Here is a 56,600-nt window from a genome sequence, read left to right on the forward strand (position 1 = left end):
TCTGCGATAACAAGCAATCAGGCGTGTGCCTGTGTGTCAGGGTATCGGCCGATGCAGGCTGATCTGCAAGGCAAGCTGATCAATCGTCGCGGGTCAGCACTTCCAGCAGTTCTATTTCGAACGTCAGGTCGGCACCGGGCTTGATGTGCGCGCCCATGCTTCTGTCGCCGTAGGCCAGGTGGGCAGGGACGAACAATTGACGCTTGCCGCCGACTTTCATACCCATCAGGCCCTGGTCCCAGCCCTTGATGACGCGACCGGTGCCGATCACACACTGAAACGCCTTGCCACGCTCGTGGGAGGAATCGAACACAGTCCCGTCTTCAAGAGTTCCGGTGTAATGCGTGGTGATCAGCGCACCCTTTACCGCTGCCTTGCCCTCGCCGATATGCAGATCGGTAATCTGTAATTCTTTGCTCATTGCGATGCTTCCGGTTGCTGCGCGCTCTGTCATTGGCGCAAGCGGGCTTTCTCGCAGAAAAGCCGCTTCATGACAAGCCGCCTCATGACAAACCGGTGAAACGAAAACGGGGGAAGCTTTCGCTTCCCCCGTTGGGTCGAATCCAGTGCCTCTCAGAGATTCTGCGAGCTGACCACCATGGCCTGCGCGATGTTCTCTTTCTGCTCCTGAGTGAAGCCGTCCCAGATATTGGTCTTGGCGTAGTAACCCAGGCCAGCCAGGCAATAAAGGCTGAGGGTCAGAACGATGACGATCGAAACGAAGGTCCAGCGGCCTTCGTCATCGTTTTCGCGTGTGAAGCTGCGCGAATAGTTGTCCTCTGCGCTGCGGAAGAACAGCGCGGACGACAGACGCTTGAGCCACTGGAACAAATGAACAACAACGATGCGCAGCATGGGTAAATCACCTCAAAGGTCAAGAAAACGGGTTGCCCTGATGCCGTCGAGGACATCGGATGCAAAAGCTGAAAACGAAAAAAGCCCGTCTATGACGGGCTTTCTTTTTATGATTCTGTTCAGGCGAGCAGTGAAGGGCGATGTGAAACGGATCGCGAGAAGCACTGCGCATGCCTGACGTTATGGAAACATTTTAAAACAAATGGATTGGCGCATCTACCCGCGCCATTCTGTTGTCAGACAACTGGTAGTGCCTGGAGGTGTGACAAAACGTCGCCCCGTGCTCATTTGCTGCTCAGCAAGCAGCATGCTCCGTGGTCAAGTCTTGTAATACTTTCTCAACGTACGAAACATCTATGGGTATTGTACGATCAGCGCCCGTATTGATTTTCAGGACTGTATGAATACCCTCCAGGAGCCTCCGAGTTGTCCTCGTTCCATCGCGTATGGCTGGCCGGTGATTTCACTGTTACCGAGCAGACCGCTTCATTCGAACGTCTCTCTACTTAACCTCTTGCACTGTATGGATTCCGGCAGACCTTCGCGTCCTGACGCTGCAACGCCATGCCTGATGTTCAGCCATGGTGTCTGGTCTACAGTGACCAATAACCACTCCTGCCATTTTTATCGTGAGGCTGCATAACCCATGGAATGGATCGCTGATCCCACGGCATGGCTTGGCCTGCTGACCCTTATCGTGCTGGAACTGGTGCTGGGCATCGACAACCTGGTGTTCATCGCCATCCTGGCCGACAAACTGCCCCCTGAACAACGCGACAAGGCGCGCGTCATCGGCCTGTCGCTGGCGTTGATCATGCGCCTTGGCCTGCTGGCGAGCATCTCGTGGATGGTGACCCTGACCGAGCCGTTGTTCGAGGTGTTCGGCAAGACGTTCTCCGGTCGCGACCTGATCATGCTGTTTGGTGGTGTGTTCCTGCTGTTCAAGGCCACCATGGAACTGCACGAGCGGCTGGAAGGCCACGTCGCCCAGCGCGCCGGTAACGCGGGCTATGCGTTGTTCTGGCCCATCGTTGCGCAGATCGTCGTACTGGACGCCGTGTTCTCGCTGGATGCGGTGATTACCGCCGTCGGCATGGTCGAGCACCTGTCGGTGATGATGATCGCGGTGATCTTCTCCATCGGCCTGATGATGATTGCCAGCAAGCCGCTGACCAAATTCGTCAACAGCCGCCCGACGGTGATCATGCTGTGTCTGGGCTTCCTGATGATGATCGGTTTCAGCCTGACCGCCGAAGGCCTGGGCTTCCATATTCCCAAGGGCTATCTGTATGCGGCCATCGGCTTCTCGATCCTCATTGAGGTGTTCAACCAGATCGCCCGCAAGCGCAGCAAGAAGTCGGCCCATGGCCACCTGCCGCGCCGCGAGCGGGCAGCCCACGCGGTGATGCGCCTGCTGGGCGGTCGCAAGCTGGAGTCTGGTGACGTCGATGAGGAAATCACCGACATGCTGGATGGTGAAAGCAGCGAGCCGGTGTTCGACCGTCGTGAGCGTGTGATGATCAGCGGCGTACTGCAGCTGGCAGAGCGGCCGATTCGCACGGTGATGACGCCGAGGGCGGAAGTCGACTGTATCGACCTGAACGACAGCGCCGAAAAGATCCGTCTGAAACTGATGCACTCGTCCTACTCGCGTCTGCCGCTGATTGGCGAGCGCGGTATCGATGAGCCGCTGGGCTTCGTGCACAAGAAAGAGCTGTTCAAAGAGCTGTTGTCCGGCAACGAGCCCGACTTGAAACTGATGTCGCGCAAGGCCATCAACCTGCTGGAAAGCTTCACCATCCTCAATGCCCTGGAGCAGATGCGCAAGGAATCGACGCACATCGCCTTTGTGGTCAACGAGTTTGGTGACTTCATCGGCGTGTTGAGCATGACCGACATTCTCGAGTCCATCGCCGGTCAGTTGCCTGACGCCAGCGAAGTGGAAGGCCCGGACATCGTCGAGCAGGGCGAGGACTTCGTGGTATCGGGTGCCTTGAACCTGAGCCTGATTCGCGAGCGCACCGGCTTCCAGGCCAAGGCGACCGAGGATTATCAGACCCTGGCCGGACTGGTCATGAGCCTGCTGGATCGCCTGCCGTCTACCGGCGACAGCCTCAGCTGGCAGGGCTGGAACCTGCACGTCGTCGGTGTGGAAGAGCGCCGAGTGACTCGGGTATTGCTGCAGAAGCAGCCCGACATGGGGGCTGGCAAATAAGCACCGAGCTGTAATGCAAAACGGGGCCTGCTCATGCTGAGCAGGCCCCGTTTTCATGTGCGCGTCATGCTTATGTTCGACGCGGACGCGACACCACGGATTCGATATTCTTGCGGCCAATCAGCTTGGGCTGCGCAGGCTCTTTGGCCACCGGGTCATCAGCCAGCCACTTGAACATCACCAGACAATCCACCAGGCCCAATCGGGCATGACGATAAGCCTTGGGCAACCGCCCGACCGTCTCGAAACCCAGCTTGTTCCACAACCCGACCGCCACCTCATTGCTGGCGACCACCGAATTGAACTGCATCGCCAGGAACCCGCTGTCGCGCGCCAGTTGCTGCGAATGCTCGCACATCAACCGCGCCACACCGCGCCCTCGCGCCGCGTCCGTCACCATATAGCCACAGTTACACACATGATTGCCCGGGCCTGCCGCATTGGCCTTCAGGTAATAGCTGCCCAACAGCTGGCCATCTTCCTCGGCAATCAGCGTGTGCAGCGGCGCCTTCATCCACAGATCGCGAGCCTGCTCCTGAGTGAGGGCAGGGTCGTAGGCGTAGGTTTCCTGAGCGATGACGACAGCCTGAAAGGTGGGCCAGAAGCGCTCGAAATCTTCCGGTGTCATGGGGCGGATCTGGATCATGGTGAGGCCTTGGTGGGTGTGGCTTGAATTTCGGTGTGTACGTTAGCTTGGGTGTGCTACCACTTCCAGGCTTTTTCGGTGAACTCGGCCGTGGGCGGGAGCACGGTGTGGAGGAAATTCAGGTACTTGTTGAACAGTACCTGGTGCTGGAAGCGGGCCTCGAAGCCGACAGTGACGTCCGTGCGGTGCGTGATGATCATCAAGCGTTTGCGGTCGACCGTGACGAAGTTGTACTCGCCCCATGGCAGGCTTTGTTCGTGGTGGATGGGGTTTTCCCAGTTGAGTAGCTTGATCGCTGTTCCAGATCAAAACAGAAGCACTTGTTTTATCCAATCTATTCGGCCCAGTTGGAACTAACCCTATTGTCATTCCTATTCTAGTCGGAAGACGTTACCAGATACCTGCCAAAACCCCGAATGAGAAGCTTGTTATTTGTTGCTGTCGCGAGATACACGGACTCGGAAGTATAAAAATATGCATGTATTGGAACTGATATAGCTAATTAAACATAGAGATTCAGAAGTCGACGAGAAGCTTATTGCTGGAGGGGTGGGGTTTGTATCCTTGGCATTGATTTTCAATTTGCGTGCTTATTAAAAGTTTGATTTTGGTAGCGCGTTGCAAGTTGTTGGTGCATTTCGTCACGGTTTAGAAAATACGCAGTTTCTGTACGCTCTCGTTCATCAAGATTATTCTCAGAGATAGCGGTGTTTGTAAAAAGAATAGGAGATTTACGTGCAAAACTTTTCTTGTGGACCGTCACTACGTGAAAATGTCGAGTTCTCAAGCAAGTATAAAATTTTTGAGGAGGAAGGGCCATGCAGCTAGGCACCCATCAAGATATTGACGCTGGGCTATGTCATGAGGGCACGGTGTAGCGCTGGATAGCATTTTTTAGTCCTCAGCATTGCCCTACGTGAGTAGCTGACTCACTAAAAATATATTGCACTTATACTTACAGAAGTCCTCAAATTGGCGTACATTGGCATCTAGCCCGCTGAGTTAAAGGGCCTATACCCACCTAAAATCATGTCAGTTGAAGGAATACGAACGCTATGGACTTCATCACTACTAGCATTATTGCGAACTCGGCCTATGACGTCTTCAAAAATGGCCTCTCGCTCACAGCTCAGACAGTCAAAGAACGATTAGGTAACTGGATTAAAGACGACTTGCTGGCTGAGGCGGTAGCTGCTGAACTCGCCAAGCTCGAAGTGAATGATGAAATGAGCGAGTTGGCCATTAATCGACGCCTGGATGCATCACCGGTTTTTCAGGGAATGGTTCGTGACATCAATACGCAGGTAGCATTGGTCGCGCCATCTCAAATCAACTCTGTTAACCAAATCCACAGCGGCAGTGGTGATAATGTTGCTGGTAACAAAAACATCAGCTGAATTATATGGGGTAGCGTCAGTTGAGTACTATTGAACAGAACCACAGCGGAAGTGGCGATAATGTCCGTGATAAAATCTTTATAACTATCAAGGCGTTAGCTCCGGATAACTTCATCAAGCCTATGGAAATGGTGTTCGAGAGCCTACGTAAGAAGGACCGGGAAAGAGCGAAGATTCAGATGAGCATCTTGAAGTCAATGGCTCATCAGGACCAAGAAACCGATGCATTGTTGGACGCTATTTCAATCTATGGCGAATTAGTTGAGTCCGGAGGTCAAGGCTCGGCATGGGGAACGGTATTCAGGATCGCATCGGCGGCGGTGAACCCTATCGTGAAAGACGTTTGTCTCGCTGCGATGCTCAGGCTTTCATCCAAAACCGAAAAAGAGGTGGAGGCTAGAAAGCATTATGCATCCCAGTCTGAGCATGGCCCTTACGCCAAAGAAGCTTTTTTAAGTTTTTTTGCGGATCAGGTAGAGCTCGAGGCTGCAAGTCAAGAGTTTGTCTTGGCTGAAGGAGAGATGACGGGCATCGTTGAGGGGGCCTTCCGGCTGCAAATGACGGACATAGCTGTCCGCATTGGGGGGCGACTTCTAGAGGAATATCCTAGCTACAACGCCAAAGTCCTCCGGGTTTTGGCTAGCGCGATGGATCTGAATTATGCGCTATGTGAACGGCACTTATGGCTGTGCACCCCTGATGTAAAGCAAAGGCTCGACATTCTTACCATTGAGGTTGTCGATCTCCTGGAGCGCTCTAACGGTGCAGACCTACGCTTATACGACATGGCATGCCCTATCCTAAATTGTTATCAAGGAGCAGTGCCCAGTGCACTGCTCGACGCGCTTAAAAAGTACTGTGATTTCTTAGAACCTGTTCACTCTGAGACTTTTGCTCAAATAAAGGCTTTAGGGGGAGATGATTCGGGACTCACGAAATGGCAGCGCGATCTGCATGCCGCACAGCAAAGTCCTAAAGAGAGAAATGCATGGTGCAGCAGTTTTTTAGCTGCAAGCAGCCATACTGTTGATCAGCTGATTCCTTTTATCCATCTTGCGACTCCCGCTCAAATCACTGAATGGCTGACGGGCGATATTAAGGTAAGTGAAATATCAGAAAAAGAAATTTCGTTTGCTCGACTCTTCGCTAGTTCGTTCAGGGCAGCAGAACAGAATGACGACTTATTGCAACGAGGATTTTTGGCTAAGGAAGTGCAAGATTTTGCTGCCAAGTGGGGCAATGAGCTTGGTGACATTGCACCTGGGCGAATCTTTGAGCTTGCCGAGAAGCTTTTTTTCGCCAATTTGCCTGACAAGGCCCTCATATTTACGTCGGAATTGATAGGCCAGCAAGCGCTCTGGCCATCCGGTTTTGTTGTAACTCATCTCAGATGCTTGTTGGAAGCTCAGCAATTCAAGACATTTGATGACGTCTTGGCTAGAGTAACAGGCTTCGAATCCTCTGTTTCGCTAATGAATTTGTGCTCCCTAAAAGATGAAAAGATGGGGGATGTCTCATCCGCCCTAAAAATCAGCGACCAAATGATAGAACTTGCGCCACGCTCATCTTACTGCTGGTACCGAGGCTGTTATCTGCGCGACAAGTATAGTAGCCTTGAAGAGCAACGCGCGTTTCATGCACGAGTTTCGGACTTGCTGTTACTGGATCATTCTAGAGAAGCAGCAGCAATTCTGTTTTTTATGGCTAGGGCAGGTAATTTTAAACGCGCTGAGGCTAAGTGGGTGGACTGGTTCATTCAAAACCCCCAAGAACTAGCAATCGATTTTGTTGATTTTTATTTCGGCTTAAGTATGGGCGGCCAAACTAATATCAGTATTTCGCCCACAATGCCGCAATGCTTGGCAGCGCTTCAATTTACTCAAGGGGGTGTTAGGCGTACAAAGCTAATCGTTGAAGACCATCTTGCTGTGAGCGAGTGCACGCTGAAGGGCTCTAGTCAGTTAGGTCAGTTGCTGCTAAATTCAGTAGCTGATGAAAGGTTTGACTTAGGACTTGTCACTTACATAGTAGAAGAGCGTATTCCGCCCTATATTGCTTGCATGCGTATGGCGATGGAGCTCAGACACATACATAATGACGGCAGTGATATTTTCGCAATGATGGAGACCCCATCAGACCCGGCAGACCTTGTACCTTTCCTAGAGGAGAAGTTGGGTCGAGGTAATCAAGAGAGATCTAAGCTTCGTGCAATAAAAGACATTCCACTATTCATGCGAGGTCACGGGCTTTACTCGGATAATGCTTTTAAGGCTGCACTAAATTGTTGGACAGATATCTGTATTCCTAAATCACTTCTGTATGCAAATGGCAATGAAGAGCCTTATTCCGTAGTGCTAGATGCGTACAGTATCAGCTACCTTGCTGTTACTGATTTGGCTCAAGGTTTTCTCGACTTAGGTATTAAATTTATCTTGCCTTCAGCTACAAAAATAGGTCTGAGTGAGTGGATTGAGCAGATTAGTCACGAAAGCTTTATGATGATGGGAGTTACTGATACAGGTAAGCTCTATCGCACGACAGCTTCGGATATCCGGTCTCGTAATGGGCATGTTCTTCGTGCACTAAATTTAATACTTCATAATTCGTCCGTGGGCCACCCTGGTCCTCATAATGCTCCGCTAGAAGTTTACTCAATTCGAGATGCAGTCGATCGCACAGTGTATGACGCGATGGAGCTTTCATCAACAAATAACATCCCTTGGTTGTGTATGGATGCTGTATTTGCTGCGCTTCATGGGACATCTGGTCGTCCAATCGTAAACGCTTACTCAGTCGTTATCAAAGCGATGGCTAGCGCATCTTCTGATTTTGACCATAAGCGACACGGACTTCTTCTATATGCTATCGGTTCGCTGCCGCTACCTCTTTCTTATGCGGAACTGCAAGGCCTCGCTGAGGAGTCCAATTATCTTGCCGGATTTATTCTGTTAAAAATAATTCAGAATCATGGGCGACAAATTTTCGTAGTCAATAAGCAGCCATATTTTTTGCTTGACTTGATTTCGGCTCATCTTCGAGGTCGATATTTCTCGAAGGACGATCATTCAGCTATTTATCCGGCCTATACGCCTGCAACGTCATATTCATCGCATGTGTTTAATCATGGTATGGCGCTTTTTCTTTCGGCTTATGACAAAGGAACGAGAGAGTACCGATTTGCTGCTGCGCTAGGTTACTTGTGCTTGCCTATAGCGGCTTTCCAATATCTTACGCAATATATTATTGGTTTTTTCATACAGTTTGCCCAAGGCCATTTTATAGATCTAGATGCGGTTAAAGAACATCTTACTTTGATTGCATCTGCGAAGTCTCAAAAGAATTGAGCTCCAGCTCTAGCTTGTTACATTTCGTTCGAAAACCAAAATTGTGTGATACACCGTCAACTCAGGCCCAAAGCTTCCAAGCGGATCACTTCAGGTAGAGGCCTAACACCGGATCCACGGAGTCCGACTTTTCGTACAAACGTAGTAACAAAGCGTTTAAAAATTGCCGCGGCGCTGATTTGTGTCGCTGGGCATCCGGCTAATAATCCTTGAGTCGATAACCGGGTGCCCACTTTTACCGTAAACAGCTTGACTTCACGTTGCCATTGTATAGGTAGAGGCAAAAGAACTTTCTCAGGAAGGCATATCAATCAAGCCTATTCATACGTACACGCGATCAGATTCGTGGCCATAGATAACTTGTTCGGACGTATACTCCTGAAGCTTCAGAAGTGATGTCTAGTGTTCGATTCCTAAGATGGCTCTCTCCGATCAAGGTTCAATCCTCGCTGTCACTTGGGCGGGCCATCAAGGCGCTCGCGAATTTCTTCATTCGGGCTTTGAAGCCTGCTTTGTTCGAAAGGTCTGCATAAACGTTGGGTAGCCGATCTCTTAGCTTTGTCACATAAGATGCATATGTATCCTTGTTATCCTTAGAAAACGACCAGTCTGCAAGCTGCTCCCACTGATGGTCGAGGAGGTCTGAAACTCGGGATGTAGACTCTGGGTTACGGTGAATGAACAAAAGTATCTGGAGTAAACGTTCTTCTTCAACTTTGTTTCGAGGAGTTACACTTGGAATTAGGAAGTTTAGTTTGGATAAGATGAAAATAGAAGCCTCGATAGGAACTGTGGAATCATAAGCGCTGGCCCTAAGTTCAGTGCCGATTATAAATAGTGTATCCTTGTCGAAAAGCTCTAGCACATTTTTAATATTGCGCATAACCAAATCGGATGGATCCAGAAAAGGTGATTTTTTTATCAAGGTTGAGATATATGTAGAAAATGCGGCATGAGCATTTTTTTCACCTTTGAAATCCAGCTTCCCTTCAACCATGCGATCCAGTGCATTAGCTACCTTGGGGTTCGGGCTGTTTAAAATAGCTAGCCAACTAGTCTCGTCAATCTCAGGGCCAAACTCCCTATCCAAGATGTACGCTCTCAGTGGTAATATTGAGTTATCTAATCCTGTTAGTATTGCATCGAAGAAATTCGGGTCTATCTCGTCTAGCGTTGGAAGATGTTTGGTGAGCTGAGGAAAAGAAATAATCCATGTTAGAAATTCACTTTCTGCTAATCCCTGGTCCGCCAATGCTTCACAGAGCTCGGTATAGTGCCGAAAAACATGAGTAACATATAATGTCGTTACAAGCTGCTCTTTAATTACATTTGCAAGGATCGGAGCGACTATCGCCTTTGATTGGTCTGCTATAGTCAGAGCGAAAAGGTTTCCGCTATTGATTAATGCTCTGGTCAGAGAGGTTAGGAGTTCAGGCTCCTGAGCGAACGCAAATTCGATTTCTGGAATTTCGGCGACCTCAGCCCCCATTGCTAGTCGCATATATATAATTGCTATAGCAACCTTTATGCGATTTGACTTTGTTGAGGGTAGGTGGGTTTTGATTAGTCCGGCTATAGAGTTGGAGTATGTTTTAAAAAAAGCTAGTCCAACCCAGGATCTTTCTTCGGTGGGATCATAATTGATCGCAGCTATGATTTCCGTTATTTGCTCATCGCCGAATTGATAGTCAAGCTCTTTAGACGACAGCTTAATGTGCCCGAAATATTTATCAAGGCAGTGTACCCACTCGTCTTGAGGTAAAGGGGTCATGCCGAATGCGATCGTATCATTCGAGACAATCTGTCTTACTCCATCGACATACCCTTTCTGGCTAAGTACGATGCGATTCACATCGATTACACGGAGATCAGGGTTTGGAATTAAGATGTGAAAGAGAATTTCTGAGCTATCCACGGTGACTTCCGGGAACGGCTCATTCAACGCGTCCAGATAGCTGTCATACATATTCACAATTTCTTGATAAACATCCTTTGTGTCTGGGTCATATATTTGCCTGGTCATCTGCAGGAATGTGTCTTGCGCGGATCTCAGTTCTCCATCGAATATAGCCTTACTGAGTCCGAGGTTAACCAATCCTTTTGTCGCCTCAAAATATCTAGTGTCGGGATCATGAGCTGTCAGTAGAAAACTCTCTGTAAACTTTTTGTTAATATGATGAATTAACATACTAATGTCACAGTTTTCTGAGGTGACGGCTTCATGAAGCGTCAGGAAAAGATTGTTAGGTGAAACTTCACCTTCCAATTCTCTCAAAAATGAATCGGTGAATCCAAAGTATCCTGCTAGTGAAGCAAATTGTCTTCCGTTTTGAGATTCAATAGCTGTAGCCAAGGGTTGATCTATTAACTCAGCAATGGCGATATCTGGAGATGTTTGGAAGTGTATCTGAAGGATTTGAATGGGCCAGCCCTGATCCATATCCTCTCCCAATAAAGTTTGAAGAGTGCGTTTTGTTCTGGCTAAATTGGCGCTGTTTTTCTCATTCTTTTCTTTTTCACCGGGTTTATCAGTAGAAGTGGCATCTTCTGTTGATGGCCCGGCGGGCTCCTTAAGCAATGATTCTATGGATATGTTATTGTACTTGCAGATGGCGATGTATGCTGCAATGCAAACCAAGCTTGGTTGTCCAGCCGTGACCAGCATGGTCGTGGCGATGTCATTAATAAACCTCTTTTGTAGTCGAGGTGTAACTAAACCCGCTGCCATTGGACTGTGGCGTTGCAAGATTATGCTGCAAGTATCCGCGTCGCTCCGGCTCTCAGGGCCAAAAGTTTCGGCCCAAAGTATTCTGAATGCATCTTTCCATCCAGAGGTAATGATAGGGGGTGTGCGAAATACAACTGGAAATTTTTTTGCGATGAAATCCCTTGAGTCATAGCTTTGCTCAGAGTCTCCGTTTAGGTACTGCGAAACTTTTGTTGAGCAAAAAGGTACAATTACGCTCAAATTTTCGGAGCCCGTTACCGATGTGAATATTTCAAGATCACTCCAGACCGAACGCAAAACGTCCCGAGGTAGTCGGTCGAGGTTGTCGATGACAATTATGAAGTGATGATCTCTCACCGCGTGAAGGTGGTTTCTCAGTGCTCTCTTTAAGTCTAAAGGACTGACTTCTTTGCTGATTTCTATCGTTTCAGTAATTTGGTCATCCGAACTTCCTTTCAAGAGACTGCTGATATTCCACCGTTTTTTGCCGACTTGTTCTTTTCCATTGAAGAAATACGCGAGAATCAGAATGATTAGCGGGGCTAGACTTGTACTTAGGTAGAATAAATGTTGCCACCAAGGTATCTCCATATGTCCCCTAAGCTGTGGCAGATAGTCTCTAATGAAGGTAGGGCTGAGCACGCCACTTGCGATCAGTAATACAGCCCAGACGCTTATGTGACTTCTTGTGTCCTTCGTATAGCTGAAGTGCCGGCCCAGAGCAATATCGCGAGTTTTAAGAACTTCTTGAACTGCAGATTTGTCTCCTGTTTTTGTGAGAAGAGAAGTAATCTGGTCGGTAAATAATTCGATAAAATTGCTCTTTATAGAGCCTTGGTAGTTCTGCTCGCAATCGAATATCCACAGCACGGATTTCGAGCTTTTTTCTTTTATCTTTCTTTCGAGCATCTGGAGTATGGAGCTCTTTCCGGAGCCGAACTCACCGTCAAGACCAATTACCCGGTGATTTTTTCCACTATCAATGTAGTCATGGATAGCTTGCGCGACTCTATCATGGCTCTCGCCCTTGAAGGCATCGCGTTCAGACGGGTTCTCGCTTTGGAAATTTAAGAGGTTCATCAGTCCTTTGCACCTTCTCAGGCCCTACGATGTGGCCGATAGGTGAAAGAATACTAGTTTTGACTGCCAACTGCGCGAATCCTTTTGAGATATTGAGTCCACGCTGGCGGCCGATGGAACCCAGTAAATCTTTAGGTCTGCAGTTTCGTCGGGTGACCAACATCCTAACAGTGCATCTTGGTAGTGGTATAGGTGCAACCGCCTGGCCTGCACCCTCTCCTAGGAGCCATTCAGATCAGCCAAGATAGTGCACTCACGATGTCAGGTTGACCCATCATAGTCCGCATAGGTGATGGCACCTTCGCGTTTTTTTGTGGTCTCTGTGCGGCGATCTTGAGAGAGTCGACTATGTCTGTAGTTCAGAGCCTACGATTTTTTCAGATTTATCCAGCTGAGGTTGTCAGCCGCTGGCCTCCTATCAAGGTTCAGAATGATTGACACTGTTGCATCAGACCGGATCTGTTCAGCGGGTTGCGACCTCAGCCGTTGATCGCGACACCGCCTCTCGCTTTTTCCAAGGAGATTCAAATGTTGATGGACCTCGCAGCAATGTTTTCGCCACAAAATCGGCGTCTGTTCAAATTTAGAAATCTTGCCAATCCTACGCAGGACCTTTTGCTGGAGTCTTTCAGCGGAACGGAGGGGCTTTCGGACGCCTATAGCTTCGAGCTAACGCTGCTATGCCAAGATTCCGGGATCAAGCTTAAGTCGATGATGGGTCAACACTCAGTTATTGAGATCGAGCTGGCCGATGGATCCGCACGTCATGTCGCCGGTTACATCACGCGCTTTGCCAGTATTGGCAGCGATGGTGGTATCGCTCGTTACACCGCGACGCTGAACCCTTGGTTTTCAATGCTTGAAAACCGTTTCGATAGCAGAATATTTCAGGACAAGACGGTAGAGGAGGTCGTTGCTCAGGTTTTTGCGTCATGCTCTGCCTATTCGCGCCATGAGTTTCGCCTCAGCAAACCGGCAAAACGCTATGGCTACATCACTCAGTATCGAGAGTCAGACTTTAATTTTGTACAGCGTTTGCTCGAACAAGAGGGGATGTTCTATTACTTTGAACATACCTCAGAAGGTCACACGATGATCATCTGCGATGACTCTACTAGGCTGGAGTCTTTGCCTAACCAACCGAAGATTCGCTTCCACACTGCGTCAGTTACTGAGACCGCTGATTCAATAACTGATTGGCAGAGTAATCGTCAGCTTCAGGCCTCCAGAATATCAGTCCAAACTTTTGACTATTCTCAACCGCGCAATCGTCTGCCCGTAACAATTAACAGTATTAATATGCAGGGCGATGTAGAGAATTTCGAGATTTACGATTATCCAGGTCAGTTCAGTCATAGCACTTATGACGAAGGTGGAGCTTTATTACGCTTGCGAGTCGAAGCGCTTGAACTTAGAGGTAAAACTTTTCAAGGCTCCAGTAACTGCCGAGCCATGCAGCCCGGTTATACATTTGAACTGTTGCAGCATTATAATCACGACTATGGTCCAGCAGAAGATAGGCAATTTCTGCTTATGAGCGTCCGCAGTGAAGGTCATAATAATTACTCAAATGGTCAGCCAGCGAGTTATTTCAATACATTTTCTTGCGTAAGAAGAAAAATTGTTTTTCGCCCACAATCCGTCACGCCACGGCCGACTATTTCCGGACCACAGACAGCTATAGTCGTGGGGGCGCCGGGAGAAGAGATATTCACCGATCGTCTCGGCCGAATAAAAGTCCAGTTCCACTGGGATCGAGAGGGCAATCAAGACGATAAGAGCTCTTGCTGGGTCCGTGTGGCTCAGTCTGGTGCAAGCAGCGGTTTCGGTAGCATTCAGATTCCTCGGGTTGACGATGAGGTAGTTGTAGTCTTTCTTGATGGAAATCCAGATAGGCCTTTGGTTATGGGAAGCTTATATAACAGCCGTAACATCCCACCATGGTCTTTGCCGGCAAACAAGACGCAAAGCGGGTTCCTTACACGCTCAATAAAAGGCAAAGCCTCTAACGCCAATTTTTTCCGTTTCGAGGATAAACCAGGAGCCGAGCAAGTTAGTCTGCATGCTGAGCGCAATTTGGATACTGATGTTGAAGTAGACGAAAGCCATACAGTTGGAGGTGATCGGACAATCACGGTCAAAGGAAAGCACTCAGAAACTATCAAGTTAGAGACAAGCATCGCTGTTGAGGAGGGATCGTACTTTGTTACTGTAGACAAAGGAGAGGTGAAAATAAAGTCTGCTGAGTCGATTACACTTGAAGTGGGGTCTAGCAAACTGGTAATGAACAAGGATGGGACGATTACCCTCTCGGGCATCACCGTGAACGTGGAAGGCACGACGAAGATTAACCTCAATAAAGACCAGTGAGTTCATTAATCAGCTGCCGGACAAGGAGTAGCCTAATGCAAAGAACAAGTATATTCGACCGTATCTCCGAAGCCCGTATTCGTGAGCAGAAGCGTTTGGAGGAGGAGCGTTTGGCGCAAGCGATTGTCGATGCTATTCCAGTGCCTGAACGATTTCATACAAATGAGCTAAGTTTTATTCGTCCTCAGGGTTTTAAGGACAAAACATTCCATGTGTTTACCCTTACAGACATTGGGCCCAGCCCGCTATCTGTGGTGATAGGGCGCACCCCTGTTGAGGGTGATAAAGAACTGGAAGATTTATCTCAACTGCTAATATCTGATCTGAAAAAAGCGCTTTCGCATCTGGAGTGGATCGAACATCTTGTTCCCGTAGAGGTGGCGGGGGTGGAGGGAAGGCGTGCTGAGTTCAGGTGGCGGCAGCAGGGAACTCCCGTTCATCAGGTTCAATTTATTTTTCTGCATCACGATGAACTCGGACATTCAGTTCTTATTCAGGTAACAGGGACTAGTAACCATCCAGGCGGTATGACTATTGAAGAAAAGACCGCGTTTTATCTGTTGGTAGACACCCTGGAGTTGCGTTCGTATCCAGACTTGGATCAGGCAGTAGATCGGGTATGAGCGCCGCAGCTCGCGTTAATGATCCAATTGAGCACACAGGCTCGCTGACAGGACTGCTTGCTGGGCTTGCGATTGGCGCAATTGGTGCGGCGTTGGTTGTCGGGACAGGCGGCTTGGCTGCCGTTGCTATAGTAGGTGCGTCTGCTGCGACCGGGGCTGGTGTAGGCCAACTGATCGGAAGCCTATCGTGCTGCAATCACCAAACTGGCCAAATTGTAAGCGGTTCGAGTGATGTGTATATCAATGGTGAGCCTGCGGCCAGAGCACACGCTGATCAGGCAAAATGCGATGAGCATAGTTCCAGGCCACAGGTTATAGCTCAAGGTAGTAGCAATGTCTACATCAATGGCCATCCTGCCGCCCGAGTCGGAGATCGCATTGCATGTGATGCGAAGATTGTAGTTGGTTCGAGTAACGTGTTTATTGGAGGAGGAACTGAGACTACTGATCCTATCAATCCTGAAGTTCCCGAATTGTTAGAAAGAGGTATTTTGCTTGTTGGTCTGGCTAGCGCTTTTGTTCTCGCAAGCCCTGTCATTGTAATTGCTGGGCTAGTCGGAGGTATTGCTGGAGGCACTGTTGGAGGTTGGGGTGGGGCGAAGTTATTTGGCGAGGGGACCGACGGGCAAAAATTAATGGCGTTTGGCGGTGCTTTATTGGGCGGCGGTTTGGGCGCAAAAGGAGGTAAATGGTTTGACACTCGCTATGACATAAAAATACAGGGTGTTGGGTCGAATCTTGGCAATTTAAAAATCACTCCAAAAGGGGCTGCAAAGGTTTCAAACATTGCGGAGTCCGAAGCCGCGCTTGGTCGTGCCTCACAGGCCAGAGCCGACCTTCCGCAAAGTAAAGAGTTGAAGGTAAAAACTGTCTCATCCAATGACAAGAAAACATTGAGTGGTTGGGGTAATAAAAAACCCGAAAGTTATGAGAAAATTTCTGCGGAGCAGGTTAAGACTAAGTCTGAAGAAATTGGGCATGAGGTGAAATCACATCCATACGACAGAGATTACAAAGGGCAGTACTTCTCATCTCATGCCGAAAAACAAATGTCGATTGCAAGCCCAAATCACCCGCTAGGGGTTTCGAAACCTATGTGTACTGACTGCCAAGGCTACTTTTCTCAGCTGGCTAAATATAGTAAGGTGGAACAGATAGTAGCAGATCCTAAAGCAATACGTATCTTTAAGACCGATGGTACTGTCGAAACAATTATGAGGTCGGAATGAATAATAAAAGTAAGGTTTTGATTAAAAAGCTTTTTCTTGAGGTGGCGAAATCGCCTGATGGTGAGCTAATACTGCCCCTCAGAAAGCTTTTGTGGAATACTATTACTGAGGGTGAGACACTGACTAGGAAGAAAATTATCCTAACTTCTTTAGATGTAATTTGCGTTAGGCAGGGCGTGAGTTTCTGGGTAAAGAAATTTAAAGATAATGAACCGTTGAATTACATTTTGAATATCGCCCTTGAAGCTGCTGAGGGGAAATTTGATGAGGCTAAAGCACTTGGTATCAGGGATGAGTTTTATGTTTCAATAGTTGAGGATCAAGAGTACGAGGCAGAAGAGTATCCGGCGATGTTTGTTGGGCATGCTGCTGCTAATACAATTGCAACAGCTGTTGATGATTTTCAATTCGAGCCATACGATCATCGTGTAGATCGTGACTTGGATCCTGAAGGCTTCGAATCTAGTTACCTAGTCGCGTCAGCCTTTGCAGGCGGATTGTCTGAGGATGGAGATCCAAAATTACGACGTGCTTTTTGGGAATGGTACTTGTCTATTGCTGTTCCGCAAGTTGTGTAAGGGTGAAACTCTGATTCATTACAAGGACTGCACATGCGCACTCTGGATTGGCTCAGCAACCACATGCATCACAGCGACACGACGGCGCTGTGGCTCCATCGGCAGTTCGATTACGAGTTTGCATCGCAATCACTCGCTGACTGGCAACTGGACTTTTCTCAAGGACAGGCAAATGGTCATTGGAAGTGCCTGATTGCCCTGGAGGATGGTGAGTTGCTGGGCGGTGCCGCGCTGGCCAGCGACGATCTGGCCGAACGTCCGGATCTGGGGCCTTGGCTGGCGTGTGTTCTGGTAAAACCTGAGGCGCGAGGCAGGGGCGTTGCAGGGCAGTTGATCGACGGCATTTGCAGTCATGCAAGGTCTGTCGGTATCTCTACGTTGTATCTGCATACCCTTGATCAGCACAGGTTCTACGCCAAGCGCGGTTGGCGGGTGTTAGAGCGTATTGAGGCGTGGGGCAAGGAGCACTATCTGATGTCGCGGGATCTCTAGAGGTCCTGTGTCGTATCGGTATTTGGAGCGCTTATCGGTACGGGGATGAGTCTTGCGTTCAGGGTGACGCGGAGCGTCACGAACTGCATTCCCACGCGGAGCGTGGGAACGAGAATCATCGGGGTGTCAGCCCTGTATTTAGGACTCTTCAAGGCTTGTGTATAACGATGAGCGCGGAGCGTGGGGACGATAATTATTGCTCGAAACTCCGTTTTCTTGCTGAAGAAATACTCAGCGTCAGCCCCGTTGTCAGTCAACCAACTGCACCAGGCTCGGCTCAATCGCATCTGAATTCATTTCAAGTATTGCCAGCGTCACCGGCAGTTTGAAACGCCGCCGTCCGGCGCTGCCCGGATTCAGATACAGCGTGTCGCCGCGCCAGTCGATGAGGGGTTTGTGTGAATGGCCGGTAACAACCAGTTTCACGTTGTCATCCAACAGCACTGGAACGTCGGCGATGTCGTGGACCAGCAGGACCTCCCAGCCCTCGATGTCGAAGCGCAGGTGATCGGCGATGGGGGTTGCCCAGTCTGCATCCATGTCGTTGTTGCCGCGCACGATGTGCAGGGGGGCGATGGCGGTCAGTTGCTCGACGATGTCCTGGCTGCCGATGTCACCGGCATGGATGATCTGTGCGCAGCCCTGTAGCGCAGCGATGGCTTCAGGACGGAGCAGTCCGTGGGTGTCGGAAATCACACCAACTTTCATACGGGGGCCTCGGGTCGGGGCTGGGTAGAAGCGCAGTGTAACGCGTTGCGCTTCTACGGCCAGTTACAGGATGGGGGGTTATTGGCCGCACCCAAGCGCCAATACCAGCCTCTCCAGGCCGATGCCAAACCCGGCACCCTCCCGATAGGCGCCGCCGCCGACCACTTGTTGCTGCGCACCCAGGCGCGAACATCGCACCTCGAAGCCGTTGCCTTCCAGGTAGTAGCTCAGGCCCCGTTTCACGGCGGTATTGAGTTCATAGTCCAGGCCCAGCGAATCCAGAAAACCGGTGCAGATGGCCTGGCTGCGCAGCAACGCCTGCTGCGGTGAAGGGCTGAGGATTTCCAGCCCCAGCTGGGTGAATTCGCGGTAGCGTCCGGCTTGCGGGCGCTCGTAGCGATAACAGCGTGCGACGTAGAAAAACATTGCGTCACGTCGCCCCTCAAGCAGCGCTTCACTGCGCTCCTGAAACAGCGCCGTGGCTTCGGGTATCAGGCAACAGGCGCGTCCGGCCTTGTCCTCGAAGGCCCACATCTGGCCGATGATTTCGCTGCCGCCGGCTTTTTCGATAAAGGTGTCCTGGCCCCATAAGGCCGGCACTATCGCTTCCTCAGCCCCGGCTTCGATGAAGATAGCTCCGGAAACGGTTTTCTGTGTCACGCAGGGTTGCGGCTTCTGTTCCGGTCACGATGCGGGTTCCGCGTAGCATGGTCATGGGTGATGATCTCCAGTTTTTTCAGGCAATAAAAAAGGCGCCATGGGCGCCTTGGTCGGTTTCACTGATGGGTCAGAATGTGGATCTATATCTGGCCAATCGATGAGCACAAGCAACCGCAGCACCTTGAAGCGGGCTGTGGTGGTGATGTCGGTTGCTTCGGTGAAATTGATTCATGGCTGATCCTTGCATGCTTTAACGCATCGCTCAAGTCGCGGTGTTGAAGGACACGGTTTATCTGAGCCGCGCCATGCTCAAGGCATCAACGAACAGGCCATCGCGCACCGCGTAGTTGCGCAGCCGGCCCTCTGTTTCGAAACCGAATTTTCGATACAGACCCTGGGCAGCTTCGTTGTCGACATACACGGTCAATTCCACCCGGTGCAGGTTCATCCAGTTGTCTGCGATGTCCAGTGCTGTTGCCAGCAACTTCGAGCCGACGCCTTTGCCCTGCCACGCCGATGCGACGCCCGTGCCGATAGCGCCGACATGGCTTTGTCGACTGCGCGAATACTGCTCCAGGCCAATGCTGCCAATCACCTCGTTGCCATGGAGCGCCACCAGTTTCACGTGTCGCTCGGTACTGGCAGCCAGGCGTTTGCGCCAGACTTCGATGGACTGATAAGGCATCTGCAGCACCTGACGGCACACCGCAGGCTCGTTATAGAGTGCAGTGACACCTTCGAGGTGAATGTCGGCCATGCGCTGGATGAGGATTTGCGGGGCAGGGGCGTGCACGTTGATTCTTTCCTTGAATTGCATATCAGGCGTTCGTTCGAGGTACTTTGGCAGCGGATTATCCTGGCCGCAAGCAGGTAATATCGAGATTGGCGCCACAGTGACTCAAGAAGTAATGTATTTGAAACAGCCGAATTGAATGAGGGCCAGCGACACCGCCATTCTGTTCGCACTCATCAAACAAGGAATGACCCTGCCAATGACGGAGCAAAAAATTTACGGTGTTGAAGGCGAGAGCGAGGACTTTCGTGTCGCGGTTGCCAGTGCGCAGCGCACCTTCAGATTCTTCTGGCGCGAGATGTCCTGGGAGCGTCGCCGAATTGTGAAAGCGCTGGACCTGGCTGCGGTAAAGGTGTCCTTCACGACTGACTCAGCCGATCCCGACAGCCCGTCGGTTGAGAACATGTGGGTCACGGATGTCGATTTCGACGGCCTGACCCTCTCGGGCATTCTCATGAATGAGCCTGTGTGGGTGAGTTCGATAAATGCAGGGGACCCTGTGTCGGTTTCCCTGGACCGCTTGAATGACTGGGTCTATGTGTTTGGCGGTCGCGCATTCGGCGGTTTCACTATCGATGCCCTGCGGTCCGGCATGTCTGCGGCCGAGCGCGTCGAGCATGACCAGGCGTGGGGGTTGGACTTTGGTGAGGCGGGGACCGTTATGCTTGTTCCGCCAGCAGAGGGCAAGTCACCGGTCTGCTTCTCTCGCGCACTGGACAGTGCATCGGATAAACGTGCCTTGAACAAGCTGGAGCGGCTTGAGCATCCGATGGGACTCAACGCACAGGGTGCCGTGGAAGAGGGCCTTCGTGATGACCCGGGTCTGGCCACTGACTACGACGACTCGGGCTGGCAGATGATCCATCGCGAAACCCTCGCCGGTAATTGCAATTTCGTCGCCACGCTTCTGTACATGGGGGCAGATTCTGCGGCGACCAACAGCAACGGCCATGACGTACTGACGCTTGCTCGCATCGCAGGATGGCCGAGAACCATCGAGCTCTTGGAGGGGGATCGGTCGAACCTTGAAAAGCACGTACAGCGTCGTGGCTTTCCAGCCTGGCCCATTGGGCTGGTGATGGCGGTCATCGGGGTGGTCGGCCTTTATTTTGCTGCCTTGAGTCAGTCGACAGGTTCTCTGATTGTCAGAAACGATAGCCTTTTAAGCACTGGGCTTTTCATTGCCCTTGTCTGGTTCCTGGGGCAGGGTCTGATTCTCTGTACGGGCCCCTGGTATTTTCGACTCCGGGAGCGCACGCCGATATGGGGCAAGGCCAGAGCGCTGGATTTGCTGGCAATGCTTATCGGAGTATTGCTCGCTTTCTTCCTGCACGATCACTTGGGTAATTACCTGCATTCCCTTTAAAACGTCCCGCGGCAAAACAGGGCTATTGCTTCCATTTCCTCATAAGTGTACCGTTGTGTTCACTTATGAGGAGGGTCGCACCATGTTAGCCACTTCGCTCGTTCAGCTGTCGCAGGAACCCATAAAGCCAGGTATTGGCTCGCGTATTTTCAACGGCAAGCAGGAACTGCTGTCGGGTCGATTCGCTGGGGAGATCCGGGAACTGCTGGAGCAGCGAGGGGTGCTGGTGTTCCCGCAGATTCATTTTTCCGACGCAGAGCAGATTGCCTTTACTCGCACCCTGGGTACGTTCTGCCCTGAACCCGGCGATGGGCAGAACATCACCCGGATCAGCCTGGATGTGAGAGAGAATCCGGCAGGTGCGGAGTTTCTCAAAGGTTCGCTCTACTGGCACATCGACGGTACGAGCAGCGATTCACCCATTCTGGCGTCGTTGTTGTCCTGCAAGGTGCCCGCCAGTTGGGGAGGCAACACGGGTTTCTGTAACACTTACGCGGCGTACGAGGGGTTATCGAGCGCTGACCAACAGCATTACGACGGTCTGCGCGTCATTCATGCCCCATGGGCATCGTTACTCTATTACAATCCGGAGCCTGGCCTTGCAATGCTTGAGGCCATGCAGGCGATCGGCGAGAAGGAGTTGCCGCTGGTCTGGAAGCACCGATCCGGTCGCAAGTCGCTGATTCTGGGCTGCACCGCGCAGCAAGTCGTTGGCCTCAGCCTGGCGCAAAGTGCGCGGATTCTGGTCGGCCTTCGCGAATGGGCCACGTCCGAGGCGTTCAGTTACAGCCATGCGTGGCAGGTCGGTGATCTGGTGATCTGGGACAACACCGGCACCATGCACCGGGCCGAAGCCTATGACCCCGAGTGCGGGCGAATGATGCACCGCACCAAGTTGCAGGGCGAAGAGCCCTTCGCCTGATGCGCCGACTGCGAGAGCCGGTTGACGCCCAGGCTTTTATACTGAATGGCTCATTGTGAGCCGGATCGTTTTGCCGGATTGGAGAAACGAGAATGTGCAGACCCAAAGAACCCATTGCGGGTATTTTTCTATTGTTGGTTCTGGCCGCTGGCGGTTGGTTGGCTCAGGAGCCATTTCCTCATTTCGGGATTGATCTGCCTGCAGAAGCCTTGCTGGACGGCGATCACCCGGTCACACCTGTACCGTCCCGACATCGCCTGCAACTCGACGAAGGCCAGTTCAGCAGCGACTTGCTCGAGTCTTAGCCGCTGCATGCGCTGGCAGAGCAGCCCGTCAGCCCGTAAGTCGACAGCGTTGCTTCAGGACGCAGCCCCGGATCAGCTGCCTTCGTTGATGTTGGCGAAGAAAATGCACCCGATCAATCGGGCGAACAGGGTCAGGGTTTCCGCCAGATCGGGGTCGTCGAACAGTGTCGTTCTGGAGTCCAGAGCGCATAACGCACCATACAGCTGTCCGTCGGGAAGGTAGATCGGCACGCCGGCATAGCTTTCGATGGCGTAGCGCTTCACAACTGGCAGGTTCGCATACCGGCCGTTCGTGCTGATCTGCGGCACGAACAGTGCCTGGGGATTGGTACAAAACTCGTTACAGAGCGTGGTCTCGAGTTTGAACACATCGCCGTCGTCGATACCCAGGTCAGTGGGGTCATAGACAGAACAGGCGATCCAGTCTGCGTCGGTAAATTTGGCGATACCAGCGAAGCGCATGCCTGTCAGGCGAGTGACAAGTCGCAGCACATTGGTCGTGGCCTCGATCTCGGCAATCGCAGCGCGCTCCTCGATGGTCAACAAGCTGCTTTTTGAGGCGATCAATTCCAGACTCATGTACTTCTCCAGAATACCCAAGTGTGGGTAACGGCCCATGCTAACTGACTGCAATGAAAATGCCATCGGGGTTGGTCGCGCCTGCGAGGATTTATTTTCAAGCGAAATATTGACGCCAGTTTTAAAGTTTGAAGCCTCGCTGCCGACATTTGTGGATTGTATGGCTAGCTGGCAAGGACAGGCCTCTTGTACTCCACTGATGACCAACGAAAGAGCGACTCCCTGTGATAAACACTCTGCGCAATATTTCTGTCAGGTCCAAGCTCGTGCTCGGGTTTGCTCTGGTCATCGTACTGACGGTGCTGATCGCGCTGACAGGCTGGACAGGCATCACCTCACTGAGCGAACGAAGCGAGCGGATTTCCGACATCGGCAAGCTGAGCGCACTCACGCGAGATGTCCGCATTGCCCGATTGGCCTATTCGGTCAACTATGACGCCGAGCGCGCCAGCAACTGGTTGAAAGCGCTCGAAGGTCTCGAAAATCATGTGAAGTACGCGCAGAAGGTGTTCGATTCTCCGTTGAACGTACCGTTGGTGAATACTGCCGCAGACGCCTTGAAGGATTACCGTATTCACTACGACAACCTCATGCAGGCAACCGCTGCCCGTGAGGCGACCCGTTCGGTGTTTGGCCAGTACGCCGATGCAGGCGCTGATGATTTGCAAAAGCTCAACGCCGTTGCCCGATCCGATGACGGGACTCCCGCGCAGCGCGATGCCATCGTGCAGGCGATGACGCTGTTCCAGAAAATGCGCTTCGACTTGCGTGGCTACACCTATTCGCTGAAGGCGGAAAACCGTGCTCCAGCGGAAACATCGATGAACACGGTTATCGAGTTTGTCAGAAATCTGCAGGGTTTCGATGGCCAGTCGGCGATCATCAAGCACCTTGTGGACTCGATGATCAGCTACCAGAACACCTTGAATCAGTTCACCGCGGCGCAGGCCAGGATTGATCTGGCTCAGGCAGGCATCACCAAAGACATCGGCATCCTGTTTGAATGTGCTGACAAGCTGTCCGAGAACCAGGTCAACCTGAGAGTGGAGGATGTGAGTCAGGCCAAGATGCTGCTCTCTGTCTGGCTGATTGCAGCGTTGATCATGAGTGCCCTGGCGGCGTGGGTCATTACCAACCTTATCGTTGGCCCGCTGCGTGACACACTGAAACTGGCCGAGCGTGTCGCTGATGGTGATCTGACGCACAACCAGGTGGTTACCCGCAAGGATGAACTGGGCCAGCTGCAGGGCAGCATGATGCGCATGACCGGTAACCTGCGCGAGCTGATTGGTGGTCTGCGCGATGGCGTGACACAAATCGCCAGTGCCGCCGAACAGTTGTCGGCCGTCACCGAGCAGACCAGTGCCGGCGTCAACAGCCAGAAGAACGAAACCGATCAGGTCGCCACTGCGATGCACGAAATGTCTGCGACCGTTCAGGAAGTCGCACGCAACGCAGAGCAGGCTTCACACGCTGCGGTCAACGCCTCGAAAGAAGCTCGCGAAGGCGACGGCGTGGTTTCCAAGGCTGTTGCGCAGATCGAGAAGCTTGCGACTGAGGTCACTCACTCCAAGTCCGCGATGGACGATCTCAAGAACGAAAGCAACAAGATTGGTGGCGTGCTCGATGTCATCAAGGCCGTTGCCGAGCAGACCAATCTGCTGGCCCTCAACGCTGCAATCGAAGCAGCGCGTGCGGGCGAAGCAGGCCGAGGCTTTGCGGTGGTGGCTGACGAAGTGAGAAGCCTGGCCCAGCGCACGCAGACGTCGACCGAAGAGATCGCGGCCTTGATCAGCGGCCTGCATACCCGCACGGCGCAGGTGGCGACGATCCTCGACAACAGCCAGGCACTGACTGCAAACAGTGTCGAGCTGACGCGCAATGCGGGTGTTTCCATCAATAACATGACGCAGGCAATCTCGACGATCGAGACGATGAACCATCAGATCGCCGCTGCCGCCGAAGAGCAGAGCGCCGTTGCCGAAGAGATCAACCGCAGTGTCCTGAATGTGCGAGACATCTCCGAACAGACGGCTTCCGCCAGTGAAGAGACCGCTGCGTCGAGCGTCGAGCTCGCTCGTCTGGGCGTGCATCTGCAAAGCCTGGTCAGTCGATTCCGGGTCTGACGTTCATTCCCGGTAAACCCCGGCGCGCACCGCAAAGGCCGCGCGCAGGGGGCGACCCGGTGACCCTCCGGCGGTAAGTCCTTACCGCCCCCAAAGCCCCGTCGCGTACTCCACAAAACTTCTCAGCTTGGGCAGTCGATAACGGTCCTGCACATACAGCAGGTTCATCGGTCGTCGGGGCAAATGGTAGTCCGGGAACAACGCAAACAGCCGGCCTTCCTGCAGGTCGCGCTGTACCAGTGCATCCGGAAGCATCACGACGCCCATGCCTGCACGAGCCGCCTGATAAAGACCGGCGGAAGTGTTGGCCACCATCGAACCGCTGACCTCCACCAGCACGTCGCCGTCTGCGCCGGTCATACGCCATTGTGTACCGGCAGTCCGCCATTCGTCTCCCGCCGGGTAGGCGAACGCCAGGCAATTATGCTCACGAAGATCCTCGGGATGGGTCGGCGTGCCGTGGCGGGCGAGATAGTCCGGCGCGGCGCAGATGGTCAAGGTGTAATCCTGCAGGGGACGGGCGATCAGTGGCGACGATTCTGGAATGTTGCCCAAGCGAATGGCGACGTCAAAACCATTGTCGATCATGTCCAGACGTTGATTGGTCAGTACAAGGTCGAGCCTGACTTCGGGAAAACGCCGCGAGAATTCGACCAGCGCAGGCGCCAGCACTTCCGAACCGAATGTCAGTGGTGCGGTGATGCGCAGCGTACCTGTGGGATCGCCATGAGCCTGCTCGGCCAGTTGCTCGGACTCTGCCACCAGCCCCAATACTTCCAGGCAACGCTCGTAATACGCGGTACCGAATTCCGTCAATCGCTGACGGCGTGTGGTGCGCTGCAACAGGCTGACGCCCAGGCGCTCTTCCAGTGCGCGCAAGTGATTGCCGACCATGGTGGTGGAAATCGAACACGCTTGCGCCGCTGCCGTCAGGCTGCCTGCCTCGACCACTTTCACGTACACGCGCATTGCCTGAAACAAATCCATTATCAATCCTGGCTTTAAAATGATTGAAGTATTTCGCTGTTTATCCATTTTAGGTGGTTAACGATACTGCAAAAACCGAAACATACCCAAGGAGCTTCACCTCATGACCGCCACCTGCCTGATGAGCACTTACCAACCTCTGGCCCTGAGCTTCACACGTGGTCTGGGCACACGTCTGTGGGACCAGAGCGGACGCGAGTACCTGGACGCCGTGGCGGGCGTAGCCGTGACCAACGTGGGGCACTCGCATCCACTGCTGGTCGAGGCGATTCGCGATCAGGCGGGTCTGCTGTTGCACACCTCCAACCTGTACACCATCGACTGGCAGAAGCGCCTGGCGCAGAAACTGACGGCCTTGTCGGGGCTGGACGCGGTGTTTTTCAACAACTCCGGTGCCGAGGCCAACGAGACTGCGCTCAAGCTGGCGCGCCTGCATGGCTGGCACAAGTACATCGAACGGCCCTTGGTCGTGGTCATGGAAAACGCCTTCCACGGCCGCACCCTGGGCACATTGTCGGCCAGTGACGGGCCGGCCGTACGCCTGGGTTTCAGTACCTTGCCGGGCGATTACATCAAAGTGCCCTTTGGCGATCTGGCAGCGTTCGACAAGGTTTGTACGACGTATGGGCATCGGATCTGCGCCGTGCTGGTCGAACCGATTCAGGGCGAGGGCGGCGCGCAGGTGGCACCCGCCGGGTATCTCAAGGCCTTGAGGGAGCGTTGCACACGGCGTGACTGGCTGTTGATGCTCGACGAAATCCAGACCGGTATGGGCCGGACAGGCAAGTGGTTTGCCTTTCAACATGAGGGCATCGTTCCCGACGTCATGACCCTGGCCAAGGGGTTGGGCAACGGTATACCGATTGGTGCTTGCCTGGCACGGGGCAGGGCGGCGCAACTGTTCACGCCCGGCAGCCACGGCAGCACCTTCGGCGGTAATCCGCTGGCCTGTCGGGTCGGCTGCACGGTGATCGACATCATCGAACGGCAGGTGCTGGTGGAAAACGCCGCACTGCAAGGCCGGCAGTTGCTGGAAGGGCTGCGCAATGCGCTGGGTGCCCACCCGAACGTGCTGGAAGTTCGTGGCCAGGGTTTGATGATAGGGATCGAGTTACGCCAGGCGATACCCGAACTGACACGCATCGCAGCCGAGCAACATGGCCTGTTGATCAATGTCACCCGGGGCAAAATCATCCGCCTGTTACCGCCCTTGGTGCTGGACGCCGCTGAAGTGGCGCAGATTGTCCAAGGCCTGACGGCGAGCCTCGACAGCGCCTGTGATCGGTCGTTTGCACGCTCTGCCTGACGCAACGGATTAAGGAAAAGGACTACATCGGGCTGTACCGGGATGACCCATATGCGGTAGAACAGACCAGCATCGTGTCGGTCTGTACGCGATGGCTACCCAATGGATTTGAAAGGAGCCCACCATGTTAATCCGGTCCCTGACCTTCGCCACCCTGCTTGTCGCTGCCGGTACAGCGCTGGCTGCTGACAGCGATGGCCCTCTGGCACAGGAGCGCGGCAAGTCGCGTCCCTTGATCATCATCGCCCCCAGCAGCATCGATCCGGTGCTGATCAAGCTCAAGAAGTCACTGGACGAGCCTGCCAACCGTGAGGCTTTTGCGCAGCGCAATATGGTGCTGTTCACGGTGGTCAACACCATGGGCGAGCGCGACGGCAAAAGCATGGACCCGCAGTCGACCATGGCATTGATCCGTGAGCTGAAGCTGGGGGCGGGTGTGGGGACCAAGGTCATTCTGGTGGGCAAGGACGGCGAGAAAAAGATCGATAAGACTGTCGGAAAGTCGGAATCGATAGAGCCCAAGGAAATCTTCGCCACTATCGATCAGATGCCGATGCGCGAGCAGGAAGCTGCCGCACCGGCTCCCGAGCCGCCAGCCAAACCCGCGCCTGCCGAAAAACCCGGCAAGCCGGTCAAGGGCGCGGCGCCTGGCAAGACGCTGGACGACTGAGTGAACGGTGTGGCGCGCGGCAATCGCGCGCTGCGCCTGATGTGTTGCTCAGGTCATTCGCCGCGAATGTACTGCTCGAGCTGTTGAATGAGGTTCGCCTGTTCTGCAATGGCTTCCTTCACCAGGTCACCGATGGACAGCAGGCCCAGCAACTGGCCGCCTTCCACGACCGGCAGGTGGCGCAGATGGCTGTCGGTCATGATCCCCATGCACGCTTCGACGCTGCGTTGCGAGTCGACAGTGATCACTTTGCTGCTCATGATGTCCCTCACCGGTGTCCCCACCGACGAGCGTCCCTTGAGCACCACCTTGCGCGCATAGTCGCGCTCGCTGATGACGCCGACCACCACGTTGCCCTCGACCACCGGCAGCGCACCGATGTTCTTTTCAGCCATTAACTTGAGTGCGTCGAGCACCATCTGATCCGGTCCGATGGTATGCACTTGCTGGTTCTGCAGGTCTTTCAATTTCAGTAGCTGGGCGACGGTTTTCATGGGGCTCTCCGTGATCGGGACCTGGGTGGCTGTAGTGCATTGCCAGAACCACTACAGAATCATCCAGCGCGCAGAATCGAGCAAGCAGTAAATAAGGATCACGGGAATAGGAGGAATCAATTGTCCATGCCCCTCAATGTGCCGCTAATTCGCCTCCAGACGCGCCTTTAGCCTCATAGCCAAGTAGAATCATTTGTTTCACCGGGCGGTCGAGGTAACAGCGTTGGATGTACAGCAGGGCTTTATCCTGAGTCGGCACTGGCAAGACACGCCCGCCGGGACCGAGGTCGACTTCTGGTTGGCCACCGATCAGGGCCCGCGCCATATTCGCCTGCCTTGCCAGCCCTCTGTCGCCTTTATTCCTGCCGAACAGGGTGAGCGGGCCCGATCGTTGTTGCGTACCGAACGTGGCGTAGAACTGCGTCCGCTTGAGCTCTGTGATTTTCGTCACCGTCCGGTGCTGGGTGTGTATTGCCAGCAGCACCGCCAGTTGATGAACATCGAAAAGTTGCTGCGCAGAGGCAATGTAGACGTCTATGAAGCGGACATTCGCCCGCCGGAACGCTACCTGATGGAACGCTTCATCACCGCGCCGGTGCAGTTTGGCGGCACGCCGGATGCCGATGGGGTGCTGTGCGACGCGCAGATCAGACCATCGCCCGATTACCGTCCCAATCTGAGGCTGGTCTCGCTGGATATCGAAACCACCGCCCGCGGCGAGCTGTATTCGATTGCACTGGAGGGCTGCGGGCAGCGTCAGGTCTACATGTTGGGCCCGGCCAACGGTGGTGATGAGACGCTGGATTTTCAGCTCGACTATTGCGATACCCGCGCGCAGTTGCTCGAACGCCTGAACGACTGGCTGGCGCTGCACGACCCTGACGCGATTATCGGCTGGAACGTTATCCAGTTCGATTTACGCGTGCTGCATGAGCATGCCCAGCGCCTGCAAGTGCCGTTAAGGCTTGGGCGTGGCGGTGAAGCGATGGGCTGGCGTGAGCATGGCAGTCGCAACAACCATTTTTTTGCCGACGTGAGCGGGCGGCTGATCATCGACGGAATCGAGGCATTGCGCTCGGCGACCTGGAGCTTTCCGTCGTTCAGCCTCGAATACGTCGCGCAGACTCTGCTGGGCGAAGGCAAGGCCATCGACACGCCTTATCAGCGTATGGACGAAATCAACCGCATGTTCGCCGAGGACAAACCGGCGCTGGCGCGTTACAACATCAAGGACTGCGAACTGGTCACGCGCATCTTTGCCAAGACCCAATTGCTGACCTTTCTGCTCGAGCGCGCCACGGTCACCGGTCTGCCTGCCGACCGCAGCGGTGGTTCGGTTGCGGCTTTCTGCCATTTGTATATCCCGCTGATGCATCGCCAGGGTTTCGTGGCGCCCAACCTGGGCGAGCGCCTGCCAGAGGCCAGCCCTGGCGGTTTTGTCATGGATTCCCAGCCAGGGCTGTATGAGTCGGTGCTGGTACTGGACTACAAGAGCCTTTATCCGTCGATCATTCGTACCTTTCTGATTGATCCGGTGGGCTTGATCGAAGGCCTGCGCCATCCAGCGGACAGCGAGTCGGTGCCGGGCTTTCGCGGCGCGCGCTTCTCGCGCACCCGTCACAGCCTGCCAGCCATCGTCGAGCGCGTGTGGCAAGGTCGGGAAGCGGCCAAGCGCGAGCAGAACGCCCCCTTGTCCCAGGCGCTGAAAATCATCATGAATGCCTTCTACGGCGTGTTGGGCTCGAGCGGCTGTCGCTTTTTCGATCCGCGCCTGGCTTCATCGATCACCCTGCGTGGGCATGAAATAATGCTCAAGACCCGCGACCTCATTCAGGCGCAGGGCTACACGGTGATCTATGGCGATACCGACTCGACATTCGTCTGGCTGGGCCGTCCTCATGGGCAAGAGGAGGCAGCAAGCATCGGCAAGGCGCTGGTGCAGCAGGTCAATCAGTGGTGGCGCGAGCACTTGCACGCCGAGTACGGTTTGCACAGTGCCCTTGAACTGCAATACGAAACGCATTTTCGGCGCTTCCTGATGCCCACCGTGCGCGGTGCGGAGGAGGGCAGCAAGAAGCGTTACGCCGGCCTGGTGACCCGTGCTGACGGTTCCGAGGAGATGGTCTACAAGGGCCTCGAAACGGTACGCACCGACTGGTCGCCACTGGCTCAGCAGTTTCAGCAGGAGCTGTACCTGCGGATCTTCAAACGCCAGCCGTATCAGGATTACGTGCGTGACTACGTGCAACGCACCCTGTCAGGCGAGCTGGATGACCTGTTGATTTACCGCAAGCGCTTGCGTCGCAAGCTCGATGACTACCAGCGCAACGTGCCGCCTCATGTACGCGCTGCACGGCTGGCCGACGAATACAACGACCAGCAGGGGCGACCGCGTCAGTACCAGAGTGGCGGCTGGATCAGCTACGTGATGACCACCGCCGGGCCGGAACCGCTGGAGATTCGTCACGCCCCGATTGACTACGATCACTACGTGACTCGTCAGTTACAACCACTGGCTGACGCGATCCTGCCGTTTGTGGACGACGATTTCAGCACCCTGATCGGTGGGCAGTTGGGGCTGTTTTAAAGCGAAACCAATTGCTCGGCGAGCCACGGCAAGGCCTGCTCACAGGACGCTTCGATCTTCATTTCAAGCAGCTCGTCCGCCCGGGTCTTGCCATGGTTGATGGCGATGACCGGTTTGCCCTGTTCGGCCATGGCCTTGCACAGGCGGAATGCCGACCAGGCCATCAATGACGTGCCCACCACCAGCAGACCTTCTGCGTCCTCGACACTTTGCGTAGCCCTGGCAGCGGTCTGCGCGGCGACGTTTTCACCGAAGAACACGACGTCCGGCTTGAGCCTGTCGCCTCCACAGTGCGGACAGCGGGGCACCTCGAAACTGGCTTCGAACGCCGGGTCTAGCAGGGTATCGCCGTCCGGTGCCTGTGTCGCGTGGACGCCGATCAGATAAAGGTTGTGCGCCAGCATCTGCTCTTGAATTCCTGCACGGTCGCTGCGCTGCTGGCAATCCAGACACAGCACCCGGTGCAGGCTGCCGTGCAGCTCGATGACGTCCCGGCTTCCGGCCTGTGTGTGCAGTGCATCGACGTTCTGGGTGATCAGTCCGGTAATGGCGTGTTCAGCCTGCAGCGCAGCCAGGGCCAGATGCGCGGCATTGGCCTGTGCCGCGCGGATCCGCGGCCAGCCGAGCATGGCGCGTGCCCAGTAGCGCTGGCGCGCTGCAGGGTTGCCGAGAAATTCCTGATACATCATCGGCTGCTTGCCGCGCCGCACGCCATTCTTGTCGCGGTAGTCCGGAATGCCGGATGCGGTGCTGATCCCTGCGCCGGTCACCACCAGAAACGGTTTGTCGGCCATTACCTGGCATAGCGTGTCGAGCAGATCTCGGATTGGGCTGTCGAGCATGTTTGAACCTCGGGTGGCCTGCCTCTTGTGACTGGACACATTATCATCTGGGATGCAGGTAGCGTTGCGACTGCCACAGCTGTGAGCCGCCGTGGCCGACGTTGGTTCAATATCCCGTTGTTCACCCGGCTGTGGACGTGGCACTCTGGTTTTTTATACCGGAAAGGACGCCCCGATGCGCTCGTTCGATTTCAAGCAACTGGATGTCTTCACTGATCAGCCTCTGCTCGGCAATCCGCTGGCGGCGGTGCTGGGCGCTGACGGGCTGAGTGACGAGCAGATGGCCGCCTTTGCCCGCTGGACCAACCTGAGTGAGACCACGTTTCTGCTCAAGCCGACAGACCCGCGTGCCGACTATCGCGTGCGTATTTTCACCACCCTTGAAGAGCTGCCGTTCGCTGGCCATCCCACCCTGGGCAGTTGCCACGCCTGGCTGGAAAGCGGTGGCGTGCCTCGCGGTGAGGAAATCATTCAGGAATGCGGCATCGGCCTGGTGCGTATCCGCAAGGATGCCGCCGGGCTGGCATTTACCGCGCCGCCGCTGTTGCGCTCAGGCGCCGTGGACGCCACGTTTGTCGAGCGGATTCGCCTCGGTCTGAAGCTGGCTTCCGAGAGCATTCTGGACGCCCGCTGGGTCGATAATGGCCCTGGCTGGGTCGCACTGCGGCTGAAAGATCGTGCAACCGTTCTTGCTCTGCAGCCTGACCATGTTCAACTGGACGGCTTGAAAATCGGCGTTATCGGAGCGTGGGACGCTGATGTGGACGGTGTAGATGCCCAATTCGAGGTGCGTGCGTTTGTTTCCGGCGACGGTATGGCTGAAGACCCGGTGACCGGCAGTCTCAATGCCGGCATCGCTCGCTGGTTCCTGGAGGAAGGCCTGGCACCGGAGCGCTATGTCGTGAGTCAGGGCACTGCGCTCGGACGCAAGGGGCGGGTGTCCGTTCAGCGTGCAGGTGAGGATATCTGGGTGGGCGGCTCGACTGTGACGTGCATCGATGGAAGGGTTACGCTCTAGAGGATCGGGCTGGAAAGCCCCATGTGCGAGATACAGGCAGCACCAAAGCCTTAGACTCCTTTGCCCTTGATACCAGGCAGCAGATGTGTGACGCGGAGCGTCACGAAATGCATGCCAACTCGGAGCATTGGCGCGTTAGTCAAAACAGACTTGTGTATACCGACGCGCTCAATCCTTCAGCGCAATCTTCTTGCCGCGTCTGGCGGCGATGTCGCTGGCCTGGCCGTCACGCTGCTTGCCGGTGCGGGCCTGGGTGATCAGGGCAGGGATCAGCGGGCCTTCCGGCAGGTTTTTCCAGAAGCGCGAAGGGAAGTGACCTTCCATGACCTTGGGGTTCAGGCGCGCAGGGTTGAAGATGTGGCTGTAGTAGGTCAGCCACAGTTCGCCATGCGGGTCTTCCACCTGCCGGGCCATGGTCTGCCAGGCTTGCGGGCAGCGTCGCTCATGAATCAGTTGTTGGCCGTCGTAATACACGCCGTCCTGAGGCGTGGCGATCATCCAGCGATGCTGACCCATACGGCCGATGAAATGCTCGCTGGCACTGAGCAGAATATCGTGGGCCGGTTCGTGCCAGGCCACGTACTGCGGACGCATCAGAGCTTCGTCGGCAGCCACGGGCGGCAGCGCGACAAACCGCAGAAACGCATGCAGATGATGGGCCTCACGCCTTACCGATTTGAGGCGGCGATGCAATTCACTGCCGAGTTTGTCACCGGCCATCATGGCGGTGCGATCACCGTGGGTCACGCGCCACAACACTTCGTACAGAAGGCTCCAGCGCTGATCGCCCCGATAGTGCGAGGCGCTCTCCAGCAACTGCACCAACTCCAGCGGAACCCGTGCCTGAAAAGGCCCGGCTTCCCTGGGGTACTCTTCTTCACTGCCGAACAGGTCGGCGGCATCCGGCGACTTCCAGCTGACCTGGCTGGGGTCGATTTCATGGCTCAACAGCCAGCGAGCCTGTTGTCGCCAGGTCTCGAACAGGTCGTCGCAGTCGAGGCAGATCATCCCCACAGGCCCATTTGCTGAGGCTGAGGCCGGTCGCGCAACTGGTGATGCAGGAACTCGCTGGTGGTTTCCGCGTGCGGCGGGTGGTAATCACTGGTAATGATGAACGGCTTGGCCTTGGCCAGTATGCAGCGCATGCGGGTGAGGTCTTCGTAGCGGATGCGTCGCTGTCTGCGCAGCTCGACCAGCCGCTGCGTGGTGCGGATGCCAATACCCGGCACCCTGGCGATCAGCGCCGGGTCCGCCTGGTTCAGGTCCAGCGGGAAAACCTGGCGGTTGCCCAGCGCCCAGGCCAGTTTAGGGTCGATGTCCAGCGCCAGATCACCGGGGCCGTCGAGCAGTTCACCCGCGGTAAAACCATAGCCGCGCAGCAGAAAGTCAGCCTGATACAGGCGATGCTCGCGCATCAGAGGCGGTGCCGCCAGGGGAACGCTGTTGGGGCTGTTGGGTATCGGGCTGAACGCAGAATAGTAGACCCGGCGCAGCTTGAAGTTGCTGTACAGCGACTGCGCGCTGTGCAGGATGGTGCTGTCGTCGGTGGCATCGGCACCGACAATCATCTGCGTGCTCTGCCCGGCAGGCGCAAAGCGCGGCGAGCGAGGCTCGTTGCGCACCGTCTGCTCACCGGTGTAAATCGTCTGCATGGCCTGCTTGATCGACGCGACGTCTTTTTCCGGGGCGAGGGTCTGCAGGCTCAGGTCAGTTGGCAGCTCGATGTTCACGCTGAGACGGTCGGCGTAGCGGCCGGCCTTTTCGATCAGCGCCGGATCGGCGTCAGGGATGGTCTTGAGATGGATGTAGCCGCGAAACTCATGCACCTCGCGCAACAGCCGGGCAACTTCGACCAGTTGCTCCATGGTGTAGTCCGCGGAGCGAATGATCCCGGAACTCAAAAACAGCCCGCTCACGCAATTGCGGCGATAGAAGTCCAGGGTCAGGGTGACCACTTCTTCGGGAGTGAAGCGCGCACGGGGCACATCGCTGGAGCGACGGTTGACGCAGTACTGGCAGTCGTAAAGACAGAAGTTGGTCAGGAGGATTTTCAGCAGCGACACGCAACGCCCGTCCGGCGTGTAGCTGTGGCAGATGCCCATGCCATTGGTGGAACCGAGCCCGGACTTGTCCTGCGAGCTGCGCTTGGGTGCTCCACTACTCGCGCACGACGCATCGTACTTGGCGGCGTCTGCCAGAATGCTGAGCTTGTCGATAAGCTGCATGAAGTGCCCCTTGACTGTTTGTATATACAGTATAGGGAGGCGTGCAGTGTCACAAGTACCGCACGGCGGAGTTGTGCGTGGCGATTCTGAAACTGATCTGCGCGGGAGTTTATCTGCGTGGCTGGAAAGCAAGGTGCCGGCATGAATGTTATTTAATAACATTTATCCGGTTGATATGTAATACTGTAACAAATAGTTGCAGGTTACTTTTACTTGAAAAATCCTCCTGACGCTTCGACAGCAAGCGCTTCGATAGCAGGTTCCGTGCTGGCTCAGTCGGCCTGGAAGCGCGTCCTGTTTTCCCTGGCGATACTGATATTGCTCTGGCTGGCCATTGGCTGGTCGGTGGCGATTCCATGAGTGCCGCCATCGCTCTGGAAAACCTCACGGTGGCGTATGAACGCCGCCCGGCCGTACACCACATCAGCGGGCGCTTCGAGGCCGGTAGCCTGACGGCTATCGTCGGGCCCAACGGCGCGGGTAAATCGACGCTGATCAAGGCCATCGCCGGCACCATGAAGCCTGCTCAGGGGCGCGTCGACCGGGGGCGTCTGGCAACCCGCACAATTGGCTATCTGCCGCAGGCCGCAGAAATCGATCGCAGCTTTCCGCTGAGCGTTGCGGATACGGTTTCGATGGGCGCCTGGCACAGCATCGGCCCGTTTCGCAGCCTGACCCGCAATCACGCGCGTCTGACCGGCGAGGCGCTGACGACTGTCGGCCTTGAGGGTTTTGAAGGGCGTAGCGTGGGCTCGCTGTCGTCTGGCCAGTTTCAGCGGGTGTTGTTCGCCAGGCTGCTGTTGCAGGACGCCTCGGTGATTCTGCTGGATGAGCCGTTCACTGCCATCGACGCGCGCACCACGCGTGATCTGTTGCAACTGGTGCGCGCCTGGCACGGGCAGGGGCGCACGGTGATTGCCGTACTGCACGATATCGAACAGGTCCGTCAGCACTTTCCGCAAACCCTGTTGATGGCTCGCGAAGCCATTGCTTGGGGTGAGACCTCGCATGTGCTTAGCGACGCCAACCTGCGCAAGGCGCGCAACATGGCTGAATACTGGAGCCCGGATGCCTTGTTGTGTGATGCCGAGGACGACGCATGATGCTCTATAGCCTGGTGGTTGAGCCGTTTATCGAATTCGGCTTCATGCGCCGCGCGCTGGTGGCGTGCCTGGCGCTGGGCATCGGCTCGGGGCCGGTCGGCGTGCTGTTGATGTTGCGGCGTATGAGTCTGGTGGGCGATGCGATGAGCCATGCGGTGCTGCCGGGCGCGGCGGTGGGTTTCATGGTCGCCGGTCTGTCGTTGCCGGCAATGGGGTTCGGCGGCCTGATCGCCGGGCTGGCAGTGGCCTTGCTGTCCGGTCTGGTGAGTCGACTGACCTCGTTACGCGAAGACGCCAGCTTTGCCAGCTTCTACCTGACCTCGCTGGCCGCCGGGGTGCTGATCGTGTCGCTGCATGGTTCCAGCGTCGATCTGCTGCACGTATTGTTCGGCACCATTCTGGCCATTGATGACACGGCGATCTACATGGTCGGCAGTATTGCCTCCTTCACCCTCATTCTGCTGGCGATCATCTATCGCCCGCTGGTGCTGGAGTGCTTCGATCCGGGCTTTCTGCGTGCGGTCGGCGGGCGCGGCTCGCTGTACCACGTTCTGTTCCTGCTGCTGGTGGTGCTCAACCTGGTCGCAGGCTTTCAGGCGCTGGGCACGCTGATGGCGGTGGGCATGATGATGCTGCCGGCAACCGCCGCACGTTTCTGGACCCACTCGCTGAGTGGCCTGATGGTGATTTCGACGCTGCTGGCGACCTTGTCCGGGCTGATCGGGCTGATTGTTTCCTACCACCTTGGCGTCGCCTCGGGGCCGGCCATTGTGCTCATGGCCAGTGCGTTCTACGGCATCTCCCTGTTGTTCGGGCGCACGGGCATCGTGCGCCGGCTGTTTCCCAAACCTCACCTGGCTCACTGAAAAAGGTACGTCATGAAACGATTGATGATGTTGAGTTCCCTGGCTGCACTGGCGCTGTCGGCATTCGCCAGCCTGGCCCAGGCCAAACCGCTCGAAGCCGTTGCCTCGTTCACGGTCATTGCCGACATGGTCAGTACGGTCGGCGGTGATCGTGTGCACGTCAGATCGCTGATCGGTCCGAACGGCGATCCACACGTCTACGAGCCGACACCGAGTGACGCCCAGGCGCTGAAAAACGCCGATCTGGCATTTGTCAGCGGCCTGCATCTGGAGGGCTGGATGGATCGTCTCATCAAGGCTTCAGGCTACAAGGGGCAGCCGGTGGTGCTGTCCGAGGGCATCAAGACCCGCAGCATGGATGAGGACGGCAAGCGCATTGTCGACCCGCATGCCTGGAACAGCGCGGCCAATGGGGTGATTTATGTGCGCAACATCGTCGCAGCGCTGAAGAAAGCCGATCCGGAAGGGGCCAGCGTGTATCAGGCCAATGGTGATCGCTACATCGTCGAGTTGCAGCAACTGGACACCTACGCCCGCGATCAGATCCGTTCGATTCCGGCTGCCAGACGCAAGATCCTCACCTCTCATGACGCGTTCGGCTACTTCGGCGATGCCTATGGTGTGACCTTCCTGTCGCCGCTGGGCTTGTCTACCGAGTCTGAGGCGTCGGCCGCCGATGTGTCGAAACTGATCCGTCAGATCAAGACCGAACATGTCAGTGCCTACTTCTTCGAAAACTCCAGCGACCCGCGCCTGGTCAAGCAGATAGCCGAAGCCAGTGGCGCTCAGCCAGGGGGTGAACTGTACGTGGAATCCCTGTCGCCTGCCGACGGCCCGGCGTCAACCTACGCGAAGATGTTCCGTTACAACGTCGATACCCTGACTGCGGCGATGAAGCGCAATCAGTGAGTTTGAAGCTGCCCGGCGCTCTGATCACAGGCGCCGGGCAGCTCAACGCTTTAGTCGTTGAGGAATTTGAACACAGTGGTCTGGGTGTAGGCCTTGCCGGGATCCAGTCGGGTGCTGGGGAATTTCGGCTGGTTGGGCGCATCGGGATAGTGCTGCGTTTCCAGGGTAAAGGCGCCCCAGTGCGGGTAGACCTTGCCTGCCTTGCCGTGAATGCTGCCATCCAGGAAGTTACCGGTGTACAGCTGCACGCCGGGCTCTGTGGTGAACAGTTGCAGTCTGCGGCCTGATTGCGGATCGCTGACCTCGGCGGCCAGTTTCTTCACATCACCCTTGGTGTCGAGCACCCAGTTGAAATCAAACCCGCCTTGCTTGGGTTCGGCGTATTTCAACTGCTGGTGATCAGCCTTGATGTGTTTGCCGAACGCGGTGGGCTTGAGAAAGTCCATGGGCGTGCCAGCCACAGCAGGCAGTTCACCGGTCGGGATCAGCTTGTCGTTGACCGGGGTGTAGTGCGAGGCGTGAAGGGTGGCGACCTGTTTGAGCACATCACCACTGCCAGCGCCGGCCAGGTTGAAATAGCTGTGGTTGGTCAGGTTCAGCACCGTCGGTTTGTCGGTGGTGGCGCGGTAGTCGATCTTCAGCTCGTTTTTTTCATTCAGGCTATAGGTCACTTCAGTCAGCAGGGCACCCGGAAAGCCCATCTCGCCGTCCGGCGACAGGTAGGTCAGCTTCACGCCGACCGAATCACCGCTCTTGGTTTCTTCTGCCTTCCACAGACGCTTGTCAAAACCCTGCGTGCCGCCGTGCAGCGCGTTGGTCTTGTCATTGAGCGGGACCTGATAGGTTTTGCCATCCAGACTGAATTTGCCGCCTGCCAGCCGGTTGCCGAAGCGGCCGATGGTCGCGCCGAAATAGACCGTACCGTTGTTCTGGTAGCCCTGCACATCGTCGAAACCCAGGACGATGTCTTCGACCTTGCCGGCCTTGTCAGGTACCAGCAGCGATTGCAGCGTCGCGCCGTAGGTGATGATGCTGGCCTGCACGCCGTGACTGTTGCGCAGGGTGTATTTTTCGACGGCAGAGCCGTCGGGCAGTTGGCCGAACGCGCTGTGTTCGCTGGAGAGTGCGGCGGCCTGTGCGGTCAGGGTGCTGATCATCAAGGACAGTCCAAGGGTGCTGAGAAGCGCATGTTTTTTCATCTGATCTGCCTGCTTTTATTGTTATTGGTAAGACTATTTGATCGGATTCAAGCCGATGCATGGATGTATAGCCTATAAAATGGTGCTTGAAAAATAAATTGTAATACTATTTAGTAGTGCCATCGTCGCGGAAGGCTTGTGACTTACCTTAGCCGATCTGTCGAATTTTTTGCCATGCAGCCCGAACGCCGTGCAACGGGTCGGCGCAGGCAGAGGTTGGACAAGACCGCGACACAAACATCCAAAAGTGCCTTTACAACAATAACAAAGGACATTTTTCATGAACTGGCTGCCCGTTTCCGAGCACCGTTTCAAGCTGGCCGAAGGCGCCTTCTGGGATGCCGAGGAGCAGGCTTTGTACTGGGTCGACATTGCCGGGTTTCTGGTGTGTCGGCTGGTCGCCGGGCAGATCCGCCAATGGCGCATGCCGGAGCCAGTCTCTGCATTTATTCCGACCGAGCAGGGTGATGCACTGGTGACACTGGCCAGCGGCGTCTATCGCCTGGACCTGGGCTCCGACAAAACTTCTTTACGACCATTCTGCGTGGCAGACCCCACCCCCGGCAATCGGGCCAACGAAGCCCGCTGCGATGCGCGCGGTCACCTTTGGCTTGGCAGCATGCAGAACAACATCGATGCCGAGGGCGGCGACGTGCCTTTAGTGCGTCGTTCAGGCGGGTTGTTCCGCGTTGAACCTGATGCCCGGGTGACTCGTTTGCTGGACGGGCAGGGCATCGTCAACACCCTGCTGTGGAATGAAGAGGGCAGTGTGCTGTACAGCGCCGATACCCTGGACGACGTCATTTATCACTATCCGGTGCTTGCAGACGGTGGTCTGGGGCCACGCAAGGTATGGGCGGCGAAACACGATCGAGGCTCACCCGACGGCTCGGCGATGGATGCCGAAGGGTATGTCTGGAATGCGCGCTGGGGTGGCAATTGCCTGATCCGCTTTGCCCCGGATGGCAGCGTTGACCGGGTTGTCGAGCTGCCGGTCAGCCATCCCACCAGTTGTGTATTCGGCGGTCCTGGCCTGGAGACGTTGTACGTCACCAGTGCCGCCCCTGCCGATGCAAATGGTCGCTTCGACGGCGCGCTGCTGATGGCGCAGGTTGGCGTCAAGGGCACGCCGTGTCAGCGGTTCGCCGGTTGAGAGGTTGAGAAACACGTCGCGCCGCCGTCTGTTTACGACGGGAGCGTGGTTGTAGATGCAAGGGTGACATTAGGTTACATAGCGGTCATCCGTTATATGGTATGACTATTTGATCGGCTTCGGACGCTCCGGCGTTTGCAACCGCCACCTCGCTGGTCGCTGTAGCTATTCAATAAAAATAAGGAGTTAGCTATGTTGAGTCGTCACGGGATTCGTTCCCTGTGCTGTGCCGCTGTCACTACCGCCATTCTGGGCATGAGTGGCATCACCTCCGCTGCCGAAGAAGTCAAAATCGGCTTTCTGGTCAAGCAGGCCGAAGAGCCGTGGTTCCAGGCCGAATGGGCAGGTGCCGAAAAAGCCGGCAAGGAGCATGGCTTTACCGTCATCAAGATTGCCGTGCCAGACGGTGAAAAGACCCTGACCGCTATCGATAACCTCGCCGCCAACGGTGCCAAGGGTTTCGTGATCTGCCCGCCTGACGTGTCGCTCGGCCCTGCGATCGTGGCCAAGGCCAAAGCGCTGGGGTTGAAAGTCATGGCTGTGGATGATCGCTTTGTCGACGCCAAGGGCAACTTCATGGAGGACGTGCCTTACCTGGGCATGGCTGCCTTTGAAGTAGGCCAGAAGCAGGGCGTCGAAATGGCCAAGGAAGCGAAAAATCGCAAGTGGGACAAGGATGGCTGGAAAGGCACCTACGCGATCATCAACACTTATAACGAGCTGGATACCGGCAAGAAACGCACGGATGGTTCGGTGAAGTCGCTTGAGGAAGCCGGCTTGCCGAAGGACCATATCGTCTTCACCGCACAGAAAACCCTCGATGTGCCAGGTAGCATGGACGCCACCAACTCGGCGCTGCCAAAACTGCCAGGCGATGCCAAGAGGCTGATCATCGGCGGTATGAACGACAACACCGTATTGGGTGGGGTACGTGCGACTTCTACCAATGGCTTTGAAGCGGATGACGTGATCGGGATCGGTATCAACGGCACCGATGCGATCGACGAACTCAAGAAGAAAGAAAGCGGCTTCTTTGGCTCTATGCTGCCGAACCCTGGCAAAGAGGGTTATGACACCGCGTTGCATGTTTACGAGTGGGCCACCAAGGGCACAGAACCACCCAAGTACACCGCCCTGGACGACGTGACACTGATCAAGCGCACCAACTTCCAGGAAATACTGACCGAGCGTGGTCTGTGGAAGTGAGCTGAACGAGGGGCCTGATGTTCAGGCCCCTCACACGTGCTAGGAGATTGGTTCATGCAACAGGCTATCGAGCAATACGCCACAGGCGGTGCCTTGCGCTTCAACGGCATCGGCAAGGTCTTCCCCGGCGTCAAGGCGCTTTCGGACATCAGTTTCGAAGCGCGCCCCGGCAGCGTCCATGCATTGATGGGTGAAAACGGTGCCGGTAAATCCACGCTGCTGAAAATTCTCGGCGGCTCTTATCAGCCCAACAGCGGCACCTTGCAGATCGGCGAGCAGAGCTATCAGTTCAAGTCCACCGCCGAGAGCATCGCGGCGGGTGTGGCGGTGATTCACCAGGAGCTGCATCTGGTGCCGGAAATGACCGTTGCCGAGAACCTGCTGCTCGGGCACATGCCCAATCGCTTCGGGCTGATCAATCGCGGTGCGATGTATCGCCGGGCCGGCGAGCTGCTCAAGGGTCTGGCTGACGAAATTGACCCGCACACACGCTTGGGCGACCTTTCGCTGGGGCAGCGGCAATTGGTCGAGATCGCCAAGGCCATGTCGCGCAATGCTCATGTCATCGCCTTTGACGAGCCCACCAGCAGCCTGTCGGCGCGTGAGATCGACCGACTGATGGCGATCATCGTGCGCCTGCGCGACGAGGGCCGAGTGATTCTTTACGTGTCGCATCGCATGGAAGAAATCTTCCGCGTCTGTGATGCGGTGACGGTGTTCAAGGACGGACGCTTCGTCAAGACGTTCGAGCAAATGGCCGATCTCGACCATGACCGACTGGTGACCTGCATGGTCGGTCGCGATATCCAGAACATCTACAACTACCGTCCGCGCCAGCATCAAGGGCCAAGTCTGCGTGTCACCGGTCTGCTGGGGCCCGGCCTGCACGAGCCGGTCACCTTCGCCGTGCAGAAGGGCGAAGTGCTGGGCTTCTTCGGCCTGGTCGGCGCCGGGCGTACCGAGCTGTTCCGGCTGCTCTCGGGGCTTACCCGCAGCTCTGCAGGCACCCTGCAACTGGACGGCAAACCGCTGACACTCAAGTCACCACGTGATGCCATCGAGGCCGGAATTCTGCTCTGCCCGGAGGACCGCAAGAAAGAAGGCATCGTGCCGCTGTCCAGCGTCGCAGAGAACATCAACATCGGTGCGCGCCCCCGGCACGTGAACCTCGGTTGCCTGATTCAGGGTCGCTGGGAGCGTGACAACGCACGCAGCCAGATCAAGTCGATGAACGTCAAGACGCCATCGCCCGAGCAGCAGATCATGTTCCTCTCCGGCGGCAATCAACAGAAGGCGATTCTTGGCCGCTGGCTGTCGATGCCCATGAAAGTCCTGCTGCTGGACGAGCCGACTCGCGGGATCGACGTCGGGGCCAAGTCCGAGATTTACGAGATCATTCACAACCTGGCCGCGGACGGTATTGCGGTGATTGTGGTCTCCAGCGATCTGATGGAAGTGATGGGTATTTCAGACCGCATTCTGGTGATGAGCGAAGGCGCAATCACCGGCGAACTCAATCGCGACGAGGCTGACGAGTCGCGACTCCTGCAATTGGCTCTGCCTCGCACGCGCGGCTGAAAATCGGTTCCTGACCATGAACAATAAAAAAGAGGTGCGTATGTCTACCGAATCCAGCCTGCAGGCTCCCCGTCAGGGCATGAACCTGCGTCGTTTTGCCGATGACTGGGTGATGCTCCTGGCGGCCGTGGGGATCTTCCTGCTGTGTGCCGTGTTCATCGATAACTTCATGTCGCCGCTGAATATGCGCGGTCTGGGCCTGGCGATTTCCACGGTGGGTATCGCTGCCTGCACCATGCTCTTCTGCCTGGCGTCCGGGCACTTCGACCTTTCGGTCGGTTCGGTGCTGGCTTGTTCCGGGGTGATCGCCAGTATCGTCATCCGCGACACCGACAGCGTATTTCTGGGTGTCTCGGCAGCCCTGGCGCTCGGGTTGGTCGTGGGTCTGATCAACGGCATTGTGATCGCCAAGCTGCGCATCAATGCCCTGATCACGACTCTGGCAACCATGCAGATCGTGCGCGGCCTGGCGTACATTTTCTCCAACGGCAAGGCCGTCGGCGTTTCCAACGAGGACTTCTTCATCTTTGGCAATGGCCAGGTGTATGGCGTGCCGGTGCCGATCCTGATCACCATTGCCTGCTTCATATTCTTCGGCTGGCTGCTCAACTACACCACCTATGGGCGCAACACCATGGCCATCGGCGGCAACCAGGAAGCCGCGCTGCTGGCGGGTGTCCACGTGGACCGCACCAAGATCATCATTTTCGCCGTCCACGGCCTGGTCGGTGCATTGGCTGGCGTAGTCCTGGCTTCGCGCATGACTTCGGGGCAACCGATGATCGGGCAGGGCTTCGAGCTGACGATCATCTCTGCCTGCGTATTGGGCGGGGTTTCGCTGAGTGGCGGCATCGGCATGATCCGGCATGTGATCGCCGGGGTGCTGATTCTTGCAATCATCGAGAATGCGATGAACCTGAAGAACATCGATACGTTCTACCAGTATGTGATTCGCGGCACGATCCTGTTGCTGGCGGTGATCATCGACCGCATGAAGCGCCGCTGACCGGCCAGCGCAGTTAAAGAGCCCTTGTCTATGTATGGCAGGGGCTTTTTATTGCGGGTCAAACCGGCCGACTGCGGAAGTCGAGTCCTGCCCGGGTGCCCAGCGTCGGCATTGACTCTAGCGTCAGTGTCCACTGAAAGCGTTCACAGATACGTCGCACCAGAAACAGCCCGAGGCCTTTGCCACTGCCCGTCCTGATCGGGTTTCTCAGCAGCGACAGGTAATGCCGGGAAGCCTGCTCGGTGTCGAACCCTTCACCCGAATCGGTCACGCTCAACACATCATCCTTGAGTCGCACAGCGACGGTGCCGTCGTAGGTGTTATCCGCCGCATTGCGCAACAGATTGCCGACGGCAATGCGTAGCATTGCTTCCGGCACGTGCAGAGTCAGGGTCTGGTGGATCTGCACCGAGAACTTCACCGGCTTGCCGTCGAGCAAATGCTCATGATCCTTGACCAGGCCGGGCAGCAGACGATCAAGCTCGATCGGGTCATCCCGGTTGGAGGTCAACGGCTCACGCGACAGGTAAAGCAGCGCAACCATGATTTCCGTCAGGTTTTCCACGGTGGCTCGCATGCGTTGCAGTGGCGGCGCTGCACGCGGCGGCAGTTTTTGCCTGGCGAGGATATCCAGCGCACCGCTGATCACGGCGATAGGCGTGCGGAATTCGTGGCTGGCCTGATCCAGCAGCGCGCGTTCGCGGGCCATGAATTGTTCGACCCGTTCCAGGTGCGCGTTGATTCCGCAGGCAATGTCCTTGAGCTCTTCCTGAGCGTAGTGCACTGGCAATCGCTGGGCGGGGCGCTCCGGGTCGAGTTGCTTCATGCCCAGTGCCAGCCCCTGAACCGGAAGATGCAGGCGCACGTACAACCAGGCGATCACAGCAATGATCAGAATCAGATTGAGTACCAGAAACATCGCCCCCACCAGCGCGATGAAGTTCTGCTCCCGCTCCAGATCGCTGATGTCGATGGCGGCGATCAGGCGCTCTCTGCCAAGCGAGGTCACCAGCACCGCATAGTCGCGATCGCCATTGTCAGCGTCCTGGCGGTCCAGATCGCCCTCACTGTAATAGCCAGGTGCGAGTGCAGCGAGAGAGGGCGGCATGCCGGCTGCCGGCGTGCTGCCTGACAGTTTCCAGACCTGGATCCTGGCGTCTTTCTGCGCCGCGGGCAGCACGTCGTCTGCAAGCGTGTTGGCGGTCGCGGTCTCAAGCAGATCCTTCCAGATCGGATGATCAACAAGGTCCTGGCTCATGAACGCGAGGGTGGTCAGGCCGGTGGTCATCAGCAGCCCGAAACCGAGAATTATCACGCTGACGAGGCGATGCAGGCTGCCACGTCGGCGAGCGAAGTCAATCATGTGCGCACACGCACAGACGAAAACCGATGCCCTGCACGGTATGCAGCAATTTTTGCCCGGCAGCACGCTCGCCATCAATGGTTTTTCTGAGCAGGTGCATGTGCGAGCGCAGCAGATCGCCATCGGGCACGCTGTCACCCCAGACGAGTGATTCGAGTTGCGTGCGTGTGACCACGTGCGGTGAGTTGCGCATCAGCACCTCCAGCAGCGTTCGTCGGATCGGCGAGAACGGTAACGGTATGCCATCGCGCGTCACCAATTGCGTGCCGAGATCGAAGCGCAGGTCAGCGATTTCCAGTATTTGTCGCCTGTCTGCCCGCGTGTGGTTACGCGCTGCCAGCACTCGCAGGCGAATCTCCAGTTCAGGCAAGGCCAGTGGTTTGACAATGTAGTCATCCGCACCCGATTCAAAGCCTTCCAGCTTGTCATCCAGCTGGTCCTTGGCAGTCAGCAACATGACTGGCACCGGGTTATTCAATTCATTGCGCAGATGACGCAGCAGTGAGATCCCGTCCATGCGCGGCATCATCCAGTCCAGCACAATGACGTCGTAACGGTTTTCCGCGAGCAGGCGGATGGCCGACTTGCCATCCGGTGCGGCGTCCGGCGTATGCCCGCAAGCCTCCAGGTAATCAAACATGTTGGCGGCCAGCGCCAGGTTATCTTCGACAATCAAGACGCTCAGTGATCGTTCGAGCACGGCGAGCTCCCGGTGAGTTGTTTCAAGGCAGAATAGGGTGGTAGTTCAGCATCAGAACTTTCGCGATATGCCGATGAACATCGACGTCGAGCTGTCTGTGTCGTGCTCCACCAGCGGGCTGTCGCTCAGTTCATCCGGCAGGGCGCTATAGCGCAGGTTACCCGAGACTTCCCACTGTTTACCGATTGGCTGAGAAAAGCCAATGCCGACATAGGACACTGTGGCGCTACCGGGACGATACTCGGCAATGCCGCGTCGTTCTTCCTCGTTCAGGGTGCCGTAATAGTAATCCACCCTATTGCCGGACAGGTGGGTGGCACCGATGTTGGGTTTGAAGCGGGTGTTGCCCAAGGTAAAGGGGTACGCGTATTCGAGGTTTAACGAATAGCCATCGCTGGCACCGCTGATATCGTTTTTGGCGACCAGTTCAAGCAGGCCGGCATCACCGCGCAGCTTTGCCGCCAATCCGGCGTCGATGCCATTGTCGCGGTCTTCCAGCAGGTCGCGGTTGATGCCGTTTCGAGCCAGTTCGCGACGACCGAAATCGTCACGATCAATACCGTCCATCTGCAGGGCAAGAATGGCATCGAGGGCAAACGACTCGGTGTTGATCAGGTGGTAACCCGCTGTTACGCCGTTGACGTAAAAGCGTTCTCCTTCGTACCTGATCAGCGGGATCGGGTTGACCTGCGTGCCGACGCCTGCGTAAGGGCTTTCGCTGATGGCGGCGCCCAGGCCCAGACTGAAATCGCCCGGTTCGGCGTGGGCCAGCTGTAAAGACAGGGCAGGCAATACGACAACAGTCAGTGCAGGAAGGAAAAGGTGCTTCATGTCGAGGCTCTCTGAGTGGTCTTTCTGGCGTGCATCAGTGTGCGACTGCGCGTGTCGCCTGCATGTCGGCGTCGCTGCCAGCGAGAGAGTCAGGTGTGCGGGACAGGGTGGCCAGGTAACGCTGGACTGCCGGTACGAAATCGTCCGTGGCGGTCAGGCCGACGTACCCGTCGGGACGTATCAGAAAGATGATGTTTTCCTGAAGGCTTACGCCGTAAGCGTCACGTGCCTGACCGGTTTCATCGACCAGACCGTAGCGGTCATTACTGAGGTGCGCGGGGCGAACCGCAACTGCCTGCAGGAATCGCTCGTCGCGGCTGCCGAAAGTATTCATTGCCGCGATGGCCTGCGTACCGAAGGCCAGCAAGGTGAAATGCCCACCTCTGAAAACGTCGAACAATCGTGTGCGTCCGCCGTGCTGCTGCGAGCAGGTGGCATCGGGTGCGCGATCACCTGCCTGGACCTTGCCATCGACGTTGTCGGCGCTGTTCACGGAAAGCGAGCTGGCGCGGTAGTTGAGTAATAACTGCCGCTCCTTGTCGCCACGCCTGAATGTGGGCAAGCCGGTGCCAGTGGTGTTATTGAAGAGTTCGCTGGACAACTCCAGCACCGCAGCAGCTACAGGCCTGCGTTCCTCTTCGTAAGTGTCGAGCAGTGCCTCGGGCGCGCCGTCCAGCACCGCTGCCAGTTTCCAGCCCAGATTCCAGGCGTCCTGCACGCCCGTGTTGAGGCCTTGCGCGCCTGCGGGGGGATGCACATGGGCGGCGTCGCCGGCGAGGAACACCCGCTCGACCCGATAGCGCTCGGCCAGCCGCACATTGGGGCGGAATACCGAAAGCCAGGTCGGGCTGTGCAGGTGAATCTTCCTGGAGCCCGTAGCTGCCAGCCAGCGGGTCTGGATAGCATGCTCTGAGAGTTCCGGAGCCGGTTCGTCGGCGTCCAGACGCATCATCAGCTGGAACAGGCTCGAATGCGGAAGCGGACACAGGCCGATCATTCCACCTTTGCGCGTCGGCCATATGTGCCATGCATCCCGGGAAAGCCCCTCTACGTGCAGATCGCCAACGATCATCCGGCCTTCCTGAGACGTGGAGCCCGTGAAGTTCACGCCCAGCTGCTTGCGCACAAAACTCTTGCCGCCGTCAGCGCCGACCAGATAGCGGGCATGCACGATACGAGGCTCTCCCTGACAAGCAACCCGAACAGAGACACCTTCGGCATCCTGTTTGATCTGGAGTGCTCCAGTGTCCCATTCAACCTGAGTGCCCAGTTCAGCCAGTCGATCACGCAACACCTGCTCTGTGCGCCATTGCGGTACGAGCCAGACGTTCGGGTACGGGATATCCGCTGTCTGTTTCTGGTACTTCATCATGTTCCATTTGATCTTCAGGAAAGAAACATGAAACTTCATCGGCGGATAAAGCTGCCCGACGCCCAACAATGGCTGGGCGACGCCAAGGTTATCGAACACCTCGATCGTTCGTGGCTGTATGCCTTTGCCGCGAGAACCATTGAAGGGGACAGCCGATTTTTCAATGATTCTGACCTTGATCCCGCGCCTGGCCAGATCGCAGGCCAGCGTCAGTCCGGTCGGCCCCGAGCCGATTATGAGGACGTCGCAAACGTCCTGCTCAACAGGCTGATGTGTATTCAATTTGAAGGTGTTTGACTGGAAATGAATATCGCCGTCTGACATACCTGAACTCCGCTTTTGTGTAGGCCACTTCCAGCGGCAGGTGGTTGTCTCTCCTATTTCGGATACGATGTATCCGAAATAGGGTTGTGTCAATAAATCAGATCATTCACAAGGCAGCCAAGCAGACGGACGGTGATCCAGGTTGGCGCATCACCGGGGTGGCGGTAATCGATCACGTTGGGCTTATAATCTGCAAATGACTGAAGACCTGAATTGCCAAGCCGTTCCTGGAAGCCCTCGCTGGTGGATGAACCGCGTACGTCGCGTGGAAAAAAGCAGAAGTCGAGGCAGGCCTTCCGTTTCGGCAGAACGGATCATTGCAACTGCCCTGGAGGCGGTCGACGAGGTCGGCGCGCAGGCGTTCAATATGCGCATGCTTGCGGAGCGGCTCGAGTCCGGTACAGCGACGCTCTATCGGCATTTCGCCAGCAAGGACGAGATACTGGTTTACGTGGTCGATAGCGTGCTGGGCGAAATGAGTGCGGATCAATCCGATGCCGCTGAAGGAGCACCGCAGGAGCAGGGCGGCGATGAGCATGCCTGGCAAAAAGCCTGCGCATCAGGCGCCGAACGCCTTTATCGCGTATTGCGCAAGCATCCGGGTATCTTGCCGCTGTTGGTGTCTCAGATACCGATCGGACCTAACGGGCTCAAGCGCCGCGAGCAGGGCATTGCGTTGTTTCTGGCCAACGGGTTTCCTGCCGAACTGGCTGCCCGCGCCTATACGTCGGTCGCTCACTATGTACTGGGCTTCGCCATACAGCAGCATTCAAACGTTGCAAGCAAAGCCTCGGACGGCGAGGACCTGGTCGAGTTTTTCTCCGCACTGGATGCGGATGAATACCCGGCGATTGCGGCTGCCGGACGCCATTTACCTGGCGTTTCCGTGGAGGATGAGTTCAGGTTCGGCTTGCAGCTCATCATCGACGGTCTGGATCTTGCGCTTGCCGGGCTCCAGCAAGGCACCGGCAAGCGCTGAAGCAATGACTGCGCCGTTCAGCGGGGATGCGAAGCGAACGCCGAGCTGCCCAGCCGGGTCAGTCCGTAAAGCGCAGCACCGACCGCCAGCATGATGCCTGCCCGCAGCCAGGTTTCCGGACCTTGCTGAGTGAGCAGCAACAGGCACGAAAGAATGCCCAGCAGCGGGATAACCCAGTGGACCTGAAAGTGCCCGGCTTCGACCTTGTCGCGCTTGAGTACCAGCACGGCGATGTTCACGCTGAGAAACACGAAGAGCAGCAACAGCACGACGGTTTCGGCGAGGATGGTCAGGGTGCTGGTGAAGGACAGGGCAATGGCCACCAGTGTGGTCGCCAGAATTGCCAGCCCCGGCGTGCGCCGCTTGGGCAGCACCGAACCCATCACCGCAGGTAACAGGCCTTCGCGCGCCATGCCGAAGGTCAGTCGGCTGGCCATGATCATGGTCAGCAGTGCGCCGTTGGCCACCGCAATCAGTGCAATGACCGCAAACCACGGCGCAGGTATGCCAAGGCCCGAGGCACTGACCACGTCCATCAGGGGGGCTTGCGAATCCTTGAGTTGCTCGACGGGCAGGACCATCGCTGCGCCCATGCCAACCAGCATGTACACCGCACCCGCCGCCAGCAGCGCGCCGAACAGGGCACGTGGATAGACCTTGCGCACGTCCTTGATCTCTTCGGCTAGATTGGCCGAGGTTTCAAACCCCACGAACGAATAGAACGCCAGCAGCGATGCGCCGAGAATCGCCGTCGCAGGCGAGGCGCTATCCAGTTCGAACACGCGTTGCGGCACGCCTTGGCCCTGGCTGACGAACCACACGGCTGCAGCGATGACCATCAGCAAACCGCTCAGCTCGATGACCGTCATGACCAGGTTGGCTGAAAGCGATTCCTTGATACCGCGTGCATTGAGCAGGCCGACGATGACCAGAAATGCCACGCAGACCCACTGCGCAGGCCAGTCGAGCAGCGCCTGGAAGTAGTCGCCGGCGAACGCCACGGCCAGCCCGGCAGCGCTGGTAACGCCTGCTGCGACCATGGAGAAGCCAACCAGAAACGACAGCAGCGGCTTGCCGAAGGCTTTTTCGGCGTACACCGCGGCACCGCCCGCACGCGGGTATTTGGTCACCAGTTCGGCGTAGGACGCTGCGGTCAACAAGGCAAAGCACAGGGCAATCAGCAAGGGCGCCCAGATGGCTCCGCCGACGCGTCCGGCGATCGTGCCGGCCAATGCGTAGACGCCAGCCCCGAGCACGTCGCCAAGGATGAACAGGGTCAGCATGGGCGCCGTGATTGCCCGGCGCAGCGATGAAGTCTCGGCAGTGGCCATGGTCAAGGATTCCTTTCTCTACAGGTGCGGGTATCAACAGCAGAGCGTCGCGCGACAGGTAAATTCAAAACGATGGTGGCTGGCCTGGACCAGCGGCGCCGTTTGCCTGCTTGACGCTGAAATAAACGCTGTTGGCAAAAAAGGTGGAGCATTGCGTCGCGCAGAGGTCTCAATGAGACATTTGATGGATCAGCCAAGAGGCGAACATGAGTCATAGCAGCCAACAACAGTTCAGGTCGGTCTGGGCAACCCTGCAAGTGTTACGCAAGGAAGTGGCTGATCTGCAGCTCAGTGAACTCGAGCGTGCCGAAAGCCTGCGCGGTCATCAGACGGTGGACGACAGGGAGGTCATTCAACAATCGTTCGCGGCGCTGGAACAGGCCATCGATGATATGGAAGTAACGCTTGCTAGCATAGGTGAGGCCACTGGAGAGATCGGCAAGCTTTGAGCACATGGCGGTACCGTACTCAAGTGTGCAGCGTGAACCATGAGCGATTTTTCGGGTCTTACTCGGGCTCTGAAATGCATGCCACGCCTTTTCCTCTCCGAGTCCGTTCTCATGCCCGCATTGCCCCGTTGTTCCTGGCGCATCTGGTTGTATCTGGTCGCTCTGTTGCCGATCTGCGCGAGTCCTGTCAGTGCTGCCGAAGAACGACAACTGGTCCAGGCAATCAATGATTTTCGCGGCCAGCCGCAGCGTTGCGAAGCGCGTATGACAAACATCTCCAGAGCCCTGGCGCTCAATTCCAGCGTGGCACTGCCGATCGGTTTCAGCGGTAATTTACGTGACGCACTCAAGGCAGCCGGCTATCAGGCGGTCACTGTGCGGACCGTACGACTGGCCGGTGTGCAAAGCGCCGACGCAGCGTTCGACATGCTCAGGAGCCGCTACTGCGGCGCGTTGCTCGACCCGCAATACGCGGACATCGGCATCACCCGGCAGGGGAGCGACTGGCGTGTGGTGCTGGCGAAACCGTTGATCGACGAGAGCCTTGAAGACGCGCGCTCGGCTGGACGGGCGCTGCTGGCGCAGGTCAACGCCGCGCGTGCCAAGCCGCGCATGTGTGGCAAGCGGCCTTTCCCGTCGGCTCGGCCGTTGAGCTGGAATACCACCCTGGAAACGGCCGCGCAGGGGCACAGCCAGTCTATGGCCAGCGAGAATTACTTTACCCATCGCGGTTTCGATAATGACTCGCCGGCAGATCGTGCGCGTGCTGCCGGTTACGGCGGACGGCAGATCGGTGAAAACATCGCCGCGGGGCAGAGCACGGCCAGCAAGGCCATGGCGAGCTGGCTGGCCAGCCCGGGGCATTGCGCCAACCTGATGAACCCGATGTTTACCGAAGTCGGCGCGGCTTATGCGACGGCTACCCATGCTGATTACGGTGTGTACTGGACCATGCTGTTTGGTGCGCCCTGATCAGCAGCCAGCACCGTAGCGATCTTGCTCACCTGGCAGTCAGGCCGTGTACCGTTTGTCGCCTGTTCGATGTTATTTGAAAACCGCCACTGATGAGCAAGGGTCGGTTGTACCACAAGAGGCGCGCTTGAACGGTGCGTCCGGTGGCAACGTCAGCGAGGTGTAACAGACGCCATGAAACGAACCATTGATGCTGCAGAGCTGAATATCTGTTTCAGCGAGGACCTCGAAAAGGTCTTATTCAAGTGGTTCGTTGCCAGCTTTCTGATGGGCAAGCGCATTCAGGCAGACATTGCCTGCGAGGCCTATCGCGTTATCGTCGAGAAGCATCAGCGTGACACTCCGCGCAAGCTTGCTCACTGCACTCACCGGGAACTGGTCGCCATGCTGGGGCAGGCACATTATGTGCGCTACGACGAGTCAACGGCGCATCGACTGTCTGCACTGTGCGCAAAGCTCAATGACGAATATGCGGGCAAGATAGGTCGAATTCGCGAAGTGAGTGAGGATCGGAAGCAATTCGAGAAGCGACTCTGCGAGTTTGCCGGTGTCGGCCCCAAGACTGTTGAGATATTCATGCGCGAAGCCGGCAAGGTGCTGTATTGATTATGCCGCCAGTTTATATCGGTTGTGCAGGCTGGAGCCTTGCGCGTGAGTACTGGCCCGACTTTCCTGAACAAGGAAGCCATTTGCAACGCTATGCTTCGCGCTTCAACGCGGTCGAGATCAACAGCTCGTTCTATCGCCCTCATCGCGCTCAGACCTACGCACGCTGGGCGCAGGCGGTGCCCGCCGGGTTTCGCTTCTCGGTCAAGATGCCGAAACTCATTACCCACGAACACCGACTGCGCGAGTGCGAGACCGTTCTGACCATGTTCCTTTCTCAATGCACTGCGCTGGGTGACAAACTGGGCTGTCTGCTGGTCCAGCTTCCGCCCTCTCTGGACTATGCACCGCAGGTAGCTGAGAGGTTTTTCAGAGCATTACGCAATCAGTACGCCGGCAGCGTGGTATTGGAACCGCGCCATGAATCCTGGCGGCAGGCTCAGGCGCTGCTGATCGAGCATCACATTGCGCAGGTAGCCGCCGATCCGTCAGTGATCAGTGAAGGGCACCTGCCCGGTGGGTGGCAGGGTGCTCACTACTGGCGCCTGCACGGGGCGCCGAAAATTTATCACAGTGCCTATTCCGTCGAGCATCTGGAAGGTTTGGCTGGGCGAGCGTCGGCGTCTGTGGCGCGGGAAATCGAGACTTGGTGCATCTTTGACAACACGGCCAGCGGAGCCGCCGTCCGTGACGCGCTCGCGCTGCAGGCACTGGTTGAGCGCAACAGGGCTGGGTAATAGGTGCGAACGGGTGCAGTGCTCAGACCTCAAGCAGCTCACTCAACGCTTCGCTCAGTTGCTCGGCACTGAACGGCTTGGCGACGCAACGCCGGTTGAGCCACGCGTCGGGGATCCCCAGCCGCCCGTACCCCGAACAAAACATGAAGGGTATGCCGCGATCGGCAATGGCGGCGGCTATCGGAAACGAGTTGCCGCCGATAATGTTGATGTCCAGGATGGCCAGGTCGTACTCGCCGTTACGCGCATATTCGACGCCGTCGTTCAGCGTGCTGGCGTGGTAGGCGGTCGCAAAACCCAGATCCTCGAGCATCATCTCCATCAACATGGCGAGCATGGTCTCGTCTTCCACCAGGAGCACTTTGGGGTGCGAGGTCCGGTCGTCTGATTCTGAACTCATAAGCGGCTTTCCGGTTTGTCTGGCCAGGGAATCAGCATTGACCAGATGATTCCTGTACGGGCGAACTGAATGTCGGCCTGGCCTTTGAGCTCTCGCTCGATGCTGCGGCGTATCAAGCGCAAGCCAAAGCCTTTCACCGTGGTTGCGACGACCGGCGGGCCGCCTGTTTCCTTCCATTCGATCTTCAGCGTCGGGGGAGTGTGTTCGGCAGTCAGCGTAGAGGTCACTGTCACCTGACCTGAGGCCGAAGAAAGCGCACCGTGTTGCACTGCATTGGCCATCAGTTCATGGAGCACCATGGAAAGCGTCAGTGAAAAGCGCGGTTCCAGGGTCACTGGGTCGCCTTCGAAACAGATGCTGTGTGCCCCCGAGTCCACCTCCTGCAGTTGCTCTATCAGGTCGACCAGTTCGGTGGAAATCCATTCTGTACGCGCCAGTGCATCGTGCGCCTGGCTCAGGGCAAACAGGCGCGCGCCGAAGCTCTTGTGAAAGGATTCCAGTGACGCAGAGCTGTTGACGGTGAGAGAGGCTATGGCCTGAACGGTCGCCAAGGTGTTTTTTACCCGATGATTCAGTTCGTTGAGCAATCCGGCGCGGGTCAGCCGGTCTTCCAGTTGCTGGCGTTCCAGTTTGCTGGAGATCGATTGCGCCAGCCGATGGGTCGTACCGCTCTGCTTTAAAAATGTCGTTTCGCCAATACTGTCCGCCCCCTGATGTACGGGCAGGGTGAAGGAAAATACGCTTCCCGAATCCAGTGAGCTGTCGGCCCACAGACGCCCGCCGTGGGCCGTGATAATGCCCTGGCAGATATACAGGCCCAGGCCGTTGCCGCGTGGGTTGCCTTCCTTCACGGACCAGTAGCGCTGGAAAATGAAAGGCAGGTGTTCGGCCGGAATGCCTATGCCGTCATCACTGACCCTGAACAGCACTTCGTTCTGATCGGCTACCGCATCGATGTTGATTCGGCCACCTTTTGGGGTGAACTTGATGGCGTTACCGACCAGATTGGAAAGTACCTGAAAGATTCGTTCCGGGTCCGCATCGATCACCAGGCCTTGCGCGGCGGTGCAGTTGAGCTCGATGTTCTTTTCGGTGGTCAGCATCACCAGCAGGCTGCAGGCTTCTTCCAGCAGGCTGGTGACACTCAGCGGCAGGCGCGAAAGCTGGTAGCGGCCGGCTTCGATCTGCGCGGTATCGAGCAGGTCTTCCAGGAGGCTGTTCATGCGCGTCGTGGCTTTCTCGATGGTGCCCAGCGCACGCCGGATGTTGCGATTTTCAAAGTGTGTGTCGCCCACCGCCCAGCTTTGCATCATGCCGCACTGCATGATGATGATCGACATCGGGTTACGCAGGTCATGGGAAACCACGGCGACCAGCTCATCACGCAAACGGACCGCTTCCTGTTCGCGCTGCACCTGGCGCTCCAGGTCGCTTTCCAGAGCAGAACGACGAATGTCTTCAGCGCCATAAAGATCTGCGCGCGACCACGGGCTGGCAATGCCGGTAACCTCTTGCTCCCAGACATCGAAAGACTGCCTTGGGTGCAGACGATGACTCGCGGAACTCTCCGGACGGGTACTGACGTGGTGGGTCGGGTTACCGCTCCAGTTCATCGTGGAGGTGAGTTGGGCGCGAAACCACATCACTGCATTATCAATCGGCTTGGGCAGCGTGAACGCGATGACGCCGCTTGCGATGTCTCTGTAAACGGCGCTGTCGGAAAGCTCCCTCTGCATGGAGTTGGTGTGGAAAACCCCCAGACCCTGCAAGCCCGTCGCCCGCTGTCTGGATCGCTGATTGGCCAGGCCGGTGTCGCGTATCCAGGTGTACAGCTCACGCACCTGTTCGATTGAAGGGCAGGTGCCGAACAGATAAACCTGATCGTCAATCAGCACCGCGGCACCGTCTGCCAGGGTCAGCGACATGAGAAGCTCGGGCCGGCTCACCAGTCCGTCGAGTACTTCATGATTGGCGCGACTCATGGCGTCTGCCAGTTGCCCGAGCAGGACAACTTTCTCTTCCCGCTCGCGCTGGATATTAGTCGCGACAATGGCGGAAATTTTCACCGACAGTAACTGACCGATCATCGCACAGGCATCGCGCAACTCTCTGGACACCCGCAACGGTTCGGGGTGGCCGCAGGCAACCAGGCCCCAGAGCTCGCCGCCGTCCAGCAAGGAGATACTCATCGACGAGCGCACGCCCATGTTCTTGAGGTATTCGCAATGCACCGGGGACACGCTGCGCAGCGTCGAGAAACCCAGGTCGAGCGGCTGCCCGGTCGCCGGGCGCAGTGTCGGTATCAGAGGTACGGGAACATAGGTGGCGTCCGGAATCACACGGATCCAGTTCAGCCGATACAGCTCTCGCG

49 protein-coding genes and 3 pseudogenes (1 of these 52 cut by a window edge) are annotated in these 56,600 nt (G+C 56.3%); 30 read left to right on the forward strand and 22 right to left on the reverse strand.

Translation table 11 applies throughout. The features are described 5' to 3' along the window. Window positions 1-79 precede the first annotated feature (79 nt). Both KUIN1_RS12210 and KUIN1_RS12215 read right to left on the reverse strand, forming a co-directional pair. The gene (locus tag KUIN1_RS12210; RefSeq protein ID WP_162496673.1) at window positions 80-421 is read right to left on the reverse strand and encodes an FKBP-type peptidyl-prolyl cis-trans isomerase; all 342 of its coding nucleotides are present in this window, start codon (window positions 419-421) and stop codon (window positions 80-82) included. A gap of 152 nt (window positions 422-573) precedes the next feature. Then, a complete protein-coding gene (locus KUIN1_RS12215) occupies window positions 574-855 on the reverse strand; it encodes a hypothetical protein (protein WP_002553776.1) in 282 nt (93 codons plus the stop codon). Between the two features lie 646 nt (window positions 856-1,501). Between KUIN1_RS12215 and KUIN1_RS12220 the strand changes: the two genes are divergently transcribed. Continuing rightward, on the forward strand, window positions 1,502-3,070 hold the full coding sequence (locus KUIN1_RS12220; RefSeq protein ID WP_004417974.1) for a TerC family protein: 1,569 nt from the start codon (window positions 1,502-1,504) through the stop codon (window positions 3,068-3,070). A 70-nt stretch (window positions 3,071-3,140) separates the two neighbouring features. Here KUIN1_RS12220 and KUIN1_RS12225 read toward each other — a convergent pair whose 3' ends face one another. Together KUIN1_RS12225 and KUIN1_RS12230 are read right to left on the reverse strand one after the other, a co-directional pair. Then, window positions 3,141-3,716 (reverse strand): GNAT family N-acetyltransferase, encoded by a 576-nt coding sequence (locus KUIN1_RS12225; RefSeq protein ID WP_024651501.1) that lies wholly within the window; start codon window positions 3,714-3,716, stop codon window positions 3,141-3,143. Between the two features lie 56 nt (window positions 3,717-3,772). Further along, window positions 3,773-4,012, reverse strand: a pseudogene (locus KUIN1_RS12230) (permease); the annotation flags it as partial. Window positions 4,013-4,771: 759 nt separating this feature from the next. Between KUIN1_RS12230 and gapS6a the strand changes: the two are divergent. Further along, window positions 4,772-5,113, forward strand: a complete 342-nt coding sequence (gene gapS6a, locus KUIN1_RS12235; RefSeq protein ID WP_103713375.1) for a GapS6a family protein — start codon at window positions 4,772-4,774, stop codon at window positions 5,111-5,113. Window positions 5,114-5,133: 20 nt separating this feature from the next. Next, window positions 5,134-8,457: a GapS6b family protein gene (gapS6b, locus tag KUIN1_RS12240; protein WP_152091999.1), complete on the forward strand. Its 3,324-nt coding sequence runs from the start codon at window positions 5,134-5,136 to the stop codon at window positions 8,455-8,457. 439 nt (window positions 8,458-8,896) lie between these two features. On the opposite strand, the gene KUIN1_RS12245 is transcribed toward gapS6b, so the two are convergent. Continuing rightward, the gene (locus tag KUIN1_RS12245; RefSeq protein ID WP_152092000.1) at window positions 8,897-12,265 is read right to left on the reverse strand and encodes a P-loop NTPase fold protein; all 3,369 of its coding nucleotides are present in this window, start codon (window positions 12,263-12,265) and stop codon (window positions 8,897-8,899) included. Window positions 12,266-12,793: 528 nt separating this feature from the next. Between KUIN1_RS12245 and KUIN1_RS12250 the strand changes: the two genes are divergently transcribed. The 5 genes from KUIN1_RS12250 to KUIN1_RS12270 are packed head-to-tail and all read left to right on the forward strand — an operon-like array spanning window position 12,794 to window position 17,557. After that, window positions 12,794-14,635 (forward strand): type VI secretion system Vgr family protein, encoded by a 1,842-nt coding sequence (locus KUIN1_RS12250; RefSeq protein ID WP_103713372.1) that lies wholly within the window; start codon window positions 12,794-12,796, stop codon window positions 14,633-14,635. Window positions 14,636-14,670: 35 nt separating this feature from the next. Then, window positions 14,671-15,258: a DcrB-related protein gene (locus KUIN1_RS12255; protein WP_103713371.1), complete on the forward strand. Its 588-nt coding sequence runs from the start codon at window positions 14,671-14,673 to the stop codon at window positions 15,256-15,258. Further along, window positions 15,255-16,487, forward strand: a complete 1,233-nt coding sequence (locus tag KUIN1_RS12260; protein WP_103713370.1) for a PAAR domain-containing protein — start codon at window positions 15,255-15,257, stop codon at window positions 16,485-16,487. The genes KUIN1_RS12255 and KUIN1_RS12260 overlap by 4 nt, the downstream gene beginning before the upstream one ends. Next, entirely contained in the window at window positions 16,484-17,065 is a 582-nt protein-coding gene (locus KUIN1_RS12265) for an Imm5 family immunity protein (protein WP_103713369.1), read from the forward strand. The genes KUIN1_RS12260 and KUIN1_RS12265 overlap by 4 nt, the downstream gene beginning before the upstream one ends. A gap of 33 nt (window positions 17,066-17,098) precedes the next feature. Then, on the forward strand, window positions 17,099-17,557 hold the full coding sequence (locus KUIN1_RS12270; protein ID WP_172980051.1) for a GNAT family N-acetyltransferase: 459 nt from the start codon (window positions 17,099-17,101) through the stop codon (window positions 17,555-17,557). 249 nt (window positions 17,558-17,806) lie between these two features. Here the strand turns inward: KUIN1_RS12270 and KUIN1_RS12275 are convergent, their stop codons facing one another. The 3 genes from KUIN1_RS12275 to KUIN1_RS12285 all read right to left on the reverse strand — a co-directional run bounded on the left by KUIN1_RS12275 (window position 17,807) and on the right by KUIN1_RS12285 (window position 19,718). Further along, window positions 17,807-18,265 carry a metallophosphoesterase family protein gene (locus tag KUIN1_RS12275; RefSeq protein ID WP_152092002.1) on the reverse strand — a complete coding sequence of 153 codons (459 nt, stop codon included), beginning with the start codon at window positions 18,263-18,265 and terminating at the stop codon, window positions 17,807-17,809. 78 nt (window positions 18,266-18,343) lie between these two features. Beyond that, on the reverse strand, window positions 18,344-18,925 hold the full coding sequence (locus KUIN1_RS12280) for an ATP phosphoribosyltransferase regulatory subunit (protein WP_011267614.1): 582 nt from the start codon (window positions 18,923-18,925) through the stop codon (window positions 18,344-18,346). Between the two features lie 289 nt (window positions 18,926-19,214). Continuing rightward, window positions 19,215-19,718, reverse strand: coding sequence for a GNAT family N-acetyltransferase (locus KUIN1_RS12285; protein WP_172980052.1), 504 nt, complete (start codon window positions 19,716-19,718; stop codon window positions 19,215-19,217). Window positions 19,719-19,857: 139 nt separating this feature from the next. Here KUIN1_RS12285 and KUIN1_RS12290 point away from each other — a divergent pair, with 139 nt between their 5' ends. The 3 genes from KUIN1_RS12290 (at window position 19,858) to KUIN1_RS12300 (ending at window position 22,311) form a co-directional block, all read left to right on the forward strand. Beyond that, window positions 19,858-21,084: a YegJ family protein gene (locus tag KUIN1_RS12290; RefSeq protein WP_050586748.1), complete on the forward strand. Its 1,227-nt coding sequence runs from the start codon at window positions 19,858-19,860 to the stop codon at window positions 21,082-21,084. Between the two features lie 82 nt (window positions 21,085-21,166). Next, the gene (locus KUIN1_RS12295) at window positions 21,167-22,006 is read left to right on the forward strand and encodes a TauD/TfdA dioxygenase family protein (protein ID WP_103713365.1); all 840 of its coding nucleotides are present in this window, start codon (window positions 21,167-21,169) and stop codon (window positions 22,004-22,006) included. Between the two features lie 92 nt (window positions 22,007-22,098). Then, window positions 22,099-22,311, forward strand: coding sequence for a hypothetical protein (locus tag KUIN1_RS12300; RefSeq protein WP_003405632.1), 213 nt, complete (start codon window positions 22,099-22,101; stop codon window positions 22,309-22,311). Window positions 22,312-22,383: 72 nt separating this feature from the next. On the opposite strand, the gene KUIN1_RS12305 is transcribed toward KUIN1_RS12300, so the two are convergent. Further along, window positions 22,384-22,890 (reverse strand): GAF domain-containing protein, encoded by a 507-nt coding sequence (locus KUIN1_RS12305; protein WP_096102423.1) that lies wholly within the window; start codon window positions 22,888-22,890, stop codon window positions 22,384-22,386. Between the two features lie 224 nt (window positions 22,891-23,114). Between KUIN1_RS12305 and KUIN1_RS28665 the strand changes: the two are divergent. Both KUIN1_RS28665 and KUIN1_RS28670 read left to right on the forward strand, forming a co-directional pair. Then, a pseudogene (locus KUIN1_RS28665) lies at window positions 23,115-24,161 on the forward strand (methyl-accepting chemotaxis protein); the annotation flags it as partial. Window positions 24,162-24,416: 255 nt separating this feature from the next. Continuing rightward, window positions 24,417-25,016, forward strand: a pseudogene (locus tag KUIN1_RS28670) (methyl-accepting chemotaxis protein); the annotation flags it as partial. Window positions 25,017-25,097: 81 nt separating this feature from the next. Here KUIN1_RS28670 and KUIN1_RS12315 read toward each other — a convergent pair. Next, window positions 25,098-26,003, reverse strand: a complete 906-nt coding sequence (locus KUIN1_RS12315; RefSeq protein ID WP_003405623.1) for a LysR family transcriptional regulator — start codon at window positions 26,001-26,003, stop codon at window positions 25,098-25,100. A gap of 103 nt (window positions 26,004-26,106) precedes the next feature. On the opposite strand from KUIN1_RS12315, the gene KUIN1_RS12320 reads away from it, so the two are divergent. Both KUIN1_RS12320 and KUIN1_RS12325 read left to right on the forward strand, forming a co-directional pair. Beyond that, entirely contained in the window at window positions 26,107-27,309 is a 1,203-nt protein-coding gene (locus KUIN1_RS12320; RefSeq protein WP_152092004.1) for an aspartate aminotransferase family protein, read from the forward strand. 124 nt (window positions 27,310-27,433) lie between these two features. Then, window positions 27,434-27,979, forward strand: a complete 546-nt coding sequence (locus tag KUIN1_RS12325; RefSeq protein ID WP_116865575.1) for a DUF4174 domain-containing protein — start codon at window positions 27,434-27,436, stop codon at window positions 27,977-27,979. Window positions 27,980-28,032: 53 nt separating this feature from the next. Here KUIN1_RS12325 and KUIN1_RS12330 read toward each other — a convergent pair whose 3' ends face one another. Then, entirely contained in the window at window positions 28,033-28,473 is a 441-nt protein-coding gene (locus KUIN1_RS12330) for a CBS domain-containing protein (RefSeq protein ID WP_003405616.1), read from the reverse strand. 223 nt (window positions 28,474-28,696) lie between these two features. On the opposite strand from KUIN1_RS12330, the gene KUIN1_RS12335 reads away from it, so the two are divergent. Then, window positions 28,697-31,060: a DNA polymerase II gene (locus tag KUIN1_RS12335; RefSeq protein ID WP_024641024.1), complete on the forward strand. Its 2,364-nt coding sequence runs from the start codon at window positions 28,697-28,699 to the stop codon at window positions 31,058-31,060. Here KUIN1_RS12335 and KUIN1_RS12340 read toward each other — a convergent pair. Continuing rightward, a complete protein-coding gene (locus KUIN1_RS12340; RefSeq protein ID WP_024641023.1) occupies window positions 31,057-31,902 on the reverse strand; it encodes an NAD-dependent protein deacetylase in 846 nt (281 codons plus the stop codon). The genes KUIN1_RS12335 and KUIN1_RS12340 overlap by 4 nt on opposite strands. Window positions 31,903-32,077: 175 nt before the next feature. On the opposite strand from KUIN1_RS12340, the gene KUIN1_RS12345 reads away from it, so the two are divergent. Beyond that, window positions 32,078-32,920: a PhzF family phenazine biosynthesis protein gene (locus KUIN1_RS12345; protein WP_011267624.1), complete on the forward strand. Its 843-nt coding sequence runs from the start codon at window positions 32,078-32,080 to the stop codon at window positions 32,918-32,920. A gap of 168 nt (window positions 32,921-33,088) precedes the next feature. Here the strand turns inward: KUIN1_RS12345 and KUIN1_RS12350 are convergent, their stop codons facing one another. Continuing rightward, window positions 33,089-33,928: a TIGR03915 family putative DNA repair protein gene (locus KUIN1_RS12350; protein ID WP_011267625.1), complete on the reverse strand. Its 840-nt coding sequence runs from the start codon at window positions 33,926-33,928 to the stop codon at window positions 33,089-33,091. Then, a complete protein-coding gene (locus KUIN1_RS12355; RefSeq protein ID WP_003405604.1) occupies window positions 33,925-35,145 on the reverse strand; it encodes a putative DNA modification/repair radical SAM protein in 1,221 nt (406 codons plus the stop codon). Before KUIN1_RS12355 ends, KUIN1_RS12350 begins: the two co-directional genes overlap by 4 nt. Window positions 35,146-35,358: 213 nt before the next feature. Here KUIN1_RS12355 and KUIN1_RS27480 point away from each other — a divergent pair, with 213 nt between their 5' ends. The 4 genes from KUIN1_RS27480 to KUIN1_RS12370 are packed head-to-tail and all read left to right on the forward strand — an operon-like array spanning window position 35,359 to window position 38,023. Continuing rightward, complete coding sequence (locus KUIN1_RS27480) at window positions 35,359-35,505, forward strand: hypothetical protein (RefSeq protein WP_153795665.1); 147 nt, start codon at window positions 35,359-35,361, stop codon at window positions 35,503-35,505. After that, the gene (gene aztA, locus KUIN1_RS12360; protein ID WP_003405598.1) at window positions 35,502-36,248 is read left to right on the forward strand and encodes a zinc ABC transporter ATP-binding protein AztA; all 747 of its coding nucleotides are present in this window, start codon (window positions 35,502-35,504) and stop codon (window positions 36,246-36,248) included. The genes KUIN1_RS27480 and aztA overlap by 4 nt, the downstream gene beginning before the upstream one ends. Further along, window positions 36,245-37,114 (forward strand): metal ABC transporter permease, encoded by an 870-nt coding sequence (locus tag KUIN1_RS12365; protein ID WP_152092005.1) that lies wholly within the window; start codon window positions 36,245-36,247, stop codon window positions 37,112-37,114. The genes aztA and KUIN1_RS12365 overlap by 4 nt, the downstream gene beginning before the upstream one ends. 12 nt (window positions 37,115-37,126) lie before the next feature. Further along, on the forward strand, window positions 37,127-38,023 hold the full coding sequence (locus KUIN1_RS12370) for a metal ABC transporter substrate-binding protein (protein WP_003410033.1): 897 nt from the start codon (window positions 37,127-37,129) through the stop codon (window positions 38,021-38,023). Between the two features lie 50 nt (window positions 38,024-38,073). On the opposite strand, the gene KUIN1_RS12375 is transcribed toward KUIN1_RS12370, so the two are convergent. After that, a complete protein-coding gene (locus KUIN1_RS12375; RefSeq protein ID WP_003405591.1) occupies window positions 38,074-39,222 on the reverse strand; it encodes an aldose epimerase family protein in 1,149 nt (382 codons plus the stop codon). 280 nt (window positions 39,223-39,502) lie between these two features. Between KUIN1_RS12375 and KUIN1_RS12380 the strand changes: the two genes are divergently transcribed. The 4 genes from KUIN1_RS12380 to araH all read left to right on the forward strand — a co-directional run bounded on the left by KUIN1_RS12380 (window position 39,503) and on the right by araH (window position 44,165). Further along, complete coding sequence (locus tag KUIN1_RS12380) at window positions 39,503-40,375, forward strand: SMP-30/gluconolactonase/LRE family protein (RefSeq protein WP_103753753.1); 873 nt, start codon at window positions 39,503-39,505, stop codon at window positions 40,373-40,375. 192 nt (window positions 40,376-40,567) lie between these two features. Then, window positions 40,568-41,581, forward strand: coding sequence for a substrate-binding domain-containing protein (locus KUIN1_RS12385; RefSeq protein WP_011267629.1), 1,014 nt, complete (start codon window positions 40,568-40,570; stop codon window positions 41,579-41,581). 54 nt (window positions 41,582-41,635) lie between these two features. Further along, window positions 41,636-43,159 (forward strand): L-arabinose ABC transporter ATP-binding protein AraG, encoded by a 1,524-nt coding sequence (gene araG / locus KUIN1_RS12390; RefSeq protein WP_011267630.1) that lies wholly within the window; start codon window positions 41,636-41,638, stop codon window positions 43,157-43,159. A gap of 40 nt (window positions 43,160-43,199) precedes the next feature. After that, window positions 43,200-44,165, forward strand: coding sequence for an L-arabinose ABC transporter permease AraH (gene araH / locus KUIN1_RS12395; RefSeq protein ID WP_003405587.1), 966 nt, complete (start codon window positions 43,200-43,202; stop codon window positions 44,163-44,165). Between the two features lie 58 nt (window positions 44,166-44,223). Here the strand turns inward: araH and KUIN1_RS12400 are convergent, their stop codons facing one another. Genes KUIN1_RS12400 through KUIN1_RS12415 form a run of 4 tightly spaced genes read right to left on the reverse strand, consistent with a single transcriptional unit; the run spans window position 44,224 to window position 48,713 of the window. After that, the gene (locus tag KUIN1_RS12400; protein WP_116830530.1) at window positions 44,224-45,528 is read right to left on the reverse strand and encodes a sensor histidine kinase; all 1,305 of its coding nucleotides are present in this window, start codon (window positions 45,526-45,528) and stop codon (window positions 44,224-44,226) included. Continuing rightward, the gene (locus KUIN1_RS12405) at window positions 45,521-46,228 is read right to left on the reverse strand and encodes a response regulator transcription factor (RefSeq protein ID WP_011267633.1); all 708 of its coding nucleotides are present in this window, start codon (window positions 46,226-46,228) and stop codon (window positions 45,521-45,523) included. Before KUIN1_RS12405 ends, KUIN1_RS12400 begins: the two co-directional genes overlap by 8 nt. Window positions 46,229-46,279: 51 nt before the next feature. Continuing rightward, window positions 46,280-47,059, reverse strand: coding sequence for a MipA/OmpV family protein (locus KUIN1_RS12410; RefSeq protein ID WP_011267634.1), 780 nt, complete (start codon window positions 47,057-47,059; stop codon window positions 46,280-46,282). Window positions 47,060-47,093: 34 nt separating this feature from the next. After that, on the reverse strand, window positions 47,094-48,713 hold the full coding sequence (locus tag KUIN1_RS12415; RefSeq protein WP_197739790.1) for an FAD-dependent oxidoreductase: 1,620 nt from the start codon (window positions 48,711-48,713) through the stop codon (window positions 47,094-47,096). 289 nt (window positions 48,714-49,002) lie between these two features. Between KUIN1_RS12415 and KUIN1_RS12420 the strand changes: the two genes are divergently transcribed. Further along, complete coding sequence (locus tag KUIN1_RS12420) at window positions 49,003-49,734, forward strand: TetR/AcrR family transcriptional regulator (RefSeq protein WP_032653677.1); 732 nt, start codon at window positions 49,003-49,005, stop codon at window positions 49,732-49,734. Window positions 49,735-49,751: 17 nt separating this feature from the next. Here the strand turns inward: KUIN1_RS12420 and KUIN1_RS12425 are convergent, their stop codons facing one another. Continuing rightward, complete coding sequence (locus tag KUIN1_RS12425; RefSeq protein ID WP_116830532.1) at window positions 49,752-51,065, reverse strand: APC family permease; 1,314 nt, start codon at window positions 51,063-51,065, stop codon at window positions 49,752-49,754. Between the two features lie 206 nt (window positions 51,066-51,271). Between KUIN1_RS12425 and KUIN1_RS12430 the strand changes: the two genes are divergently transcribed. From KUIN1_RS12430 to KUIN1_RS12445, 4 genes are all read left to right on the forward strand, one after another. Beyond that, complete coding sequence (locus KUIN1_RS12430) at window positions 51,272-51,514, forward strand: hypothetical protein (protein ID WP_003405575.1); 243 nt, start codon at window positions 51,272-51,274, stop codon at window positions 51,512-51,514. A 111-nt stretch (window positions 51,515-51,625) separates the two neighbouring features. Next, window positions 51,626-52,486 carry a CAP domain-containing protein gene (locus KUIN1_RS12435; protein WP_024638830.1) on the forward strand — a complete coding sequence of 287 codons (861 nt, stop codon included), beginning with the start codon at window positions 51,626-51,628 and terminating at the stop codon, window positions 52,484-52,486. Between the two features lie 174 nt (window positions 52,487-52,660). Then, a complete protein-coding gene (locus KUIN1_RS12440) occupies window positions 52,661-53,092 on the forward strand; it encodes a DNA methylase (protein ID WP_152092007.1) in 432 nt (143 codons plus the stop codon). Between the two features lie 2 nt (window positions 53,093-53,094). Beyond that, the gene (locus tag KUIN1_RS12445; protein WP_152092008.1) at window positions 53,095-53,829 is read left to right on the forward strand and encodes a DUF72 domain-containing protein; all 735 of its coding nucleotides are present in this window, start codon (window positions 53,095-53,097) and stop codon (window positions 53,827-53,829) included. A gap of 22 nt (window positions 53,830-53,851) precedes the next feature. Here the strand turns inward: KUIN1_RS12445 and KUIN1_RS12450 are convergent, their stop codons facing one another. Together KUIN1_RS12450 and KUIN1_RS12455 are read right to left on the reverse strand one after the other, a co-directional pair. Continuing rightward, window positions 53,852-54,229 (reverse strand): response regulator, encoded by a 378-nt coding sequence (locus tag KUIN1_RS12450; protein ID WP_032653669.1) that lies wholly within the window; start codon window positions 54,227-54,229, stop codon window positions 53,852-53,854. Then, window positions 54,226-56,600: the 3' portion of an ATP-binding protein gene (locus KUIN1_RS12455; RefSeq protein ID WP_152092009.1), read on the reverse strand. 637 nt of this gene lie beyond the right edge of the window; the window shows 2,375 of its 3,012 coding nt (coding positions 638-3,012); the start codon falls outside the window, past its right edge — the gene reads right to left on this strand; the stop codon is at window positions 54,226-54,228. Before KUIN1_RS12455 ends, KUIN1_RS12450 begins: the two co-directional genes overlap by 4 nt.

The organism is Pseudomonas sp. KUIN-1, assembly GCF_009176725.1.
Lineage (GTDB): Bacteria > Pseudomonadota > Gammaproteobacteria > Pseudomonadales > Pseudomonadaceae > Aquipseudomonas > Aquipseudomonas fragariae.

What these genes read in the sequence shown, in the direction of transcription:
- KUIN1_RS12210 (WP_162496673.1), bottom strand. Translation starts at nt 421, where the DNA reads ATGAGCAAAGAATTACAGATTACCGATCTGCATATCGGCGAGGGCAAG.
- KUIN1_RS12215 (WP_002553776.1), bottom strand. Translation starts at nt 855, where the DNA reads ATGCTGCGCATCGTTGTTGTTCATTTGTTCCAGTGGCTCAAGCGTCTG.
- KUIN1_RS12220 (WP_004417974.1), top strand. Translation starts at nt 1,502, where the DNA reads ATGGAATGGATCGCTGATCCCACGGCATGGCTTGGCCTGCTGACCCTT.
- KUIN1_RS12225 (WP_024651501.1), bottom strand. Translation starts at nt 3,716, where the DNA reads ATGATCCAGATCCGCCCCATGACACCGGAAGATTTCGAGCGCTTCTGG.
- gapS6a (WP_103713375.1), top strand. Translation starts at nt 4,772, where the DNA reads ATGGACTTCATCACTACTAGCATTATTGCGAACTCGGCCTATGACGTC.
- KUIN1_RS12245 (WP_152092000.1), bottom strand. Translation starts at nt 12,265, where the DNA reads ATGAACCTCTTAAATTTCCAAAGCGAGAACCCGTCTGAACGCGATGCC.
- KUIN1_RS12250 (WP_103713372.1), top strand. Translation starts at nt 12,794, where the DNA reads ATGTTGATGGACCTCGCAGCAATGTTTTCGCCACAAAATCGGCGTCTG.
- KUIN1_RS12255 (WP_103713371.1), top strand. Translation starts at nt 14,671, where the DNA reads ATGCAAAGAACAAGTATATTCGACCGTATCTCCGAAGCCCGTATTCGT.
- KUIN1_RS12260 (WP_103713370.1), top strand. Translation starts at nt 15,255, where the DNA reads ATGAGCGCCGCAGCTCGCGTTAATGATCCAATTGAGCACACAGGCTCG.
- KUIN1_RS12265 (WP_103713369.1), top strand. Translation starts at nt 16,484, where the DNA reads ATGAATAATAAAAGTAAGGTTTTGATTAAAAAGCTTTTTCTTGAGGTG.
- KUIN1_RS12270 (WP_172980051.1), top strand. Translation starts at nt 17,099, where the DNA reads ATGCGCACTCTGGATTGGCTCAGCAACCACATGCATCACAGCGACACG.
- KUIN1_RS12275 (WP_152092002.1), bottom strand. Translation starts at nt 18,265, where the DNA reads ATGAAAGTTGGTGTGATTTCCGACACCCACGGACTGCTCCGTCCTGAA.
- KUIN1_RS12290 (WP_050586748.1), top strand. Translation starts at nt 19,858, where the DNA reads ATGAGGGCCAGCGACACCGCCATTCTGTTCGCACTCATCAAACAAGGA.
- KUIN1_RS12295 (WP_103713365.1), top strand. Translation starts at nt 21,167, where the DNA reads ATGTTAGCCACTTCGCTCGTTCAGCTGTCGCAGGAACCCATAAAGCCA.
- KUIN1_RS12300 (WP_003405632.1), top strand. Translation starts at nt 22,099, where the DNA reads ATGTGCAGACCCAAAGAACCCATTGCGGGTATTTTTCTATTGTTGGTT.
- KUIN1_RS12305 (WP_096102423.1), bottom strand. Translation starts at nt 22,890, where the DNA reads ATGAGTCTGGAATTGATCGCCTCAAAAAGCAGCTTGTTGACCATCGAG.
- KUIN1_RS12315 (WP_003405623.1), bottom strand. Translation starts at nt 26,003, where the DNA reads ATGGATTTGTTTCAGGCAATGCGCGTGTACGTGAAAGTGGTCGAGGCA.
- KUIN1_RS12320 (WP_152092004.1), top strand. Translation starts at nt 26,107, where the DNA reads ATGACCGCCACCTGCCTGATGAGCACTTACCAACCTCTGGCCCTGAGC.
- KUIN1_RS12325 (WP_116865575.1), top strand. Translation starts at nt 27,434, where the DNA reads ATGTTAATCCGGTCCCTGACCTTCGCCACCCTGCTTGTCGCTGCCGGT.
- KUIN1_RS12330 (WP_003405616.1), bottom strand. Translation starts at nt 28,473, where the DNA reads ATGAAAACCGTCGCCCAGCTACTGAAATTGAAAGACCTGCAGAACCAG.
- KUIN1_RS12340 (WP_024641023.1), bottom strand. Translation starts at nt 31,902, where the DNA reads ATGCTCGACAGCCCAATCCGAGATCTGCTCGACACGCTATGCCAGGTA.
- KUIN1_RS12345 (WP_011267624.1), top strand. Translation starts at nt 32,078, where the DNA reads ATGCGCTCGTTCGATTTCAAGCAACTGGATGTCTTCACTGATCAGCCT.
- KUIN1_RS12350 (WP_011267625.1), bottom strand. Translation starts at nt 33,928, where the DNA reads ATGATCTGCCTCGACTGCGACGACCTGTTCGAGACCTGGCGACAACAG.
- KUIN1_RS12355 (WP_003405604.1), bottom strand. Translation starts at nt 35,145, where the DNA reads ATGCAGCTTATCGACAAGCTCAGCATTCTGGCAGACGCCGCCAAGTAC.
- aztA (WP_003405598.1), top strand. Translation starts at nt 35,502, where the DNA reads ATGAGTGCCGCCATCGCTCTGGAAAACCTCACGGTGGCGTATGAACGC.
- KUIN1_RS12365 (WP_152092005.1), top strand. Translation starts at nt 36,245, where the DNA reads ATGATGCTCTATAGCCTGGTGGTTGAGCCGTTTATCGAATTCGGCTTC.
- KUIN1_RS12370 (WP_003410033.1), top strand. Translation starts at nt 37,127, where the DNA reads ATGAAACGATTGATGATGTTGAGTTCCCTGGCTGCACTGGCGCTGTCG.
- KUIN1_RS12375 (WP_003405591.1), bottom strand. Translation starts at nt 39,222, where the DNA reads ATGAAAAAACATGCGCTTCTCAGCACCCTTGGACTGTCCTTGATGATC.
- KUIN1_RS12380 (WP_103753753.1), top strand. Translation starts at nt 39,503, where the DNA reads ATGAACTGGCTGCCCGTTTCCGAGCACCGTTTCAAGCTGGCCGAAGGC.
- KUIN1_RS12385 (WP_011267629.1), top strand. Translation starts at nt 40,568, where the DNA reads ATGTTGAGTCGTCACGGGATTCGTTCCCTGTGCTGTGCCGCTGTCACT.
- araG (WP_011267630.1), top strand. Translation starts at nt 41,636, where the DNA reads ATGCAACAGGCTATCGAGCAATACGCCACAGGCGGTGCCTTGCGCTTC.
- araH (WP_003405587.1), top strand. Translation starts at nt 43,200, where the DNA reads ATGTCTACCGAATCCAGCCTGCAGGCTCCCCGTCAGGGCATGAACCTG.
- KUIN1_RS12400 (WP_116830530.1), bottom strand. Translation starts at nt 45,528, where the DNA reads ATGATTGACTTCGCTCGCCGACGTGGCAGCCTGCATCGCCTCGTCAGC.
- KUIN1_RS12410 (WP_011267634.1), bottom strand. Translation starts at nt 47,059, where the DNA reads ATGAAGCACCTTTTCCTTCCTGCACTGACTGTTGTCGTATTGCCTGCC.
- KUIN1_RS12420 (WP_032653677.1), top strand. Translation starts at nt 49,003, where the DNA reads ATGAACCGCGTACGTCGCGTGGAAAAAAGCAGAAGTCGAGGCAGGCCT.
- KUIN1_RS12425 (WP_116830532.1), bottom strand. Translation starts at nt 51,065, where the DNA reads ATGGCCACTGCCGAGACTTCATCGCTGCGCCGGGCAATCACGGCGCCC.
- KUIN1_RS12430 (WP_003405575.1), top strand. Translation starts at nt 51,272, where the DNA reads ATGAGTCATAGCAGCCAACAACAGTTCAGGTCGGTCTGGGCAACCCTG.
- KUIN1_RS12435 (WP_024638830.1), top strand. Translation starts at nt 51,626, where the DNA reads ATGCCCGCATTGCCCCGTTGTTCCTGGCGCATCTGGTTGTATCTGGTC.
- KUIN1_RS12440 (WP_152092007.1), top strand. Translation starts at nt 52,661, where the DNA reads ATGAAACGAACCATTGATGCTGCAGAGCTGAATATCTGTTTCAGCGAG.
- KUIN1_RS12445 (WP_152092008.1), top strand. Translation starts at nt 53,095, where the DNA reads ATGCCGCCAGTTTATATCGGTTGTGCAGGCTGGAGCCTTGCGCGTGAG.
- KUIN1_RS12450 (WP_032653669.1), bottom strand. Translation starts at nt 54,229, where the DNA reads ATGAGTTCAGAATCAGACGACCGGACCTCGCACCCCAAAGTGCTCCTG.